Origin of the sequence: Microvirga arabica, from assembly GCF_016811235.1 — a bacterium.
GTDB lineage: Bacteria > Pseudomonadota > Alphaproteobacteria > Rhizobiales > Beijerinckiaceae > Microvirga > Microvirga arabica.
In genome coordinates, this window is record NZ_JAFBID010000007.1 from 57672 (window position 1) to 115042 (window position 57371).

Here is a 57371-nt window from a genome sequence, read left to right on the forward strand (position 1 = left end):
GCGCCGGCCCACCATCTGGAAGCGGGCCTCGAGCGCCTTGCGGCCTTCGTGCGCGCGGAACTGTCATGACGCAGGCGCAGAAGGCGTCTCCAAAAAAAGGCCTTGCACCGGAGCTTGCGGCCTACGCGCCGGTCTGCGACGCCATTGCCCTACTCTTCCAGCCCTATGCGGAAGTGGTGCTGCACGATCTCTCGACGGAGACGGTGGTCTATCTGTCGAACCCGTTTTCCAAGCGGGAGCTCGGTGAGCCGTCTCTGCTGCATGAGATCGATTTCAAGCCCTCCGACGTCATTATCGGCCCTTACGAGAAGGTGAACTGGGACGGACGGCGCATCAAGTCTGTGAGCGCCGTTCTTCGCGCAGGGCGCAAGTCAATCGGCATTCTCTGCATCAATGTCGACGTGTCCCATTTCCATGCCGTGATGCAGACGCTGACAGCGCTTGTGGCCGTTCCCCAGTCTGCCGAGAAGCCGGCTTCCCTGTTCAAGGAGGACTGGCACGAGCGCATTAACGAGTACATCCAGAGCTGGACCCGCGAACGCGGCCTCTCCATCGCGGAGATGACGCGCCTGCAGAAGCAGCAGCTTGTGGCCGATCTCGCCGGCGACGGCGCATTCGGCGGGCGCAATGCGGCGGCCTACATCTCGCGCGTGCTCGGCCTGGGCCGCGCCACCGTCTACAACTACCTTCGCCGGAAGGATCAGGCCTGAGGCGGAAGCAGCGCGTCGCGCACGGCTCGCCAGCTCGCCTCGTCGGGTGCGCTGATAAGGCCGCCGCTCCGGTTGGCCGGACGGTAGGTGGAGCCGTCGAAATGCGCCGTGTAGCCGCCGGCCTCGCGATGGATCAGCCAGCCGGCCGCATGGTCCCAGGGCATGACGCTGGACGAGAATGAGAAATGCAGGTGACCGGCGGCGATGAGTCGATAAGTATGCGCCGAGCAACGGAGATCGGCCGCCATGGCGACCTTCGGCAGATTGCCCGTCACAACAGGCCGTAGGTTCTCGGGAAGGTAGCGCCAGGAGACGTTGCCGGCCATCTCGGCGAGCGGGACGGCGGGTGAGACCTGAAGGGAGGCGGTGCTGCCGTCAGGCCGCTGGATCCAGGCTCCCTCGCCGCGAACGGCCATGGCCCAATCGTCTGAGATCGGATCCAGGATGATTCCGCACACGACCTCCCCTTTCATCGTCACGGCTGCCATGACGCCGAAGAGCGGAAGGCCGGATGCAAAGTTGAGCGTGCCGTCGACGGGATCGAGGATGAAGGCGAGGTCCGCCGCGTCGAGACCGTCGAGCAGCCGGGGATTGCGGCTTACACCTTCTTCCCCAACTACAACGGCCGTGGGGAACAGGCGCCGTAGCTCTGCTTCGATCATCCGCTCCGCCGCTTCGTCCGCATCGGTCACGAGGTCGAGCTGCGAGGTCTTGGCCCTGACGGCACCGGCGGAGAGATTGCGAAACCGCGGCAGGATCTCGGTCTGCGCTGCGACCTTGAGAAGGTCCGCGACAGCCATGGCGTCGGATCGGGAGAAACTCATGAGGCTGGTACCGTCCTGTTGTCCTGCTGGCCCTGCGGGTGCCTGTTAGATCATCTCGAGTGGGCGCTTGCGCTTCGGTGCCGGGAACTCGGCATCGATGGCGGCCATGTCCTGCGGAGTCAACCGGATCTCCAAAGCCTTGCGGTTCTCCCGCACATGCTGAACGCTGGATGCTTTCGGGATGGCGATCACTCCCGGCCTGTTCAGGAGCCATGCCAGGGCAATCTGGAATGGGCTTGCCTCATAGGCTTGTGCGATGGCCTGCAGCGCACCGCCTCGGGGAAGCCTCCCCTGCTCGATGGGGCTGTAGGCCATCAACGGCATGCCGCGTGCCGCCATCCAGGGGATGAGATCGAACTCGGGGCCGCGGCGCGTCACGTTGTACAGAACCTGATTGGTAGCGCAGCTCTCTCCCGCCGGCACGTCGAGCAATTCCTCCATGTCGTCCACGTCGAAGTTGCTGACGCCCCAGTGGCGGATCTTGCCTGAGCGGTGCAGTTCCTCGAAGCCGGCGACCGTCTCCTCCAGCGGAACGCTTCCGCGCCAGTGTAGCAGATAGAGGTCGAGCCGATCAGTCTTCAGTCGCCGAAGGCTGCGTTCGCAGGCCTCGATCAGGCCCTGCCGGCCGGCATTGTGAGGGTAGACCTTGCTGACGAGGAAGAGGCGCTCCCGCTCTCCGGCCAGAGCCTCGGCCACCAGTTCCTCGGCGGCTCCCTCCCCGTACATCTCGGCCGTGTCGATCAGGGTCATTCCGAGTTCTACGCCAAGGCGCAGGGCCTCGATCTCCTGCGCCTTGCGGTCAGCCCTCTCGGCCATCTGCCAGGTGCCTTGCCCGAGGGCGGGAATGGTTTCGCCGGCCGGCAGGGTGACGGTAAGGCTCATCGTCGGCTCTCCGTGACAAGTGCGCTATTGCAGGCGGGGCGTCTTCATGAAGCGGCCCCTATCCGCCGATCGGATTGTCACATCGAACCTGTCGCCCTCCCGCTCAAGGGTCAGGGGAACGTCGACGCCGGCCGCGCCGAGCGCCCAAACGGCCCGGTAGAACTCCGCCAGGGAGGAAACGCTCTGGTCTCCGACTGCGTGAATCTGATCGCCGGCCCGCAGGCCGGCCCGCTGTGCCGGAGCATCGCCGGCCAGGCCGATGATCGTGAGCTGCTCGTCCTCCGCCTCCGCGACGTAGAAGCCGAGCCAGGGCCGCGGCTCATGCTTGACCCGCCCGGAGGTGAGGAGATCGTCCAGGATGGGTTTCAGGAGGTCGATGGGCACGCTCATGTTGAGGGGCACGACGGTTCCGCCCGAGGCTTGGTGCTGGAGTTGGAGTGAGCCGATGCCCATGAGGTCGCCGCGCGGACCGATCAACGCCGTTCCGCCCCAGTTGGGGTGGGCCGGCGCGGTGAAGATGGCCCCGTCAATCAGATACTCCCAATAGCCTGCAAATTCCTGGCAGGCGACCACCTGGGCCGCCAGGGAATGGATCGGCCCGCCGCTTCCACCGACGACGACCTGTTCTCCGGGCTTCAGCCGCCGGGAATCCCCAAGGGCCAGAACAGGCACGCCGAGAGGCTCAAGGGCCTGCACCAGGCCGAAGCCGCTCTCATAGTCATAGGCGATCACATGCGCGCCCACGACCCTCCCCTTGTTGGTAGTGAGCCAGACCTCTTCTGCTTCGGCGATCAGATAGCCGATGGTCACCACAAGGCCGTCGTCCCGAATGACGACACCCTGCCCCGCCCGTTCGACCCCAAGGGTCTCGGCGGTGAAAGCATCTTCGGGAACGCGCGCCCGCAGGGAAACCACGGCCGACAGGGCGTTCTTCAGGTCGTAGTCGAGAAGCCTCGGATCGGGCTGAAACTCAGGAGGGATTTCCCATTCGTCGGGTGGCTGCATGAAAAACTCCCCGGTCTCTCCGCCGAGAGCCTGCACCCTTTCAACATGGCAGGAAAAACCAGCCCTTCAACAGCCCTCCCCCATTTTGACGCACAAAAAGCCGTGTTTTGCAGCATCGGTTGAGCCGGAGGCAGAACCCCGCTGAGATCCCGATGAGAGAGGTTCGATCCTATCCCAATGAGAGGATCGGAGCCGCCCTAGGCGATTTCCAGGATTCTGATCGGAGATGCATCAAGCTCGACCCGTTGCACCTGCTCCTGGCGCTTTTCCAGCATGCTGATGGCCTGCCTAGCATAGAGGCGAAACTCGTGCTTCAGGCTCCGGGAAGCATTCTCCCAAGCCTCCGTGCCATGCCAAGCGGCAAAAAACGCTCGGGCAATATGCTCGACCTCAAGATCCACCTGATCCACCTGTGCCCCCACGGAGAAACTGTTGTGTCTCTCACGGCATGCGGAACGATGCCGCTGCGTCAACCACAAGGTGTCTGATTTGCGGCGGCGTGTCTGTATCAAAAAAGACACGACCTCAAGGCTTCGAAGGAGGCAGAAATGCAACCTCTCTCGACGCGCCTATGCGGCCTGAGCCTTTGCAAGGAAGTGATCGATATCCTGCTTCAACCGCTGCAATTGCTGATCAAGGGTCTGCTTGGCATTCGACACCTGGTAAGCCGCCGAAGCGGCGGAAGCAGTCGACCCTGACAGGGCCTCGATGCTGCGCACCACCGCATGGGTATGATCGGTCGTCTGGTTGACGTTCACGGCAATCTCCGACGTGACGGCGGCCTGCTCCTCCACCGCGGCCGCGATTGCCGTGGCTATGCCGCTCAGGTCATCCATGATGCGCCCGATGTCGTCGATGTCGGAGACGCTTTGCCGGGTTGCTTCCTGAATGGCGCCGATGCGGGAGCCGATCTCAGTCGTGGCCTTGGCAGTCTGGTTCGCCAGGGTTTTGACCTCCTGGGCCACCACGGCAAATCCTTTGCCCATCTCTCCCGCTCGTGCGGCCTCAATGGTGGCATTCAGGGCAAGCAGGTTGGTTTGAGCGGCAATTCTCTCGATCAGATCGACAACGTCTCCGATCTCCCTTGCCTGCTCGGCTAGCCCATTGACCGTGTCCTTCGTCCGCCGAGAGCTCTGCAATGCATGCCGGGCGACATCGGCGGACCGACTGGCCTGCTGCCCGATCTCACGAACGGACGAAGCGAGCTGTTCCGTGGCCGCGGCACCGGACTGCATATTGGACGCTGTCTGCTCTGCGGCACCCGTCACTTGCGTTGCAAGGCTGCTTGCATCGGCCGTCGCAGCGTCGAGAGCCGCTGCACTTTCAGAAAGGGCTCCGCTCGCCTGACCTGAAATCTGCAGGCTTTCCTGGACGGCACTGGAGAAGGTGGCAACGGCCTGCGCCAGCATCTCGCCTTTCTTCTGCCGTTCCTGAACGAAAGCATCCTGGTACACGGAAATCGCGAAATCCATGTCCAGCATGACGGCGCGGTTCACGACCGCGAGCTTACGAGCCAGCAGTGACCCGTTGAAGCGATGCTTCTTCGCAAGAGCGGCGACCAGTTCGTTCAGGACAAATGCATAGCCTCCGATGTACCACCGAGGCTCAAGGCCGATCTTATTGTGGATGAGGCCGATACGGTGAATGCCCTCAAGATAAGCTGCATCGAAGCTGCCGCTGAAAAGACGCCCCCAATGTTGCAGTTGAGCCGACACAAGACGCGATTGCTGCGTGCCAATCAGCTTGGACAGATGCGGCTGCCGGTGCATGTGGTCGTAAAACCGCGAGAGGATCTCAGGCAGAACAAGGTGAACATCCTGCCAGACAGAACGTAGCTCCTGGCGAACACTTTCATCGATGCCGATAAATGTGAGCCGTTCTGCAATCGCTATATCGTTGTGCAAGGCATTCACTCCAAATATATGGAGGAGATTAGCTATCTAAGCTTGATTGAGGCTTGCCAGCCCACTGACATACTTAACTCGAGAGAAAACCTGAGGCCCAGCTTCACGGCTTCCGCTGTCCGATCTGAAACCAAGGTCAGCATGCCGCGTTGGTTCACGTATCTGTGGGGCTACAACATGATCACCAAGGCAACAGAATATCTTCGTTCCCTCAAAGCAGATAGATCCGCACGGCGGTACCGCAGCAACACTCCGTCGCTTCCGGCCGGTATCCAGGATCATCTGGGGCGGCTTTTGAGAGCAGAGTATTATGAACGTGGCGACAAGCCGCGCTTCCTGGGCGACCCTGCACTTCCGCTTGAATTCGACCCCTATCTTCACCGCCTCGATCAGAAAGACCGGGACCTGAGATCCTCGATGGTCCGCGAGAAGGGAAGACGCGCCGTCGCTGCTGCGCTTTTGGGAATTCATGCTTAAGAAGCCGGTTCTATGATCGCCAACTCCCCTAGACTTCGTATCCTCAGCGTCACAGCCAGCATCGACTTCTCGCAGCAAGCTTTTCCATTGCTCAAGTCCGGCTTCCACTATGGCAATTGAAGTAGGACTTCTCAAGAGTCGTGGAACTCTCTTCGTGAATGAGCAGTTCAGGAGTCATGAGAGCCATTAGCGGCAGAGCTGTTCTGAGACAGGCGTTCAAGAACCTGGAACATGAGGTGCCGGGCAAAGTCGCGCGGGTTCTCCGAAACCTTCGCCATCCAGCGGCCAAGTGGATCAGGTTGCCCGTCGGCATGCTCTTCGTCCTCGGCGGGATCTTTTCGATCCTGCCGTTCTTCGGACTATGGATGCTGCCGCTGGGCCTGCTGCTGATGGCCTACGACTTCCCCTTCCTCCGAAAGCCCGTCGGTCGGTTTACGATCTGGGGCATTCGAAAATGGGTTCTTCTCAGACAGCGTTTCTTTCCAGAGCGCCCTCATCGATAGCATGACCTGCAAAGACGTCGGTCTGGAGTGCTACTGATCCGGGAGAACGCCTCCAAGTTCGTCCTCGATGTAAATCGAGATGATTTCTTCGAAACTTTTCTCTGCCTGGAACCCCAAACTCTCGGCCCTGCGGGCATCGAAGCGCTTGGGCCAGCCCTCGACAAAGCGCACGATGTTAGGGTCAATCTCGTGCCGGATCCGGGCGACGCAGCGTTCGCCGGCGATCCGGCTGAGAGCATCAATCTGCTCCGCAACCGTCACCGACACGCTCGGCATGGTCAGATTGCGGCGAGGCCCGACCAGAGAAAGGTCGAGGGTTGCGGCATGGACGAGGAAATTCACGGCCGACCGCGGCGAGGCATGGGAATGGCGCACATCCAAAGGCACCGGCAGGACAGCCTCCTGCCCGTTCAGCGGCTCGCGGATGATGCCTGAGAAGAACCCTGAAGCGGCCTTGTTGGGCTTGCCGGGACGCACGCAGATGGTCGGCAGCCGGATCCCAATCCCGTCGAAGAAGCCGCGCCTCGAATAATCGGCCAGCAGCAATTCGCCGATGGCTTTTTGCGTGCCGTAGCTCGTGAGGGGTGTCAGGAAGAACTCATCGCCGATCGCATCCGGAAAAGGCGCTCCAAACACGGCGATGGAGGAGGTAAACACCAGCCGTGGCCGATACCCGTTTCCGATCTGACGAATGGCATCGAAGAGGAACCGGGTGCCGTCCAGATTGATCCGATAGCCCTTGTTCAAGTCGGCCTCGGCTTCGCCGGAAACGATCGCGGCCAAGTGGAAGATGACGTCCGGACGAGCTGCCACCAAGCGCTCCGCCTCTCCTGGAACGGAGAAGTCGGATGTCAGCGGGTCGATTGCAAATGGCGCCTCAGGGCGCTCTGGCTCGACCACATCATGCAGAACGAGACGAGAGATCTCCTGTCCGCCGAGGTGCCGCTCCTTGATCAGCCGCTCGACGAGCTTGCGGCCGACCATTCCGGCGGCTCCGAGAATAAGGATCTGCATCGGTCGAAATCCCTTCTTCAGGAAAGTCTCAGCGGGCTATCAAAAACTTCAAACTCGAATGGAAAAACGTGCATGGCGCCACTCCCGAGCGGCGCCACGCTTTCCAAGACCGAGAGATTACTTCCCTCGGACCTTCGTCAACTCGTCCTGCATCATCTTCACGGTCTCCGGCCCGATGGTTGCAGCATGCTTCTCCCAGACGCTCTTCGCCTGCTCACGCATGCGATCGGCTTCCTGTGCATTCAACTCGTTGACGATTGTACCCTCACCCTTGATCTTGTTGAGCGAGGCTTGGGACAGCTCGCGGGAGACCTTGCGCTGCTCATCCCGAGCCGTGACAGCACAATCGCGCAATGCCGCCTGCTCGTCCTTCGACAATCCATCCCACAGCTTCTTTGAATAGAGAACGAGGAATGGCGTATAGGCATGGCGGGTGACCGACAGGTACTTTTGCACCTCGTAGAACTTGGACGTGTCAATGGTCACGAAGGGATTCTCCTGACCGTCGATCGCCTTCGTTTCCAGAGCGGTGAACACCTCGCCGAAAGCCATCGGGACGGCATTGGCACCCAGGGTCTTGAAGGTGTCGAGGAACACATTGTTCTGCATCACGCGGACCTTGAGGCCCTTGAAGTCCTCCCACTTTTCGACCGGACGGCGCGAGTTGGTCAGGTTGCGGAACCCGTTCTCCCAATAGGCCAAATTGACCAGGCCAACGGATTCAAGTTTTGCATCAATCTGCTTACCGAAGTTGCCGTCGAGGACCGCGTCCGCTTCCTTCTCGTTGGCGAAGAGGAACGGCAGATCGAACACACCGAGATCCGGCAGGATGCCGATGAGAGGCGAGCTCGAGGTAACGACCATCTCCTGAGTGCCGGAGCGAAGAGCCTGAGTCGCCTGCAGATCGCCGCCCAGGGCATTGCCCCAGAAGCCCTGAACCTTCAGCTTTCCGCCTGACTTGTCGGCCAAGCATGCCTTGAACTTCTCGACACCCTTACCATTGGGGTGATCCTCGTTCACACCGTTGGAAAGACGGATGTTGCGCTCCGTGAACTGCGCATAGGCCGGAACAGCCGCAAGGATGGTGGCTGCAACACCTGCAGCAAGGGTGAATTTGAATGCCTTCATGATTGCTTCCTCTCTCTCTTTGTTTGACTTCAACCGACTTACCGTCCCCGCAACCAGGCCAGGGGTACTGTTACCAGTTCTGGGAAAAGGATGAGCAGAACCAGCACGAATAATTGGGCCATCAGGAACGGGTTCACGCCCCGCATCACAGCTCCCATCGGAACACGGGCAACGCCGCTCACCACGTTGAGCACGATTCCGACCGGGGGAGTGATCAGTCCGATTGCATTGTTGATGATGAACAGGACGCCGAAATAGACCGGGTCGATGCCTGCCTGCTTGACGATCGGCATCAGGACCGGCGTCAGGATCAAAACGGTTGGAGAGAAGTCCAGCGCCGTTCCGACGATGACCACAAGGAACATCAGGGCGAACATGAGCAGAGTCTTGTTATCCATCAGGGGCTGGATGAGCCCGCTGATCTCGCCCGGGATGTTCGCCTGAGTGATCAGCCAGGCGGAGACCAACGCAGCCGCCACCAGGAACATCACCACGGCCGTTGTCTTTGCTGCGGTGAGGAACACTCCGTAGAGCATCGAAGGCTTCAGTTCGCGATAAACGAACATGCCGATCACGAGCGCATAGACGGCAGCCAACACCGCGGCTTCTGTCGGCGTGACGATACCCCACTTGATTCCGCCCAGAATCATGACCGGCATCAGGAGCGCAAAGAAACCATCGACAAAGGCCTTGCCCCGTTCCCGCATCGTGGTGCGAGGGAACGTCTGCATCTTGTCCCTTCTGCTGACGATCGCCCATGCGACGACGAGAGATATACCCATCATCAATCCGGGAACGATGCCGGCCAGGAACAACTGCGAGATCGAGACATTGGCGGCAACGCCGAAGATAATGAAGCCGATGGAAGGTGGAATCACCGGAGCGATGATGCCGCCGGCTGCAATAAGTCCCGCGGCCCGCGGAATATCATACCCTGCGTTGCGCATCATCGGGATGAGAATAGCCGCCAGGGCAGCCGTATCCGCCGCAGCGGACCCGGACAGGGCTGCAAGGATGAGGGCCGCTACGATGGCGACATAGCCAAGCCCGCCATGAACATGGCCCAGGCAAGCCAGTGCGAAGTTGACGATCCGCTTCGACAACCCTCCGACATTCATCAGTTCCCCGGCCAGCAGGAAGAACGGAACGGCGAGAAGCTGAAAGTTATCGGCTCCGATGATCATGTTCTGCGCCACGATCTGGCTGTCGAAATTGCCGAGCCAGAGCATGAGCGCCAGAGCGCAGACGATGAGCGCGAAGGCAATCGGCATTCCAAGGGCCATCGAGCCCAGAAGCGATGTGAGGAATACGACGATCGTCACTCAAGGTGCCCTTTCAGGGTATGGGCTTCATCGTCACTGTAGTCTCCCGCGAAAGCCCGAAGCTCCGGACCGCTCAGGCGCCCGGTGACAACCCTCAGGATGCGAAGAGCTGCCATAAGGCCGAGACCGACGCTTGCGAAGAAGCCGACACCATAGACCCACAGCATCGATATCTCCGTGATGGGAGCATAGTTGGTGGCGTTGATCTCCGCCTGCTGCCAAGTCCCCCAGAAGAAGACGGCGCAGCATCCGATCACGAAAAGGTCCGACAGAACCATGCAGAGCTTGCGACCCCGGTCCCCCAGACGGGACACCAGGGTCTCCACGCCCAAGTGGGCGTTCTGCCGCCCCACGACGACGGCTCCGATGAATGTCAGCCAGACGAAGAAGTAGCGGGAGAGTTCTTCAGATACGTCGATGCCGGTATCGAAGAGGTAGCGCAGGACGACATTGCCGAAAACCATGACGACCATGGCGGCGAGCAGGAAGACTAAGAGCCCCTCCAGGCCCTTGAAGAAGAAGGATATAGCCCTGTCCACCGTTGCTCCCTGTCTCCCGTTCCTGCCCACATGATTCTGTTCGCCTCCGGCCACTGTTCAAGGTCGCTCAGAAGCAAAGTTTCGCTGATCTAAGGCCCAGCCTTGAAGAGTGTCAATTCGGCACGGGACTATGATCGGATCATCTGATGCTGGAGCAAATGCCGGCTTGAAGGAAGTGTTCTATTGTTGCGAATTATACTTATGACTAGCGCCACACAGGCTCATTTCGGTGGATACGCACCTCGCTCCCCAGGAGCCGGCTCATCAACTGTAACTGTTGTTCTCTGCGGTCTTTCATGCCCAGATGGGCTGTTGCCATGACGAGAACTCCATGAAGATCACCAGCGTCGAAACAATCCGCCTGCAGGAATTCGCGAACATCATCTGGGTTCGCCTCCATACCGATGAGGGCCTTGTTGGCCTGGGCGAGACCTTCATGGGCGCCGCTGCGGTCGAAGCCTACGTTCATGAGACCGTCGCGGCCAAGCTGATCGGGCGCGATCCTCTCCAGATCGAGGCCATCAACCGCGATCTTCAGAACTATCTCGGCTGGAGATCGGCCGGGGTTGAAACAAGAGGCAACTCCGCTGTCGACATTGCCCTGTGGGATCTTTTCGGCAAGGCCCATGGCAAGCCTGTCTGCGACATGCTGGGCGGGCGCTCACGGGATCGAATCCGGGTCTACAACACATGCGCAGGCTACAGGTATATCCGCGACGGCCGGGCGCAGAAGGTGGCGAACTGGGGCGTTGGCAGCGCCGAGGGGGCCTATGAGGACCTGGAAGCGTTCCTGCACACGGCTGACGATCTGGCCCACTCCCTGCTGGAGCAGGGTATTACCGGCATGAAGATCTGGCCGTTCGACATGGCGGCCGAGCGCAGCCACGGCTATGACATATCCCCTTCCGAACTCAAGACGGCCCTTGAGCCATTCGCCAAGATCCGGAAAGCCGTCGGCGACAAGATGGACATCATGGTCGAGTTCCACTCCCTGTGGAGCCTGCCGATGGCCAAGAAGCTTGCCACGGCTCTCACCGAGTTCGACACCTACTGGCATGAAGACCCTTTCCGCCTCGACAACATCGGCGATCTCAAGGAATACGCCCGGCACTCCAAGGCATGGGTTTGTGCATCCGAGACCCTTTCCTACACGCATGCGTTCCGGGAATATCTCGAAACCGGCGTCGCGGGCGTCGTCATGCTCGATCTGTCCTGGTGCGGCGGTCTCACCGAGGCCCGCAAGATCGCCGCGCTTGCCGAAGCGTGGCATGCGCCGGTTGCGCCCCATGACTGCACCGGGCCGGTGGTCTACGCAGCCTCGTGCCACTTCTCCCTGCATGCGCGGAATGCGCTGATTCAGGAAAGCGTCCGGGCGTTCTACACCGGCTGGTACACTGAGCTGGTGACGGAACTGCCTGTCGTTTCCAACGGAGAAGTCACGGTTAACATGAAGCCGGGCTTAGGGCTGGAACTGCTGCCGGACCTCTGCAGCCGGCCGGATGCAATCGTCAGAATATCCGAGAACTCATAGTCAACCCTCGAAAGACCATTTGAAGACATGGAATGCCATGAGCGACGTGATTGATGCCTTGAAAGCCGCCCTTGGATCTCAGGTCAAGACAGGATCCGACATCCCTTTGCGCAACCACGCCGATGCCAGCGGCCTTGCACCCACGCCTCCCAAAGCTTTGATCCTGCCGCAGACGACGGAGGATGTCGCCACGGCTCTGCGGATCTGTCACGAGCATAGCCACCCCCTTGTCACCCAGGGTGGCCTGACAGGACTGGCAGGCGGCGCACATCCTCAGACGGGAGAGATTGCCCTTTCCCTTGAGCGCATGACAGGCATCGAAGAGATGGATGCAGCCAGTGCGACGCTCACGGCTCTTGCCGGCACGCCTCTTGCGGCCGTACAGCAGGCCGCCGATGAGGCCGGTTATCTGTGCGGGATCGATCTCGGCGCACGGGGCAGTTGCACCATCGGCGGCAATGCCGCTACCAATGCCGGCGGCAATCAGGTGCTGCGTTACGGCATGGCTCGCCGCAACATCCTTGGCCTGGAAGTCGTCCTCGCGGACGGGACGGTCATCCGATCCCTTAACAAGATGCTGAAGAACAATGCCGGCTATGATTGGACGCAGCTGTTCATCGGGAGCGAAGGGACTCTCGGCGTCATCACGCGAGTGGTGATCGGGCTGCACCCGAAGCCTCAAGGGCTCCAGACAGCCCTCTGCGCTGTCGAGAGTTTCGAGGATGGCCTGCTCGTGTTGCGCCAGTTCCAGCAGGCGCATCCCGGGCGCCTGCTCGTGTTCGAGGCCATGTGGCGTGAGTTCATGAATGTCGCCACTCGAATCTGCGGCCTCCCGCCTGCCTTTCAAGCTGAGCATGACATTACGCTTCTGATCGAGGCAGATATGGGAGAGGACCCGGCAGGAACGGAAGCATTCTCTCTTGTCCTGAGCGAGCTCTATGAGCAGGGACTGATCAAGGACGCTTTGGTCGCACAATCGCGCACCGACCGGAACCGATTCTGGGCCTACCGGGAAACGCCATATGAATACGGCCGCTTCCTGCCCGAGGAGATCCGCTTCGATGTCAGCGTTCCGCTTGACCGGATGACGGAGGCCGTCACGCATCTGCGCGAGGAGATGCCAAAGCGCTGGCCGGAAGCCATCTGGGTTGTCTTCGGCCATGTCGCTGACAGCAACATCCATATCAATGTTGCCATTCGAGACATGAATGACGAGACCAAGAAGGGTGTCCAGGGACTTGTGTATGATCTCGTGTCACGCCTCGGCGGTTCGGTGTCGGCCGAGCACGGCATCGGGCGCATCAAGCGACCTTACCTTCCGTTGAGCCGGTCCGGACCCGAACTTGCCCTGATGGCCAAGATGAAGCAAACCGTCGATCCTGCCGGTATCCTCAATCCTGGCCGCGTGCTCTGAGCGCGGCCGAATGTTCCAAGGCGTTCGACGATGAATGTTGGAAGTCTCTTCGACCTTTCCGGGCGCATTGCCTTGGTAACAGGATCGAGCACTGGGATCGGCTTCGCCCTGGGCCAAGGATTGGCAAGAGCCGGAGCAAAGGTCGTCCTCAACGGGCGCGAGCCGGGAAAGCTTGCACTCGCTGCCGACCGGATTCGTCAGGAAGGTTTGTCGGTGCATGAGATAGCCTTCGATGTCACCGACAGCAACGCCGTTAAGCCTGCCATTGAGCGGATTGAAAATGAGATCGGCTCCATCGACATTCTGATCAACAATGCCGGAATGCAGTTTCGCGCTCCCCTCGAAGATTATCCGGAGGATGCCTGGCATGCCTTAATGAAAACGAATGTCGACAGCGTGTTCTACGTCGGCCAGGCCGTCGCGAAGCAGATGATCCCGCGCGGGCGGGGCAAGATCATCAACATCTGTTCAGTTCAGAGCGAACTCGGCCGCCCGTCCATTGCGCCCTATTCGGCCACGAAGGGGGCGGTGAAGATGCTCACCAAAGGCATGGCGATCGATTGGGGAAAGCACGGGCTTCAGGTCAACGGCATTGGCCCGGGCTACTTCAAGACGGAACTCAATCGGGCACTCGTGGAGGATAAGGCTTTCTCCGATTGGCTGATCGGCCGCACTCCCTCACGACGTTGGGGCGAACTGGAGGATCTCGTGGGAGCCGCAATCTTCCTCGCCTCTGACGCCTCTAATTTCGTCAACGGACAGATCATCTATGTTGATGGAGGTGTGACCGCCTCGCTCTGAGACATCGCCGATAGATAGCCCTCCTTGGAGTTTGGAATTACTTCCCAGTCCTGGCGCCGGTCATCAGCCGAAACTCACCATTAAGGTTTTGACTCTAAGCGAATGGCCAATGGTGGTTGCATTCTCTCTGCATGATGGTTAGCAACTGCCCTGTGATTTGCCAGACAAGCTACTTGGGAGGACCCTCATGGCCCACGGAGCGTACTGCGTTGTGTTCAAGCATAACCGCTGGACGGTTTCACAGTTCGGGAGAGATTTGGGTTCGTTCTATTTCCGCGCCAAGGCTTTGAAATTCGCAGTCGAGTCGGCATGCTGGTCGGCCGTTTCCAACTGCCCGACAGTGTTTGTCCTTGATCGTACCGGCGATTTCTACACGGCATGGCAAGGTGATCGAGATACACTCACCGCGACAGCGTGAACGATTCAGCGGTCTTTGACGCCGCAGTGGGATCTCGGTCGGTGAACAGGTTACAAGCTGAGATTCAGCGCCAAGTGCATCCCTTTCCAACAATCTCGAAAAGGCGCAATTGAGAAGTCACGCTACCGCGGCCTCCGGTCGCGAAGCGGTCTTCTCTAGCTCAACGTTCTCCGGCAGCTTCATCAAATCCTGGATCTTCTCGGCCAAATCCGTTGCGCGATAGGGCTTGTAGAGGAGATGGAGATCGTTGAGCGTCTCTTCGCTATCGAAGTAGCCGGTTGTCAGGAGAACTTGGATCTCCGGATGCTCCCGTTGGATCAGGCGGGCAAGATCAACGCCACTGAGCTCGCCGGGCATCCGAACATCGGAGAGCACAAGAGAGATATCTCTTTTCTTCTTCAGGACCCGAGCGGCCTCATCACCGCTCTCGGCCTCATTCACCGTGAAGCCAAGCGAGCGAAGCGTGGACGTAGCAACCTGACGGACAGCAGGATTGTCCTCGACCACCAAAACGGTTCGCCCCTCTCCGAAAGGCGTGGCATCGCCTGAATGATGTTGATGAGTATCGTTGGCACTCTCGTGTGACCGAGGGAGGAAGATGCGGATTGTCGTTCCGACATTCTGTGCACTTTCCACCTCGACTCGGCCGTGACATTGTTGAACGAAACCATAGACCATGCTGAGGCCGAGACCCGTGCCTTTGCCGCTCTCCTTCGTGGTGAAAAACGGCTCAAACACTTTTGCGAGCACTTCAGGCGGCATTCCGATGCCGGTGTCCTGAACAGTGATCTCCACATAATCGCCGCTGGGAAGAGGCTTTCCTTCTTCGATAGCTTGGTTTGCAAGGGTTATCGTGAGGTCGCCGCCGTCCGGCATGGCGTCGCGAGCGTTCACGGCAAGGTTCAGCAGAGCCGCTTCGAACTGGGCACGGTCGACCTGAATTGGCCAGATGTTTTCACCTGCCTGAACGCTGGCATTGATGTTCTCACCAAGCGTCCTGCGCATGAGTTCCAGGAGGCTCGGCATGAGGCTCATCACGTCGATCGTCGACACCTGCAATGCCTGGCGACGGGAGAAGGTCAGAAGCCTGTAGGTGAGATCAGCACAATGCTGAGCACTCTCCATGGCCATTCGAACCCGCCGCTCGGCCTTCTCGTTGCCCTGGATGGTTTTCCTGAGAAGGTCGAGATTGCCGATGACGACGCTCAGCATGTTGTTGAAGTCGTGAGCGATGCCGCCTGTGAGGCGACCAACGGCCTCAAGCTTGCTGGCATGAAGCAGGTTCTGCTCCATTTGCTTACGCTCAGTGATGTCGAACCACATTCCGAAGAACTCGCGGGGACGACCTTCGTCATCCCGCATGAGAACCGTCTGGTCGAGGAAATATCGCTCGACGCCATCTGCACACAACCAGCGATATTCGAGACTGACGGCCCCTTGTTCCTCCAACTGCTTGAGCTCGTTCAAAACCCGGTCCCGGTCCTCGTCGCTGATCCGGGAAGACCAGAAATCCGAGCGTTCGAGGAAGGCTCCTGGCCGAAAGCCGGTGATCCGCTCGATGCTCTCGTTGGTGAAGTGAAGCTGCCGGTGGTCCTCCTGGACGGAAGCCGTATAGAGCGCAATCGGCAGCGACTGCAGAACGATGGCCTGATGCTCCTCGCGCCGCCGCAGGGCCTGCTCGGCCTTCAGCTTCTCGCTGCGGACCCGCAGGTTGTCCATAAGCAGATGCCGCTCCTGCTCTGCCTGACGACGGATCTCCTCCGTCTTACGGTACAGGTCGACGAAGATATCTACCTTCGACTTCAGGATCAGGGGCTCGATGGGCTTGAAAACGTAGTCAACCGCACCCGCGGAGTAACCTTTGAAGACATGCATGTCGTCTTTGTTAAACGCGGTCAGGAACAGGATCGGCACCCGCGACGAGCGGGGCCTGTTCCGGATGAGGCTGGCAACCTCATAGCCGTCCATGCGGGGCATCTGCACATCGAGAAGGATGGCCGCAAAATCGTCCTGGAGAACACGACGCAAGGCGGACTCGCCCGAGTCGGCGGTGACGATCTCCACACCGGGAGATCGCAATACCTCTTCGACGGCGATCAGATTCCGAGGGTCGTCATCGACCACCAGGATCTTGGCCAGGATGGGATCCGCCAAGGGACGGGCCGAGACCAGATGAAACTCATCCGCCCCCAGGCCCGCATCCACCTGCCCAGCGTCTTCGATCATGAGTTCAACCCGACCCCTGCCGCGCCATTGGGAGCAGTCTTCCCTTCAGGGATATAGGTGCTCCGGCTCAGTTGAACGCGCAGGACGGCAAGAAGCTGATCGATATCCACAGGTTTCGACACATAATCCGTCGCACCCGCTTCGAGACATTTTTCTCGGTCGCCCTTCATCGCCTTGGCGGTCACGGCAACAAGCGGCAGATCGCGGTACTGAGGGATGTTCCGGATCTCTCTCATAGTCTCATAGCCGTCCATTTCCGGCATCATGATGTCGACCAGGGCAACATCGATATCCGGGTTGGCCTGAAGCTTCTCTATGCCTTCCAGGCCGTTCTCCGCAAAGATGACGGACAGCCCATGCTGCTCGAGCGCGCTCGTCAGCGAGAAGATGTTGCGCATGTCGTCATCGATGATGAGCACCTTGCGGCCATCGAGCGATCCATCGGCGCGATGCTCAACGATGATGTGCTTATCCTCCGGGATGGCGCTGATCGCCCTGTGGAGGAACAACGCCGTGTCGTTGAGAAGCTGCTCGGACGAGCCCTCGCCTTTGACAATGATCGTCGCGGCGATGTTCTGCAGACGACGCTCTTCCTCCCTGGTCAGATCCTGGCCGGTGTAGATGACGATCGGCAGTTCCTCACCACCCTGCGTCTTGCGAATACGCTCGATCAGCTCGGCACCGGGCAGGTCCGGCAGGCCGAGGTCCACGATGGCACAATCGAAGGGTCGTACCTGGATGACCTCCAGGGCACCTTCGGCCGTTCCCACTGCGGTGACGTCGACCTGTTCGCTCTTCATGAGCTCGGACAAGCTCATGCGCTGATTGTCATCGTCCTCGACGAGGAGAAGCTTCTTCACAGGCCGATCGATGAACTCCTTCGTGCGGTTGAGCGCACCCATGAGAGCCTCGCGGTCAACAGGCTTCTCGAGGAAGCCGAAGGCGCCGGCCTTGAGGCCGCGCTTTTTCTGGTCGTCGACCGAGATCACATGGATCGGAACGTGTCTCGTCCTCGGATCGTGCTTCAGGAGATCCAAGAGCGCCCATCCATCCATGTCGGGCAAGCCGATATCGAGGGTGATCGCATGCGGCTTGTAGCGATGAGCCAAGGCAAGGGCCGAAGCCCCGTCCATGGCGATGAGGCCCTTGAAGCCCTCCTCGCGCGCGAGTTCCAGCAGCACCGACGCAAACATCGCATCATCCTCAATAATGAGCACGATGCGGTCACCCACCGTGATCGCGTGACGATCGTCGAGGGATGCGGAGAGCGCCATCGCTGCAGAGGGCTGCCGGATCATCTGTCCGGGTGCATCCTCGGAAGGCGTGTAGGACCCGGTTCCGTCGCCGCTCGATCGCGCTGCGGATGCCGTGCCGAGCGCTCCATGGCTTGAGGGAGGCTCCACGGGAACAAAGAGCGTGAAGGTAGATCCGGTTCCTGGGGTGCTCGACACCACGATCTCACCCCCGAGGAGCCGCGCGATCTCGCGGCTGATCGACAGGCCAAGACCGGTTCCACCATACTTGCGGCTCGTTGTCCCGTCCGCCTGCTGGAAGGCTTCGAAGATGATCCGCTGCTTGTCCTCCGGAATGCCGATGCCGGTATCCGTGACGGACATGGCGACCCACTGGCTTCCGGCCCGCAATGGCGAGCCTTCGGCGGACCCGATCTGAAGCGTCACACCTCCGCGCTCCGTGAACTTGAAGGCATTGGACAGCAGGTTTCGCAGCACCTGCTGCAGGCGCTTCGAGTCCGTTCTAATGGCAAGCGGAAGCTTCGGATCGACATCAACGTGGAAATCGAGTTTTCTCTCTTCCGCAACCTGGCGGAAGGTCCGGTTCATATTGTCCACGAGATCCCTGAACGCGACGTTGGAGACCTCAAGACTGACCGTCCCGGACTCGATCTTGGACAGATCGAGAATGTCGTTGATGAGCGACAGGAGATCGGAGCCGGCAGCGTGGATCGTTTTCGCAAACTCCTTCTGCTTGTCCGTCATGTTGCCTTCGGAGTTCTCGGTCAGCAGTTTCGACAGGATCAGAAGCGAGTTGAGAGGCGTCCTCAGCTCATGGCTCATATTGGCCAGGAACTGCGACTTGTAGCGCGAGGTCAGGGAGAGCTGCTCGGCCTTCTCCTCGAGCGCAGTCTTGGCGATGGAGACTTCCTGGTTCTTCGTCTCAACTTCCCGCTTCTGGATCTCAAGAAGGCGCGCCTTGTCCTCAAGCTCCTCGTTGGTCTTCTGGAGCACTTCCTGCTGCTGCCGCAGAAGCTCCTCGGACTGGCGTAGCGTGGCCGCCTGCTGTTCCAGACGGTCGTTGGTGTTCCGCAACTCCTCCTGCTGGCTCTGCAGCTCTGTGGTCAGAAGCTGCGATTGCTTCAGGAGACCCTCCGTGCGCATGTTGGCCGCGATCGTGTTGAGAACGATGCCGATCGACTCCGTCAGCTGGTCGAGGAAGGACTGGTGTGTTTCGGAGAAGCGGTTGAACGAGGCCAGCTCGATCACCGCCTTCACTTCCTGCTCGAACAGAACCGGCAGGACGATGATGTTGAGCGGCGCGGCCTCGCCAAGCGCCGAACCAATCTTGATGTAATCATTCGGTGCGTTGGTGAGAAGAATGCGTTTCTTCTCGTAGGCCACCTGCCCGACGAGACCCTCCCGCAGGCGGAAGCGGTTTCCAAGATGCTTCCTCTCCGTGAAGGCGTAGGAAGCAACGAGTTCCAGGGTAGGCTCATCGCCACGGTTCTCGACCGTGTAGAAGACGCCCTGCTGCGCATTCACCAGCGGCGCAATCTCTGACAGAATCATGTTGGAGACGGTGGCGAGATCGCGCTCGCCCTGCAGCATGCGGGTGAACTTGGCGAGGTTAGTCTTCAGCCAATCCTGCTCCGCATTCTTGAGCGTCGTGTCGCGCAAGTTGCGGATCATCTCGTTGATGTTGTCCTTCAGCGCCGCAAGCTCGCCGAGGGCTTCCGCGGTGATCGACCGGGTCAAGTCGCCGCGCGTCACTGCCGTGGCCACTTCCGCGATGGCTCGCACCTGGTTTGTCAGGTTGGCGGCAAGCTGGTTCACGTTATCCGTGAGATCGCGCCACAGGCCTGATACACCTTCCACGCGCGCCTGGCCGCCGAGCTTGCCCTCCGTGCCCACCTCTTTCGCCACGCGGGTCACCTCGGATGCGAAGGAGTTCAGCTGGTCCACCATGGTGTTGATGGTGTTCTTCAGCTCCAGCATCTCGCCCTTGACGTCGACCGTGATCTTCTTCGACAGGTTGCCGTTCGCCACCGCGGTGGTCACATCCGCGATGTTACGCACCTGACCGGTGAGGTTGGCCGCCATCATGTTCACGTTGTCGGTGAGGTCCTTCCAGGTGCCGCCGACACCGCGGACTTGGGCTTGGCCTCCGAGCTTACCCTCGGTGCCCACTTCGCGGGCCACGCGGGTCACCTCGGATGCGAAGGAGTTCAGCTGGTCCACCATGGTGTTGATGGTGTTCTTCAGCTCCAGCATCTCGCCCTTGACGTCGACCGTGATCTTCTTCGACAGATCGCCGTTCGCCACTGCGGTCGTCACGTCTGCGATGTTACGCACCTGACCGGTAAGGTTGGCCGCCATCATGTTCACGTTGTCGGTGAGGTCCTTCCAGGTCCCGGCCACGCCCTTCACTTGTGCCTGACCGCCGAGTTTACCTTCAGATCCCACTTCGCGCGCCACGCGCGTCACCTCGGAGGCGAAGGAGTTCAGCTGATCCACCATGGTGTTGATGGTCGATTTCAGCTCGAGCATCTCGCCTTCGACCACGACGGTGATCTTCTTCGACAGGTCGCCCGTCGCAACGGCGGTCACGACCTCGGCGATGCCGCGCACCTGACCGGTGAGGTTCGCCGCCATGAGGTTCACGTTGTCGGTGAGCCCCTTCCAGACGCCGCCGACGCCCTTCACCTGGGCCTGTCCGCCGAGCTTGCCTTCGGAGCCCACCTCCTTCGCCACGCGCGTCACCTCGGAGGCGAAGGAGTTCAGCTGATCCACCATGGTGTTGATGGTGTTCTTCAGCTCCAAGAGCTCGCCGCGCACGTCGACCGTGATCTTCTTCGACAGGTCGCCATTCGCCACCGCGGTGGTCACATCCGCGATGTTACGCACCTGACCGGTGAGGTTGGCCGCCATCATGTTCACGTTGTCGGTCAAGCCCTTCCAGACGCCGCCGACGCCTTCCACGCGCGCCTGGCCGCCGAGCTTGCCCTCCGTGCCCACTTCCTTCGCCACGCGGGTCACCTCGGAGGCAAACGAGTTCAGCTGATCCACCATGGTGTTGATGGTGTTCTTCAGCTCCAAGAGCTCGCCGCGCACGTCGACCGTGATCTTCTTCGACAGGTCGCCATTCGCCACCGCGGTGGTCACATCCGCGATGTTACGCACCTGACCGGTGAGGTTGGCCGCCATCATGTTCACGTTGTCGGTGAGGTCCTTCCAGGTGCCGCCGACACCGCGGACTTGGGCTTGGCCTCCGAGCTTACCCTCGGTGCCCACTTCGCGGGCCACGCGGGTCACCTCGGATGCGAAGGAGTTCAGCTGGTCCACCATGGTGTTGATGGTGTTCTTCAGCTCCAGCATCTCGCCCTTGACGTCGACCGTGATCTTCTTCGACAGATCGCCGTTCGCCACTGCGGTCGTCACGTCTGCGATGTTACGCACCTGACCGGTAAGGTTGGCCGCCATCATGTTCACATTGTCGGTGAGATCGCGCCACAGGCCGGCGGCGCCGGGCACGAGAGCCTGTCCACCGAGCTTGCCTTCGATACCCACTTCGCGCGCCACGTTCGTCACCTGATCGGCGAAGGTGGCCAAGGTATCGATCATGCCGTTGATGGTATCCGCCAGAGCGGCGATCTCGCCTTTGGCGTCCACGGTCAGCTTGCGCGTAAGATTGCCGACGGCGACGGCGGTCACGACCTCGGCGATGCCGCGCACCTGGCCGGTCAAGTTCGCCGCCATCATGTTCACGTTGTCGGTCAGGTCTTTCCAGGTGCCTGCCACACCCTTCACCTGCGCCTGTCCGCCGAGCTTGCCCTCCGTTCCCACCTCTTTCGCCACGCGGGTCACTTCCGACGCAAACGAGTTGAGCTGGTCCACCATGGTGTTGATGGTGTTCTTCAGCTCCAGCATCTCACCTTTTACGTCGACGGTGATCTTCTTCGACAGGTTGCCGTTCGCCACCGCGGTGGTGACCTCGGCAATGTTACGCACCTGACCGGTAAGGTTGGCCGCCATCATGTTCACGTTGTCGGTGAGGTCTTTCCAGGTGCCTGCCACACCCTTCACCTGCGCCTGTCCGCCGAGCTTGCCCTCCGTTCCCACCTCTTTCGCCACGCGGGTCACCTCGGAGGCGAAGGAGCTCAGCTGGCCCACCATGGTGTTGACCACCTTGCCGATGCGCAGGAACTCGCCGCGCAGGGGGCGCCCCTCGATCTCGAGCTGCATGCTCTGGCTGAGATCGCCTTTGGCCACTGCGCCGATCACGCGGGCCACCTCGGTCGTCGGCTGGACGAGATCGCCGATCATGGAGTTGACCGAGTCGACACATTCGCTCCAGCAGCCCGTTGCAGCCGAAAGACGCCCTCGCTCGCCGATCCGCCCTTCCTTGCCAACGACCTTGGCCACCCGGTCCAGTTCCTGGGCGAGCCCCTTGTTCAGGTCGGCGATATCGTTGAAGGCTTCAGCGATCTCGCCATCGATGCCGGTCAGATCCGAAGGCAGGCGGACGGAGAAGTCGCCTCTCCGGAACGCGCGCAGCGTTTTGAGCAGCAGCTTGGGATCAAGCTGCGAAATGGCGGTTTCGACTTGTGACATAAGGCCCCCTGTTACGCTGTTCCAGGCCTACTCGCGCCTGGACCCCATATGCCGACGTCCCAAAAGCTACTTTGTTCGTCTTCGGATGGAATTCGACCCTGCGTAACGCTTTTCAAGGGATCAGAGTTCCCAAATCCAGAAAAAATTTCAGGCGTTGCAGGCCTTCACATCGGCCCTCAAGGCCATTGCCCTGGATCATGGGTTGCGCTCACATGGGGAGCTGCCGTTCCGGAATATCCGCGCAGTCAACGACACTAAACCCTAGGGAGCCGCCATGTCACCCTCTTCCTACCCCGCACGCCGACACATCCTCGGCCTTCTGCTCGGAGCCGGAGCCTGCCTGGCCTCGGGAGCCGCCCTTGCTCAGCCGGTAACATATCCAACGCGGCCGGTCCGCATGATCGTGCCGTTCACGCCGGGCGGCACCACCGACATCTTCGCCCGGCTCGTAGGCGAGAAGCTGTCCCAATCCCTGGGGCAGCAGTTCGTCATCGAGAACCGCGGCGGTGCCGGCGGGAATATCGGAGCGGATGCGGTCGCGAAGGCGGAGCCGGACGGCTACACGCTGGTGATGGGCACGGTCGGCACCCATGCTATCAATCCGAGCCTCTATGCAAAGATGCCCTATGACGCCCTTACGGATTTCGCACCCGTTGCCTACGTGGCCGGCGTGCCGAACCTGATGGTGGTGAGCCCCAAGAAGGTGAAGGCCACCACGGTGCAGGAATTTATCGCCGAGGCGAAGGCGACTCCCGGCAAATTCACCATGGCGTCGTCTGGCAACGGCACGTCGATCCATCTCTCCGGCGAGCTCTTCAAGCAGATGACGGGCGTCGAGATGCCCCACGTGCCCTACCGCGGCAGCGGCCCGGCCGTGAACGACCTGATCGGTGGGCAGGTGGACGTGATGTTCGACAACCTCCCCTCCTCGATCGAGCATGTTCGCGGCGGCAACCTGCGGGCGCTGGCGGTCACGTCGGCAAAGCGCTCCCCGGCCGTTCCCGACAAGCCCACCCTTGCGGAAGCGGGCCTACCCGGCTTCGAGGCCACGAGCTGGTTCGCCATGTTCGCTCCCAAGGGCACGCCGCCGGAGATCACGAACAAGCTGAACCAGGAGGTCCGCAAGGCCCTGGAGACGCCGGAGCTGCAGAAGCGCTTCGCCGATCTCGGCGGCGAGATCCAGCCCATGAGCCCGGATGAACTTATGACCTATGTGAGGGCCGAGCACGAGAAATGGGCGAAGGTCGTCAAAGCCTCGGGCGCGAAGGTCGACTGATGCCTGAAGCAGCGGGGCTGCCAGAGGGCAGCCCCGGCACTTAATACTCCAGTTCGAACCCAAGCCCAACGGACGTGCCGCCTTCGGCATTCACCTCGCCTTGGGCCTTGAGACGCCGCGTCAGGTCGATATCAACGGTGACGCCGCTTTCCTCGGGCCGCGCGCCGGCCCGCACGCCCACGCGCACGTTATCACTGATGTAGCGGGAGACACCCACACCCGGTCCGCCGCCAGCACCAACCGTGATGTCGAGGCTGTCGACGCCCAGCGATCGGCGCAGGCGCTCGAAGGCGTCGTTCCCGGAGCCGCCGGAGAGCTGCGCCACGGCCTGCGCCAATTGCAGGGCCTGGCCGGCAGAGAGACCGCCGGACGGCCTCTGGAACAGGATGCGGGAGAGCACTTCATCCTGCGGCAGGTCGGGTTCGGAGCTGAACGAGAATTCGGGACTTGAGGCCGGGCCCGTCACCGCAATGCGCGCCGTCACGTCCCCGGCCTTCGTCTCGGCCAAGAAGTCGAGCGACGGGGTGAGATCGCCGGTGAAGTCCAAGCGGCCGCGCACGAACTCGATCCTCTGCCCGAGCAGATCGAAGCGCCCACGGCGCAGCTCGAAGGCACCGATGGCGATGGGATCCTGGGTCGTGCCCTGCAGCCTCAGGTCGCCGCCGAGCTCGGCATTGATGCCCCGCCCCCGCACGAAGATCCGGTTCTGCGCCGTCAGCACGAGATCGAGCTCGGCCCTGAACGGCGCCCCCCTGGCGGAGGCGGATTGCCGCCGCTGCGCAAGGGCAAGCCGTGCCGCGGCGGTAGGCGTGGGCCGCACGTGCTTCGTTCCGGGCAAAGGCCGCAAGGTTGTCGGCAGGCGGTCGGGCACGGAGACGTTCATCGTGATGATATCGACGCGTCCCGCTACGCGCGGCCGGCTGGCCAGCGATCCTGATAGGGTCAGATCCAGGTTGGCCGTCGCATCGACGGTTTCGTTGGAAACGAGCTGCGCCCGGTTGCCTGTGATTCTGATCTCGCCGGGAAAGCCTGCCGCCGGATCGATGGTCACCTGACCCCGGGCTGCAAGGGAGCCACCGTTCGGTGTCTGCGCCGTCAGGCTCTCGATGACCAGCACCTTGCCACGAGCGGCAAGCCGCCCGGTGATGCCGTTCAGCTGAACGCCCTGCAGCGCATCGGAGAAGCTGCCATTTGCAAGGGCGACGTTCCCCTCGATCCGAGGATCGGAGAGGGTTCCGGCGATGGCGAGATCCAGATTGGCCGCGCCGGTGAGGCGCTGGCCGGAGGCCGACAGGATCGTGTTCGCGATGGCAAGGTCGGCGCGGCCCGACACTCTGAGAGCCAGCTCGCCGGTCGGTTCGATCGGAACGCTGCCGGACACCTGGAAGGTCCCGGCGCGCGCGGCCGAGACCCGCGCTTCGACACCAACCCGTTGATCGGCCAACCGGCCCTGCGCCTCGATGCCGAGGGGCGGCAGCCCTGCCTGCCGGGTCTGCGGGGTTGTAAGGCCGGATACAGTCAACCGATAGGCGCCGCTTGGATTGCTCGCGGTTCCCGTGATCGTGGCGCTGCCGTTGACCGTGCCGGCAAGACCGAGATCAGGCACGAGGATCTCGGCCGTCTGGAGCGGCAGGTTGCGGATGTCGGCCGAGAGGTTGAGCGTGTCGCCGACGGTGCCGGACAGGGCAACGCGCCCCTGGTCGGCCGCGACCACGAGATTGGACAAGGTGATGCTGCCGTCCCGCAGCGCAATGGTGGCCGGCTGTGCCAGGGCCAGGCGCCTGCCGCCACGGCGGGCCGTGAACGAGGCCAGCTCTATCCGTGTCGCGTCTCCCGGTACGACGCGGCCCTGCGCATCGAGATTGAACCCCTGCCCCGTGGCCGAGGCGGTGAAGCGCGAGGCGTCGGGCGTACCTTCGGCGATGAGACGCACATCCCGGTAGGTCTGGCCTCCGGCCGTCATAGCAGCGGCTGTGACGGAGCCGTCGATTACCGGGCGGCGATACAGATCCTGAACCGCGAGCTGCGCGCTGAAATCCCGCACGGCGATATCGGCAGCGGCAAAGCGCGCTCCCCGCGCGGTGACCTGCACGTCCTGCCCGCCGCCGCGCACGGCAAGTGTGACGACCGCATCGAGCGCTCCGTCGAGCTTTGTGAGCACGAGCGGGGAAAGGTCGTCGAAATCGCTGCCGGACAGGGAGATCTCGCCCTGGGCCAGCTGATCGGGGCTCAGGCGGAGATTGCCGTTGAGGGCAACCGAGCCGATGTCGATATCGAGCCGGTCGAGCAGCCAGCCGCCTTCCGGTGGCTTCGCCAAGTGCAGGGAGCCCGTGGCGGGTTTGTCGTCGATCCGCCCATCCAGGGTGAGAGTCGCGTCGAGGGCGCCCGTCACGTCGCGGGCATTAAGATCGAGGGCGAGGCGCGGGATGGAGCGGCCGAGCGCCCGAACATCGGTGAGCGTTGCGGTGCCGGTCACGTCCGGTCGCTCCAGAGAGCCCGTGAGACGCGCCGCAAGGTTTGCCCGTCCCGCAGTGATGCGCTCGTCCACACGCCGCAACTCGTCGATGGTGACGTCGAGACCCAGGTTGGCGGCCGATTGTGTGGCCTGTCCGTCCAACCGGGCGTCGAGATGGGCACCGTCGACCCGAAGATCATTGAAGGCAAACCCGTTCGGGATGCGGCGCACGGTGCCTGCGGCCGTGACCGTGCGTCCCAGGAGACCGTCGAGGGCCGGCGTTCCGGTCGAAAGCTCGCGCAGCCGCGCATCGATGGCCGCGGCCATGTCGTAGCGACGCGGGTTGCCGGACAGCCGGGCCGTCAGATCCGCGGAGCCACGCAGGGTCCGCCCGGCGATGCCGGAAAATGGCGCCAGGGCCGGAATGCTGGCCTCCAGCGTCCCGTCGAGGATCGCCGATCCGACCCGCCCGCTGAAGCTCGCCTGTGCGGTAGATGTCTCGATGCGCGCGGTCTCGACGCTGGCGATTCCTTCAAGGTCGAAGGAGCCGCGGGAGGTCACCGCGAGGGTCGGCCCAATTGCCCGCGCGAGCGCCTGATCGGCCGGGCGGATCCCGCTGGCATTGGCATCGATGGCGAAAGAGAAACGGTCCGGGGGAGACACGCCCTCCACCGGGTTCATGGTCACGCGGGCGTTCAGGGCATCGAGGGAGCCTTCCGGCAGCCTGACCTCGGCCGCCTCTAGGGTGCCATTGACGCGCGGTGCGGTCAGCGCCCCCTGGACCGTGCCGTCGAAGTTGAGCCTGGCGATTTCCGCCGCGCCGGCGCGTGTTCTGTTGCCGTCCGTCGGCAGCGCACGGGCGCTGAGCCGGATGTCGAGAATCTGTCCGGAGCTGATGGTCCCATTCAAGTCGAAGCGGGCGACGTTAGACGTGATCTGGATCGGCTGAAAGCGGACTCCGCCATCGTCGCCCACATTCACACTGCCGACCAGTTGCGTGGTGCCGCTGAACACCGGGGCGACCGGCGCCGGCAGCAGCCCTTCGATGCGGGCCGCCAGATCCACGTTCAGGTCATAGGCGGCATTCGTGCGCCTCACCGTGGTGGTCCCTGTGGCTCCGATGGTCGGACCGGCGGTGAAGTCGAGCCGCGCCGCAAAATCGCTTAAGGGTCCCTGACCAGCGAGCTTCAGATCGACAGGCGGCAGGCCGGGCAGATCCAGAAGCCGTGCGGCGATGCCGCCTGCGGGCTCCTGGTGCGTGAGATCGAGGGTGAGGCGGTTCGACTGCGGCACGTAGCTGAGATCGATCGACAGCTGCCCGGGGGCATCGAGGCGCTGCGCCGCAAAGGTCAGGTCGAGTCCTTCCGAAGGATTCCCGATCTGGGCGGAGCCTGCCGCCGAAAGCCGTGCTTGCGTGCCCAGCACCGGCTCGCCGAGCACCAGTTCCTGCAGGGCGAATCGGTCGATGACGACCCGGACCGGCAACTCGGGCAGGATCGGCTCGTCGGAAACCGGCGCGTCCTCCTCGGCGGGCAACGGCCTGCGCTGGATCTCAAGACGATTGACGGTGAGCTCATCGACCTGGAGCCGCCCGCGCAGGAGCGCCGTCCGGCTCCAGACCAGATTGGCGCGGTCGAGGGTGAGCCATACGCCGTTGCGATCCGCGATGCGCACGTCGCGGATGACGGCATTGGACGAGAGCGCCCCCTCGATGCTGCCGATGTTGACCCGCGTGGCCGGGGTGGAGAGGAGGCGCGAAATCAGGTTGGCCAGAACGCCCTGATCGCTCTGCGCCTGGCTCGGGCGCGAGACGAGGAACCAGGAGGCGACCAGCGCCACGGCGATGAAAACGGTCAGAAGGGCAAGGGAGCGGATGGGCTTTTTCATCAGAAGGCCTGCCCGATTCCGACATAGATGGCGTAAGATGGATCGCCGCGTTCCCGATTGACCGGGATCGCAACGTCCAGGCGGATGGGACCTATTCCCGTGTAGTAGCGGAGGCCCAGGCCGGCGCCGACGCGGATGCGCTCGTTGAAGTCCGGATAGCTCGACTCGAAGGCCGTGCCGGCATCGACGAAAGGCACGATGCCGATGGTATCGGTGACCTTGATGCGAGCCTCGAGCGAAGCCTCGAGGAGGCTCCGGCCGCCGACGGGCTCGCCCAGGAAGGTTGGGCTCAACGACCTGTAGGTATAACCGCGCACGGAGCCGCCGCCGCCCGCGAAGAACCGCCGGTTTGCGGGAATCTCATCGAGATCCGCCCCCACGATGGAGCCGAGGCCGATGCGTCCGGCTAGCACGTAGCGGGACTCCTCGTCGAGCGAGTAATAGGCCGACGCAGTTCCCCGGGCGATGGTGATCGGCACCGAAGAGCCGAGAAATTCCGGATAGGGTGTGACCGAGGCGATGAGCCTGATGCCCTCGGTGGGATTGAGAGCATTGTCGGTCGAATCGTAACTGAGGGAGACCGGCAACCCCACGAGGGTGTAGTCGATCTGTCCGAGCACATCCGTGGTCTGGCCCCGCTCGTACTCGATGCCGCCCTGGATCGAGAACGTCTCGCTGAAACGGTGGCGGATGGCGGCGGTCGCGTTGACGAGCCGGCTGGTATAGCCCTCCGTGCGGTCGCGCTCGACGAGGGCATCGACAAGCAGGTCGTTCCGGGTGCCCCAGAGAGCCGGCTTGAGGAAGCTCGCGCGGAAACGGCCTCCGAGATCGCTCCAGTCGAAATCATCGTCATCGTCCGGGCGCCCGCCGTCCTCGGTGAGGTAGAAGAGATTGCCCTCGAGCCTCAGCCGCTCGGCGCCGCCGAACAGGTTGCGATGCGCCCAGTAGGCTCTGAGCGCCGGCCCGTCCGTGGTCGAGTACTGCGCCGATGCCCCGATTACGCGCAGCGGGCGCTCGGTGAGTTCCACGAAGAGTGGCAGGTTTCCATACGCATCGAGGGTTTCGGCCTCCCTGATCCGCACGGACCCCAGCGCTTCGATCTGGGAGATCGACTTGCGCATGGAGGCGAGCTCCGCCGGCGAGTAGGGATCGCCCGGCTCGGTGTAGATGAAGGAACGCACCACCGCCGGATCGACGTTCTCGGCCCCCTGGACGATGATGGGGCCGATGCCCGCGCGCGGACCCGGATCGACCGCAAGGCTCACGTCCATCGCCTGGGCCGGGTGATACACCACGGGCTCACGCCGTTCGACCTTGGCGAAGGGGAGTGACTCGGCGCGGAAATGATCGACAATGCGTGCCTCGGCGGCCAGGATGTCGGCGGAACGCGCCGGATCCCCCGGCTCGATCTGCACGACCCGCGGCGGCAACTGCCCCGGCGGGAACGGCCGCCCCGTGCGTGCGTCCAGGACAGACACATCCCGGAGGGCGAATTGAGGACCGGGATCGGCGATGATCTGAACAGGCACGAGAGCCCGCGCGCGGTATGCCGCCGCCGCGCGCGTCGCGGCTTCGGTGCGCGAGGACAGGAGCGCCAGCGGGACGCCCGCGACATTGATCGCAACGCGGGCGTTATAGTACCCCGCTCCCCAGAGGGCATCGATCAGGCGCGGCAGATCGGCCTCCGCACGGGCCACCAAGGCTGCGGCGTCCGGGGGAGGCTCCTCCTGGAGGCTCTGCAGAGTCGACGCATCCTTCAGAATTTGCTCGAGATTCTTCGTGTCGCCGACGGCGTAATCCAGGGAGTAAGGCAGGGCCTCGGCGCTGGGTGGGGGCGGCTCATCGCCCCCGCCGAACCAGCCGAAGAGATCGAACGCGGCGGCATGGTTCGACGGCAAGCCACTGAACAGAACGCCTACCAGGAAGAGAAACGCTGTCCTTCGTATGGTGCTCAACCACAGCACTTGAGGCACTCTCTCCCTGAGACGGAACTGCTTCTTGATTTCGCGGCATGCCTTGGGCGTTCCCGGAGACGTGCTGCAATCTGTCGAGGTTCGTAACTAACCATAGTTTCCCTAGCGGCAAAACCCCAGCCAGACGATTTCAAGTTGATTGTTGATGAAACACATCGGCAGAAAGCGGACGCGAGGAATACATCCATATCCTGCATTGCGCTCGGAGCCTGCAGGAAAAAGATGCTGCAGCAAACCACCTCAATTCTGCCGGGATATTGCCACTTTCCGGACACTTCATATAAGTGACTTTGCTCGAATGATCATGCATTTCGCTCAAGCGTCATTGTTTCACATGAAACAGAGACACCTGGTCTTTGCTCCTTCATACCTCCGATGGCCAAGCCTGATTGACCACCCAATCCAAGAGGTGTAATTTTCAGGGCAGCTGCAGGCAAAAAAACAAGTTGCTGCGATGTAAAGAGCAACTGCCTCACAGCCGATGCTGATTGTTATGTGCGTTTTGGTTGCGGCTTCTTTTGTAATGTCTCAATCAAAACAGAACTACGACGCAAGATAGAGTTGCGCCTTCTGCTTCAGATCCGCAGCCTGCTTAAGGCAAGGATGGTGAGGAATGGCCGTAGCGCTCATCCTGGTTCTGGTCGCTCTCGGATCAGTCGTCTTCCACCTCGTGAGTCCCTGGTGGTGGACGCCGATTGCTTCGAACTGGCACTACATCGACAATACGATCATTATTACCTTCTGGATCACCGGCGCGGTGTTCGTCGCCGTGATCCTCTTCATGGCCTACTGCGTCTACCGCTTCCGTCATCAGGCCGGACGGCAAGCTCATTACGAGCCCGAGAACAAGCGTCTGGAATGGTGGCTGACCATCGTCACAGGGGTTGGCGTCGCCGCCATGCTGGCGCCTGGCCTCTTCGTCTGGCAGCAGTTCATCACCGTGCCCGACGATGCAACCGATATCGAGATCTTCGGCCAGCAGTGGCAATGGAGCTTCCGACTGCCCGGACCGGACGGCCAGCTCGCCACATCCGACACGCGCCTGATCAGCCCTGACAATCCGCTCGGCCTCAATCGCGACGATCCGAACTCGCAGGATGATGTGGTCGTTGAGGGCGGAGAACTGCATCTGCCGGTCAACAGACCCGTCAAGGCGCTTCTGCGCTCCCCCGACGTCCTCCATAACTTCTACGTACCGGAGTTCCGGGCCAAGATGGATCTGGTGCCCGGACAGATCTCCTACATCTGGTTCACGCCAACACGAACCGGGACCTTCGAGATTCTTTGCGCCGAACTGTGCGGCGTCGGCCATCCGCAGATGCGCGGAAAGGTCGTCGTTCAGGAGGAGAGCGAATACCAGGCATGGCTGCAGGATCAGGTATCGACGAGCTTCGCGCGCCTGACGCCGGGCACTAAGAGTGAGACTGCGATGTCTGATTAATCGGAGAGAAGCGCGAGCGCCGGGGAGTAAGTCCTGATGGTTGATGTCCCACTTGGGTCGACAGGAGTTGTCGCAGCGCCCGATGTCGAGGATGTCGAGCTCTACCACCCGCACAGCTGGGTGACGAAATACGTCTTCAGCCAGGACGCGAAGATTATCGCTATCCAGTACTCTTTTGTGGCCCTGTCTGTCGGCCTCATTGCCCTTGTTCTGTCATGGCTGATGCGCCTGCAACTGGGATTTCCCGGCGTCTTCTCATTCATCGACGCCAATGCCTATTACCAGTTCATCACCATGCACGGCATGATGATGGTGGTGTACGTGCTCACCGCGCTCTTTCTCGGCGGCTTTGGCAACTACCTCATCCCGCTGATGATCGGCGCGCGCGACATGGTCTTTCCCTATGTCAACATGCTGAGCTTCTGGATCTATCTTCTGGCTGTGCTCATCCTCGTGGCAAGCTTCTTCGTGCCGGGAGGCCCCACGGGAGCGGGCTGGACGCTCTACCCGCCGCAGGCCATCACGACGGGTACGCCGGGCGGTCAGGAGTGGGGCATCATCCTGATGCTCGTGTCGCTGATGGTCTTCATCATCGGCTTCACCATGGGCGGCCTCAACTACGTGGTGACGGTGCTGCAGGCCCGCGCGCGCGGCATGACGCTGATGCGCATGCCGCTCACCGTTTGGGGCATCTTCACGGCCAGCTTCATGGCACTCCTCGCCTTCCCTGCCCTGTTCGTCGGCGCCGTGATGATGCTCTTCGATCGAACGCTCGGCACCAGCTTCTTCATGCCCGCCATGGTCGAGATGGGACAGCCTCTCGACCGCAACGGCGGCAGCCCCCTGCTCTTCCAGCACCTCTTCTGGTTCTTCGGGCATCCGGAGGTCTACATCGTCGCCCTGCCGGCCTTCGGCATCGTGTCCGACCTCATCAGCACCCATGCAAGGCGCAACATCTTCGGCTATCGCATGATGGTCTGGGCTCTGCTCGCCATTGGGGCGCTGAGCTTCATCGTCTGGGCCCACCACATGTATGTGAGCGGCATGAACCCATATTTCGGGTTCTTCTTCGCCACCACGACACTCATCATTGCCGTGCCGACAGCGATCAAGGTCTATAACTGGATTCTCACGCTCTGGCGGGGAGACATCCACCTCACCGTCCCCATGCTGTTCGCTCTTGCCTTCATCGTCACCTTCGTGAACGGCGGCCTCACGGGCCTTTTCCTCGGCAACGTGGTCGTGGACGTTCCACTGTCGGACACCATGTTCGTGGTCGCGCATTTCCACATGGTCATGGGCGTGGCACCGATCCTGGTGATCTTCGGCGCAATCTACCATTGGTACCCGAAGGTGACCGGGCGCATGCTGAACGATGGGCTTGGCAAGCTCCACTTCTGGGTCACGTTTCTCGGTGCCTACGCGATCTTCTTCCCCATGCATTATCTTGGTCTGATAGGCATCCCGCGTCGCTACCATGACATCGCAGACATGGCCTTCGTGCCTCCCTCTGCGCACACGCTCAATGCCTTCATCACCATCGTGGCGCTGATCGTCGGCGCAGCCCAACTGGTCTTCGTGTTCAATCTGTTCTGGAGCCTGCGGTACGGCAGGGTGGCTGGCGGCAACCCCTGGCGGGCCACCACCCTCGAATGGCAGACGCCCGAAACCCCGCCACCCCACGGCAACTGGGGCAAGGACCTGCCCGTCGTCTATCGTTGGGCCTACGATTACAGCGTACCGGGCGCGGATCAGGATTTCCTGCCACAGAACCAGCCGGGGCTGACACGAGCAATTCCGGAGCCGGGACATGGGTAGCATCCTGTTCTTCCTGAGCATCCTGGCGATCATCGCGACATGGTGGCTCTCACGACAGGGCTTGGCATCCAAGCCGTGGCTCGAGCAAGGCGAAGCGGCTGTTCTTCCGAACATCCCTGTTCAAACCACGGATCCGGCAACAATCGGGCTGCGCGTCTTCTTGGCCGTCGTCGGCTCCTTCTTCGCGCTTTTCATCAGCGCCTATGCGATGCGCATGCAGCTCCCCCACTGGCGCTCACTGCCGCTTCCGCCGATCCTGTGGCTCAACACGATCATGATCGCCTTGAGCAGCATCGCCCTTCACGGTGCGACGGTCGCCGTGCGCCGCGGCGAGAGAAGCGAACTCAAGGTGAGCCTGCTTGCAGCGGGTATCGCGGCCCTTGCCTTCCTTTCGGGGCAGCTCGTTGCCTGGCAGCAGCTGGCGAGCGAAGGTTATGGCCTCACGATCAATCCAGCCAATGACTTCTTCTACGTCCTGACTGGAGCGCACGGCCTTCATCTCGTGGGCGGGCTGGTGGTCCTGGCTCGGACCGCCGGAAAAGCATGGCGCGGGCCCACAACCGAGCGGCTGCGCCTGCCGGTGGAGCTTTGCGCCACATACTGGCACTTCCTGCTCCTCCTCTGGCTTGTTCTCCTGAGCATCTGGACGGGTTGGGCCGGCGAGTTCATCGACATCTGTCGGCAGCTGCTGACGTGAGAGGATCTCTGCCCATGGCGGAACAGGCTGCGACCGATACCTCCCACGCCTATCCCGAGGCCTCGGGCCTGCGGAGCATCGCGGCCGACTTTTCTTCCGACCGGCAGGCTTTCAGGAACGTCTCCTGGGGAAAGGCCATGATGTGGATCTTTCTCCTCAGCGACACCTTCGTGTTCAGCTGCTTCCTGATTTCCTACATGACGGCGCGCATGTCCACGACGGTGCCATGGCCTAATGCGAGCGAGGTCTTCGCCCTGACCATCGGCGGCGTGACCTTGCCCCTCATCCTGATCGCGATCATGACCTTCGTGCTGATCAGCAGCAGCGGCACCATGGCCATGGCGGTGAACTACGCCTATCGCCGCGATCGTCGAAAGACCGCGATCCTGATGCTGGTGACGGCCCTTCTCGGAGCAGCTTTCGTGGGCATGCAGGCCTTCGAGTGGTCCAAGCTGATCCATGAGGGCGTGCGTCCATGGTCCAACGCATGGGGAGCAGCGCAATTCGGCTCCAGCTTCTTCATGATCACGGGCTTTCACGGCACGCACGTGAGCTTTGGCGTGCTGTTCCTCCTGATCGTCACCAGGAAGGTTTGGCGGGGCGACTACGATCAGGAAAGGCGCGGCTTCTTCACAAGTCGCAGGGGGAACTACGAGTCCGTCGAGATCATGGGACTCTACTGGCACTTCGTCGACCTGGTCTGGGTCTTCATCTTTGCCTTCTTCTATCTCTGGTGAGTACGGTCATGGCACAGGCATCCGCCCATGGGCAGGGACAGCAGCATCCAATAAGGCTTTATCTCGTGGTCTGGATCTGGCTGTTCGCCTTAAGCGCCTGCTCGTACTTCGTCGACTACTTCCAGTTTGAAGGCCTTTTGCGATACTCCCTCATTCTCCTCTTCATGATGCTGAAGGCCGGGCTCATCATGGCCGTCTTCATGCACATGGCCTGGGAGCGCCTGTCACTGGTCTATGCCATCCTGGTGCCGATCAGCGCCGTACTGGTTTTTGTGGCGATCATGGTGCTGGAATCGGATTACACGCTCCTGTCACGGCTCTCGTTCTTCGGGCCAGGCACCTGATCGGCGAGAGGCGGCCTGATCGAGGGCCGCCTTTGCCTTATCAGAACGTCAATCATGCGGCAGGATGCGCCTCGTCGGGATGAGGCGGCTCCACGACCCGGCGATACAGATGCCAGGTGGCGTGCCCAAGCACGGGCATCACGATGGCCAGGCCCACGAAGAGCGGGAGCGACCCGACAAGGAGCCCTGCCGCCACGATCAGGCCCCACAGAGCCATCGTGAGTGGGTTCATCACCACCGCCTTGACCGACGTGTAAATCGCCACAGCCACTCCGACATCCCGGTCGAGGAGAAGCGGGAACGAGATGACGCTGATGCTCAACACCGCAACGGCGAAGCAGAACCCGAGAATGTTGCCGATGACGATCAGCCTCATGCCCTCGGAGGTTGCGAGTACCTGATTGACGAATTGGGAGTAGGACGCGGGCACCTCATAACCGAAGATGGATTGGTACAGCATGCGCGCCGATGTCAGCCATACGAGGAAGATCACAAGCAGCACCACGCCCAGAGCGGCAATCGACGGGATCGACGGTGACTTGAGGACGTCGAAAGCATCCTGCCAGGTGGTGGTCAGGCCAAGTTCCCGCCGCCTGCTGATCTCGTAAAGGCCGATGGCCGCGAACGGGCCCACCAGAGCAAAGCCCGATGCCAGCGGATAAAGCAGTGGCAGCGCATTGTTGCTGAACGTCAATGCTGCAAGGCACACGCCGATGATGGGATAGATCAATCCGAGAAAGACCAGGTGGGACGGCATCGCCCAGAAATCGTCGAATCCTTTTGCCAGTGCCTCCTTCAGGTCGGCGGGCGTGATCTTCCTGACGACGGGCTGGGCCGGGGTCTCGGTCGCACCGGCAACAACGTGAAAATGAGCCATAACCGCTCCTCCAGGGATGAACCTTGGCAGCTGAAATCACGGCCTGCGCGACGGTCACGCATAACCGTAACCTGTGCAATGAATATACGCTCGAACTAGAAGGATGTCGCCCTTGAAAGGATTCTCAAGCGGCAGAGCGAATATTTGCATCCTTCGAGATCCGGGCCGCTCCGACGGCACCGACCGCCAGGATCCCGTTTTCCAGTCACCCTCTTGCAGTTCGGCCATCCCCCGTGCTTGGGTCTGCGGCAGGAGTTGCAGGCGCCGATGATTCATGCAGCGCCTCCCTAGAATTCGACGAAGACGAGGCCTCCATTGGCAGACTGGAACGCGGGGCAATACCTGACATTCGAGGACGAGCGGACGCGGCCTGCGGTCGACCTGATCGGGCGCGTTCCTCTGAAGGAGATCCGCAGCGCCGTCGATCTCGGATGCGGCCCGGGAAACAGCACGGAGCTGATCGTCCATCGCTACCCGGGCGCAGGCGTGCTCGGGCTCGACAGTTCGCCCGACATGCTGACCAAGGCTCGCGCGCGCCTGCCGGAGGTCACGTTCCAAGAAGCGGACATTGCAACCTGGGATCCGGACGAGCGCTACGATCTGATCTTCGCCAACGCCGTCCTGCAATGGCTGCCGGACCATGCGCGCCTGCTTGCAAAACTCGCCGCCTGCCTGGACGCAGGCGGCTGCCTTGCCGTCCAGATGCCCAACAACCTGGATGAGCCATCGCACAGCCTCATGCGGAAGGTCGCGCAGGAGGGGCCGTGGGCGGAAAAGCTCAAGGCCGGATCCGTGGCCCGCGTGAAGATCGGGGCGTTCGAGAACTACTATTCATGGCTGCTGCAGGCCGGGTGCTCGGTCGATCTCTGGCAGACGGCCTATGTTCATCCCTTGGCGGATGCGCAAGCCATCATCGAGTGGCTCAAGAGCACGGGGCTGAGGCCTTATCTCGATCCTCTCTCCCCAGAGGAGCAATCCGCGTTCCTGGATCGATATTACATCGAGATCGAGAAGGCCTACCCGGCCCAGCAGGACGGCAAGGTGCTTCTTCGTTTCCCCCGCCTATTCTTCGTCGCGCAAAAACAGTGACGCGCGGTATGAGCGCCGAAGGGTGACATCCGGCACATCGCTGGCTGTCTTGCGTCCTCCATATTATAAGCCATGGTCATCTTTGGGCCATCGAGAACAGCGGCCTGTTCTTGGGCAGCGGAGAAACATCATGACATGGAGAAGGGCACGCCGGAGGCCAGCTCGACTTGCCGCGTTGCGGCTCGTGCTCCTGGGCAGTCTCCTTCACCCATTCTCGAGCGAGCCTGCGCTGGCGCAAGGCGTCGGCTGCGTACTCCAGGCGACGACCGCTCCGGCGCGGCAGATCCTGCGCTGCCGGGACGGCGTGACCATCGAGGCCGAAGCGGGAGCCGTCTACACCCTCGTTGACCGCGATCGGGACGCCCAGCCCGACGCGGTGCACCTGCAGAGCGGGGCCATCCTCGTCGACGCGCCGGCACGAACCGCACGGCGGGGCTTCCAGGTCATGACCCCGCAGGCCATTGCCGCCGTGCGCGGCACCCAATGGGCCGTCGATGTCGGCAGCAGCCGAACTTCCGTCCTCGTGGTGACAGGACGGGTGGCGGTACGGCGGGTTTCAGGCAACACGCGGAGCGTCAGCCTTGAGCCCGGCGAGGGCGTCGACGTGGAGGCCGGCACATCGCCCTTGGTCGTGCGGCGCTGGCCCGCCCCCCGCGCAGCAGCCCTCCTCGCCCGCTTCGGGCGCTGAGCCTCCATGCGCAGGCGGTTTGCCATTCCGCTCATCGCCGCTGCCTTGGCGGCCCTCTGGGGCGCGGGGCTGGCCTTCTGGCATTGGCAGGGCGGTTCTTCCCTTCTCGACCGGCTGGAAGCGCCCCTGGTCGACCTGCGATTTCTGGTCGAAGGCCCGCGCCCGACACCTGGAGGCATCACGATCCTGGCCATCGACGACGAGACCGTGCAGCAGGTCGGCGCCTATCCCCTGCCCCGCACCACGATGGCGCAGCTCGTCTCGAGCGTGGGACGCATGCACCCGAAGGCCGTTGCGCTCGACATCCTTTTCGTCGATCCAGGTCGTGCAGAGGGTGACCTTGCGCTGGAGAAGGCGCTCAGCGAAACGCGGAGCGTCTTGGCGGCCGCAGGTCTGTTCGAGCGCAACGCGCAGCAGGCTCTCGATCCTCTCCCAATCGCGTCCGATGATCTTCCGACAGCCCAGAAACTTCTCCTGCCGATCAAGAGTCTGGCCAGCGTTTCAGCGCTTGGTGTCGTCAACATCGCTACGGACCCATCCGGTGTGCCCCGGCACATCCCTCTTCTAGTCCGCTCTGACTCTCAGATCATTCCGTCATTCCCGCTGCGCACCGTCTCTGTTGCAACGGGTCGAGATCCGGTTCTCCGAGCAGACGAAGTCGCCATCGGCGATGTGGCGACGAGCACAGACGGCGGGTATGCGCTAGCCCTCCGCTTCTACGGACCGGCCGGCACCATTCTCACCGTCAGCGCCAACGAAGTCTTGAGCGGACGGGCCGATGAGGATGTGTTTCGAGACCGGATCGTCGTGATCGGCGCAACGGTCACGGGCGGCGGCGATGCCTTTCCGACGCCCTTCGATCCCGTGCTGCCGGGGGTCGAGGTTCTGGCAACCGCCATGGCGCATCTCATGGCGGGTGACGGGTTGGTGCGCGACACCCGTGTGCGCCTCGTCGATGGAGCCATGGCCATCCTGCTGCCGGTTCTGCTCGTCCTGCTCCTCGCCTGGCATCGCGGCATGTGGGGATTTGCCATTATCGTCGTGGTCACGGCCGCATGGATCGGTCTCACCTTCGCGGCCTTCACGCGAGGCATCTGGCTCAGCGCCACCCTTCCCCTGCTGGCGGCCCTGCCTCCTGCGCTGCTGTTCGGCGCGGCGGAACTCTGGCTCGACCGGGGCCGCGCAGACAGGCTCAGCCTGCAGAGCCGGACCCTGCGTCGCTTCCAGCCTCCGAGCCTTGCCAAGCGGCTTGCCGAGGATCCTGCTTTCCTCTTGAAGCCAGTGCGTCAGAAGGCAGCCGTGATCTTCATCGACCTATCGGGCTTTACCGGCCTGAGCGAGCTTCTGCCGCTCGATGAGACCCGCGAGATGCTGCGCGGATTCCATGCTCTCGTCGACCGGGAGGCCGTGCGCCACCAGGGCATCGTTGCCAGCTTCATGGGCGACGGTGCCATGATCCTGTTCGGGCTGCCGGACTCCTCGCCCGAGGACGCCTGCCGGGCCGTGGAAGCCTGCGTGGGCCTGTGCCTGCGGACGGAAGCCTGGATGGCGGACTTGCCAGATGCAATTGCGGCCCGGATCGGCTTCAAGATCGGCGCCCATTACGGAGAGATCATCGCCTCCCGGCTCGGCGGCGACAGCCACCAGCACATTACGGCGATCGGCGACACGGTCAATGTGGCGAGTCGGTTGATGGAGGTCGCCGCCTCGCACGATGCCGATGTGGCCCTGAGCGACGATCTCCACCGCGCGGCAGGCGACGCCTGCTCGATCTTCCAATCCGGCGTCCTGGAAGGAACCTTCCCGACGGCGATCCGTGGCCGGGCCGGTTCGATTCCGATATGGCTCTGGCGAAGGAACCGCAGCCTCGTGCATTCGGGCTCCGGCGGCGTTCGCCGAAGCCCCTCCTGATCAGGGTCATGCTGCCGGTTCAGAGCTGTTCGGGAGCCGGCATGCCCGTTCCGAACCAGTTCTTCTGCATGAGCAACTTGGCTTCCTCAACCGTTGTCTGATCGCCCTGCGCCTCGGCGGCACGAAGCAAACCGGCGGCAGCCCAGCCATTGTTCGGCGAGCGCTGCAGCGCTTCGCGGAAAGCCTTTACTGCCTCTGCAGGCTTGCCCTCCGCCATCAAAGCCGCCCCGAGGGATTGATGCACCGGGTAGTACCAGTAAGGCGGCTCCATGTAAGGCAGTCCGTCTTGGATTGTCGCAGCTTCAGCAAACAATACGGCCGCCTGTGCATGTTCGCCGGCATTCTGCGCGATCCTTGCCTCGATCTCATGCACCGCAATCGAGAGCACGTCCGGTCCCGGCACGCCGGCATCGGGCAGAGCCATGATCTCAGGCCGCTTTGCCAACGCGTCTATGGCGCCAGCCTCCAGGCGGGCCTCATCGGCTCGCCCGAGACGGGCCAGGGCAATACCGCGTGCGTAATGCCATGCGGCTTTGACATACGGAAAATCACCATCCGGTGCAGGCAGAGCCAAAACATCCTCAGGCTTCGAGAATACCGCATGGACATTGTAGGGCGCTGCCGTGATCGGCTGCGTCCACGGCACCTCGCGCTGAGCGCGCTCAGAGACGATTCCTGAAAGCTTACGTGCCGCCTCCACGGCTGTGCCACCATCGCCGCCGGTGAGCGCCGAGACCATCAGGAAGTGAACGTTATGCGCGTAATAGGCCTCGGAATAGAGAAGGCTCGCGCCTCCCTGCTCCATGATCGCCTCATCGGCCGCAGCCGCACGCACATTGGCGTCGAGGCTGTCGCGCCAGCGCCCAAGGCGATACCAGATATGGCTCGGCATGTGCACCAGATGCCCCGCGCCGGGCATCAGGTTTTCCAGACGAGCCGCATGCGGGGCGGCCCGCTCCGGGCGATCCGACGCCTCGACGGTGTGGATGTAGAGAGGACGGCGCCGGGATGATCGGGATTGGCTGCAATCGAACTGGACGACGCCGTTCCGAGCACACCTTCGAGCAGGGCAACGATCTTGTCCGTCTTCCCCTTCGGCGTCCTGCCGCCATCGGCCCAGTAGTCCCACGGCGTGAGATTCATCAGTGCGTCGGCGGTAAGAACCGCCACATGTGGATCGGTGGGGAATCGCGCCTGCACCGCCTCCATGGCATCGGCATATGCCTGATCCAGAGTCTTGCGGTCGGCCATGGGATCGGGCGAGTGCCTCTTGGAGAGAGCCTCCACCAAGGCAACCTGCATGTCTCCTTGGGCAGGAGCAAGGCCTCGCGCCTTCGCCAGCACGACGAGCGCGCGCGCATTCGCGTCCGCATCCATCGGATAGTTGATATGCGGACCGAGCACCCAGGCCTCGCCCCACAGGCACATGGCGCAATCAGGGTCGAGCTCCTGCGCTGCGCGGAAGGCCCGCGCCGCCTCCGCATGATTGAAGCCCCAGCCCAGCCGATAGCCCTGGTTGAAATAGGCCTGAGCCTCTCCGTTCGAATCCTTGGTCACCGACCAAGCGAGCGTGCCGAGATTGTCGCGCAGCGGAGGCTTGGCGTCGGATGTGGGAGCAGCGGCGCCGCGCGGCAAATCGCGGCCGTAAGCGCCGAGTTCCGTGCGCTTCGGCTGCACATCCTTGGCTTGCGGCTGCAGCTGCGCAACCGACATATGATGCCCGGAACCGTGATGGTTCGGCTTCTGCAGGGCATGCAGCATGCGGACCCGCGGAGAGTCATGATTGCCGAGTGGACAGGCATTGGCAGCGCTTCCCGCAACCAGAGCCAGAGCGGCTGTTGCGGCGAGCAGAGCGGATCGTGAGGAACGGCAACGATGGTGAGCGTTGAAGGTCGTCATGAACAGATCCTCCTCCCTTGGAGCGAGCAGGAGGATAGTGGCGAATGGTCATGGCGTCGGTGCTCAGTGGCACACGAGCATCGTACAAACTTGTGCCGAGCTATACCTTTATTGGAAGAACCATTGTTACAGGTGAGGGATCAAGTGCGCTTAAGACACATGGTGGCTTTGCAAGCGATTTTTGACAGGGGATCCGTGTCCCCCGCCCGCAGGGTCGCAGATGAATGGCGTTGCTCAGGCGCTGTGCTGCTCGACTGAGTGCGTCATGCGATCGGAGCGCCTTCTCTGGCGCCTCAGGCGCTTCATCAACGCGATGGACGCGACGAGCGTCCGTTCGAGATCAGCCAGAACGTTGTTCGTGTCCGGCGCGAGCGAGTGGTTCTTTCGTTCCAGTTTCATCAGCAGCTTGTTCCGCATTTCCCTTGTACTGCAAGCACGCGTTGCCGGTGCCTGTAAGGGAAGAAAAGCGTTGCAGTGCGGCTGCAATGTGGCATGCCTCCACAATCAAACTATCGCAACGATATAGCCGCCGCGCGATGCAATGAACATTCTGCGGTTCACAAATGAAAGCCGCCAGGATCCGAGATCCTGACGGCTGCCACGGAGTATTTCTTCGGTCAGCGCTGGTTCGGATTGAAGTGCTTCTTCAGCTTGTGGCCGTAGGAAGCATAGTCCTTCTGCAGGGACTCGGTCTCGGCTGCAAACGCCGTCACCTTCTGTGGGAAGCGCGTCTCGAACATGAAGGCCAACGTTCCTTCGAGCTTATGCGGTTTCAACTCCACATTGCTCGCCTTCTCGAATGCATCCATGTCGGGCCCGTGAGGCAGCATGGTGTTGTGCAGCGACATGCCGCCCGGCACGAAGCCGCCGCCGGTCTTGGCATCGTAAACGCCATAGATCAGGCCCATGAATTCGCTCATCACGTTCATGTGGTACCACGGCGGCCGGAAGGTGTTCTCCGCCACCAGCCAGCGCTCGGGGAAGATCACGAAATCGATGTTGGCGGTGCCGGGCGTCTCCGACGGCGAGGTCAGCACGGTGAAGATCGATGGGTCGGCGTGATCGTAGAGGATCGGCCCCACCGGCGAGTAGCGACGCAGGTCGTACTTGTAAGGCGCGTAGTTGCCGTGCCAGGCCACCACGTCGAGGGGTGAGTGATCCATGTCCGCCACCCAGAGCGTGCCGCCCCATTTCACGTACATCTTAGACGGCGCATCCCGGTCCTCGTAGGCTGCGACAGGCGTGAGGAAGTCGCGCGGATTGGCGAGACAGTTGGCTCCGATGGGCCCGCGCTCCGGCAGGGTGAAGGCGCCGCCGTAGTTCTCGCACATGTAGCCGCGTGCCGGACCATTCGTGAGCTCCACGCGGATCTTCACGCCGCGCGGAATCACCGCGATCTCGCCCGGCTCGATATCGATGATGCCGAACTCGGTCCAGAGGCGAAGCGAACCCTGCTGCGGCACGAAGAGAAGTTCGCCGTCGGCATTGTAGAAGTATTCATCCGTCATCGAGCGCGTGATGAGATAGACATGCGCGCCCATGCCGGCCTGTGAGCCCGCATCGCCCGCCGTGGTGATGGTGCGGATGCCCTCCAGGAACGAGACGGGCTCAGCCGGTATCGGAATCGGATCCCAGCGCATGGGCGCGATGGGCACTTCCACCTCGGCGGCAGGCGCCGTGCGCCACAGGCCGATATCGGCCTTCCGGAACTGGCCCCAATGGGAGACGGTCGGGCGGATGCGGTAGAGCCAGGTGCGCTCGTTCGTGGTGCGCGGCGCCGTGAAAGGTGAGCCGGAGAGCTGCTCGGCATAAAGCCCGTAGGCGCACTTCTGCGGCGAGTTGCGCCCGATGGGCAAGGCGCCGGGCAGTGCCTCGGTCTCGAAGCCGTTGCCGAAGCCGGACATGTAGCCGGGCTGGATGGCGCTCTCAATCCGCTCGGAAACCTGAGACAGGGGCGGGTTCTGGACATTCATGGGCGTAACCTCCACAGTTGGTCACAAATGTAACTATCCATTTTGTAACCAACAACCCGATGGCCAAACTCCAGCTCGAGCAGTTCCTGCCCTATCGGCTGAATCGGATCGCAGCCGCAGTCTCCCAGGATTTCCGCTCCGTCTACGGCCCGCACCACGACCTGACGATCCCGGAATGGCGGGTGCTGGCCACGCTGGGGCAGTTCGAGGCGATGAGCGCCAAGGCGATCGGCCGACACTCGGCCATGCACAAGACCAAGGTCAGTCGAGCCGTGCGGGCGCTGGAGGAACGGCGCTGGCTCAGGCGACGCCCGAGCCAGGAGGACCGGCGCGAGGAAATCCTGACGCTCACAACATTAGGCCAGAAGGCTTACCTGGAGATCGTGCCGAAGGCTCTTGCCTTCGAGCGCCGCCTGCTTGAGCAGCTTGGACCAGAGTCTGAGCCCCTTCTGGAGACCCTGGGGCGCCTCGAGATCATCGTTAAGGTCGCGACACGTGCCGGGGACGATGAAACCTGACGTCTCGCCTCGCGGTCAGACCGTAGGACTATGGGTGCACCTAGCGTTCCGAACTAAGACACCTTGCCTATCGCGCCGGCGACCAACATGGGCGCAGCTCCACCACTTTAGCGGTATAGAGAACCCATTCGGGCTGTGCCCGGTTGAATTCAGAGCCTTGGACCACATGACCCGAATGAGGATGGAGCGTGTGTCATGGCCGGAGCAAGGGTTGGCGTGAAGGTCTCCGACGACCGTCAGACGGTGACGATCGAGATCGGCTCCACGGCAGGACCGTCTCACCCGGTCGGACTTGACCTCGATCAGCTTACGAAGGTGATTCAACTGCTGGGCCAAGCAAGGTCCCGCATGGTCGAGGGCTCACAGAAGCTTCCGCTCGACGGGAAGACGGTGGAAACCGTGATCGAGCCGCCCTGGTATGTACAGGTCGCAAGCATCGACGGCTCGCTGCTCGCATTCGATCATCCGTCTTATGGCCCCCTCGCCTTCGCAATCCCAAGGGATGATGTCGTCAGGATCGTGCGGATCCTGAACGAACATCTCGCACTGCCAGCCGGTCATAAGGACAAGCCGAGCTAGGCTCTTCGAGAGCTTACTTTGCAAGACGTGCAGGAATTCCCCTATTCAGGGAAACTTTCAGCTTTGAAGCCGCAACACAGCCGATGATGCCAGCGATCAGCCGCTAATTGTGTGGATCTGTTTGCGGTAAATGGTGGGTGATGTAGGGCTCGAACCTACGACCCGCTGATTAAGAGTCAGCTGCTCTACCAACTGAGCTAATCACCCGTCGCCGAAGCGAATTCAGCGGCGCATGTCCGCTGAAGAGGCCGTGCGTGTAACAAACCGTGTGGGGCCTGTCTAGCCCCTGCAAGCGAGGTTTTCGGCTCAAGGGCGGATTTTTCCAAGAGCCTGCCCCGCAGAGCAGATTTGTCATGCTATCCGGCCTCAACCCGATACGCCTGTCAATATCGCGCGACGGGGCGAGCCGCCCGAACCCTCAAGCTTGAGGGTTCGATGCCTTATGCTAACCCAATCAAGGCAAAGACCCGCAGAGCGGGCCCTTCCCGTCCATCATTCGGCCGCATGCTGAGCGTGCAGGCGGGCGCCCCGGCTCATGAGCTTGTTGAGGGCTCCCAAATAGGCCTGTGCGGAGGCCACCAGGGTATCCGGGTCTGCGGCCCGGGAGGTGACGCTGCGGTCGTCGGCCGAGAGACGGACCGAGACCTCAGCCTGGGCGTCGGTGCCCTCGGTGACGGCGTGGACCTGATAGAGTTCCAGCACCGCCTCATGGGGCACAAGGGCCTTGATGACGTTGAAGGTGGCGTCCACCGGGCCGTTGCCCTCCTGCTCCTCGACAACGATCCGATCATCGACCTGGAGCCGCATGGTGGCGCGCTGCGGGCCGCGGGTACCGGCCACGATGTGGAGCGAGACCAGCTTGATGCGGTCGTGCGCCATGGCGATGTTCTGATCGACCAGTGCCTCGATGTCCTCGTCATAGACGTGCTTCTTGCGGTCGGCGAGTTCCTTAAACCGCTCGAAGGCATCCTGGAACTGGTTGTCTGAGAGGCTGTAGCCCAGCTCTTCCAGCTTGTTGCGGAAGGCCGCACGGCCCGAATGCTTGCCCATGACCAGAGAGGTCTTGGACACGCCGACGCTCTCGGGAGTCATGATTTCATAGGTCTGCGCGTTCTTGAGCATGCCGTCCTGGTGGATGCCGCTCTCGTGCGCGAAGGCGTTCCGGCCCACAATGGCCTTGTTGTACTGCACCGGGAACGACGTGGCAGCGGATGCGAGCTTCGAGGCGCGGGTCAGCATAGTGGCCTCAATGCCGGTCTCGTAGGGCAGCACATCGCCACGGGTCTTGATCGCCATGACGATCTCTTCCAGGGCCGCATTGCCGGCGCGCTCGCCGATGCCGTTGAGGGTGCATTCGATCTGCCGAGCGCCGCCCTCCAGCGCCGCCAGGGAATTGGCGACCGCGAGACCCAGATCGTTGTGGCAATGGGCGGAGAAAATCGCCTTGTCGGCGTTCGGCACGCGCTCGCGCACCGCGCGGAACATGGCCCGGTATTCATCGGGCGTAGCGTAGCCCACCGTGTCCGGCAGGTTGATGGTGGTGGCGCCGGCCTTAATGGCGGCTTCCACGCAGCGGCACAGGTAGTCGATCGGGGTGCGGGTGGCATCCATGGCGGACCACTCGATGTCCTCGATCAGGTTGCGCGCCTGGGTTACCGTGGTGGTGATGATCTCCAGCACCTCCTCCTCCGACTTGCGCATCTGATGCGCGAGGTGGATCGGGGACGTGGACACGAAGGTGTGGATGCGCGGCCGCGCTGCATGGCGCACGGCCTCACCGGCACGGGCAATGTCAGCCGAGATGGCGCGGGCGAGGCCTGCGACGGTCGCCCGCCTCACCTGCTTGGCGATCAGCGCGACGGCCTCAAAATCGCCGTTCGACGCGATGGGGAAGCCCGCCTCGATGATGTCGACGCCCATGGTGTCGAGCAGTTCCGCAACCTCGAGCTTCTCCTCCAGGGTCATGGTGGCGCCGGGGCATTGCTCGCCGTCACGCAGGGTGGTGTCGAAGATCAGAACGCGGTCCTTAACGGCACCGGATACGGAAGCGGTCATCAGTTTAGTCCTTCTTGGGAGGAGCCTTAGGGCTCAAGGTTGTTCCTGCTTGTCCAGAACCCCTGAGAGCCCAGGCGGCGACGCCCAGCCGACCCTCAGGGGCAGCTAAGGAGAAGGAGGCCAAGAAGGCGCGCGCGAGCGGCCGCAGAAGCGGTGCCGTTCATCCTTGCGCTGGGGGAGCCGATGATCATCGCTGCCCAAATCCTCCATGGCCGCGGGCTTTGAGCCGCGAACAACGGGGTCGTTTGTAACGGCGCTCCGCTCGAATGGCAAGCGGTTGAAACAAATGAAAAGCAAAGGCTCGACTATTGGATGGGTTATGACTCGAAGCGCGGCAGGACTGGTCTTCCGGGAAAGTGCCCTAGAACAGACGAAGCTTGGCCTTTATTCCCCGCTCGCGAGCCCCTTGAGGAGATGCACTCATGAAGATCGCCACGCCTATCCTGCTGCTGACCGGCGCCCTGGCTCTGGCAGCCTGCACTCAGACCGCCTCAGCCCCAACCGGCACCAGCGTGATGGCCGGCAGCACCAGCACGGGCTGCAATGGAGAAATCAACCGTTACCGCGCGGTCATGAGCAATGACCTGGCTACAGGGCATGTCAACCAATCCGTCTATAACCGTGTGGACCGGGAGATCGCTCAGGCCGAGGCGGCCTGTGCCGCCGGGCGTGATGCGGAGGCAGTGCGGATGGTGAACGCCACGAAGGCGCGGCACGGCTATCTCTGATCGAAAACCCAGCCGAAGAACGACTGCAGGAAGAGCGGCATCCGCTCAGGATCGATATCGTTCGCACCACGGATGATGCGGACATCCTGCAGTTCAGGCTCATGCTGCCGGGCGATGTCGGCGCGGATCCTCGCCGCGCCTTCCTCGGCTGTTATTGGCAGGGTCACCATGCGCAGAAGCGCGATGGTCGGCCAGCGCTGGACGATGATCCATTCATCGTCCACATGATAATCCCCGTCCTCCAGACCCGTCTCCTCGGCAAGTTCGCGGGTCAGGCTTGTGGCGAGATCGACAGTGCCATCAGACCTCAGATCGGAAGGATCCGGCGTTCCGGCGGGAAAATACACGCGGCCCGCATTCGTCGTTCCGCTGCCCATCACGCCGCAGATGTAAGCACCATCCGATCCACGCAGCGCCCCCATGGCGAAACCGTTGGCGATGGCAGGATCGGGATAGCCTTTGTCGATCCAGGCGACGAAGTCGGCGTAGTCCACCTCGAAATAGGTGTTGCGGCACAGGTCCTGCTCGAAGGCCACATCCTGCAGCAGCAGCACGCGTCCATTGAACATCTGCGGCTTGCCAGCCGTGCGCCGCTTCCAGTTCTCCTCAATAAAGTCCCGATTCTGCTTGGGCCAAGCCCAGTCGAGCGGCCGGCAATACGCCTCGACGCGTGACACGCGCCGGATCTCGACCTCGCGGTTCACGCGAAGATCTCGCCGCGGCTCACCATCACGGCACCGCCGCCGATCTCGGCGGAGACGAGCGCACCGTCCTTGATCGTCATCTGCAGACGAATCTCGCTGGGCCGGCCCATCTCGACGCCCTGCTCGATGACGATGTTGTGCTCACCGTCACCCAGGGGCTCGCATTGCATGAGGGCGCCAGCAAAGGCTGCTGCGGCCGAGCCGGTGGCCGGATCTTCCACAATCCCCATGCCCAACCCGAACATGCGGGCACGGAACCGCAATCCCTCTGACTGAGGGATGCGGGCGTAAACATAGGGCGCGGGATGATCGCTGTCGCCGAACGCCTTGTCGAAGGCCTCGCCCTGCGGCTTGGCTTTTGCCAGGGCTTCGAGCGACGAGACGGGCACCAGATCATAGGCGACGCCTGCCGAATGGCGGCTCGGGACGTGTCGGTCGAAACCGATTTCCGTCGGGTCGAGCCCGAGCGCCCAGGCGCATGTCGCGGAATCCTTGCTCTCGCCCCAAACGAACGGCAGGCGCGGCAGACGGAAGCGAGCCGTGCCGCTCGCCTCATCCTTCACCTCGACGGCGCAGGGCACGATGCCGACCTGCTCCTTGAGGCCGAAGGCCACGGCCCCTGGCTGGCCCTCTTGGTCGAGCAGCGCCAGCAACACGGCCGTTCCCACGGTTGGATGGCCGGCGAAGGGCAGTTCGCGCGCCGGCGTGAAGATGCGGATGTCGGCCCGCTGGCGCGACTCCGAGGCCGGAAAGACGAAGACCGTCTCGGAGAGGTTGAACTCCTTCGTGATCCGCTGCATCGCCGCCGTGTCGAGGCCTTCGGCGTCGAGCACCACCGCGAGAGGATTACCAGCGAAGCGCTCGCCCGTGAAAACATCGAGAGTGACGAAACGGCGGGACATGCGGATCAAACCTCTTCAACGTCGAAGCGACGGGTGGGCGAGACGAACTCGTCCTGCGCCGCAATGGTCAGGATTTCGCGGGAGCCTGCCTCTTCCGTGCGCTTGAGCAAGCCGTAGACAGAGGCCGAGGCTTCGGCAAGAGCCGTCGGCGCGGAGCGCGAGCGGGCATAGTGAACGAAGAAGAGCGCTGCAATGGCATCCCCTGCTCCGTTGACGGACAGGGACAGCTTCGGCGTCCGAACGCGCCAGAAGCGCCCGCTCTCGCCCGCGACGAGATCGACGCTGTCGGACGGCGTTTCCTTTGTCTCGACCGACGTGACGAGAATGACCTTGGGGCCCATCTCGTGCACGATCGCGACCGCCTTCTTCACGTCGTCCAGTGTCTGTGCCGCGATGCCGGACAGGTAGTCCAGTTCGAACTGGTTCGGCGTGATGATGTCGGCCGCGGGCACCGCCTGCTCACGCATGAATTCCGGAATGCCGGGGCGCACGAACACGCCGCGCCCCACATCGCCGATCACCGGATCGCAGCAATACAGGGCATCAGGGTTGAGAGACCGCACCCGCGCGACGGCGGACAGGATGGCGTTGCCGATATCGGCAGAGCCCATATAACCGGAGAGGACGCCGTCGCAGCGGCCGAGTACGCCGCGCTCGGCGATTCCCTCCACCAGATCCTCGATGGCCGGTCCATCGAACACGCGGCCTTTCCAGGAGCCATAGCCGGTGTGGTTCGAGAACTGCACCGTATGGATGGGCCACACCTCGACGCCGAGGCGCTGCATCGGAAAGACCGCCGAGGCGTTGCCGACGTGGCCGTAGGCGACGTGGGATTGGATCGAGAGAACGTTCATGGCTCTTGCCCCCTTGAGTATGGGTTAGCGCAACACGAGCCCTGCTTCAAATCTTGTGATGTGATCCTTTTCATCACGGATGCGATTGGATCTGTCTGATCCGCCGCAAATGCTTATATGCCCCAACTATGCCCCAACGATGAAGGAGCCGGATCGGATACATGGATATCGAGTTTTGGAAGAACAGCGTTCTGGAGTTCGTGCAGACCCACCAGGCCTATGCCCCCTTCGTACTCGGGCTGATGACCTTTGCCGAGTCGCTCGCCTTCGTGTCCCTGCTCCTGCCGACCATGACGATCCTGATCGCCGTGGGCTTCATCCTGGCTGCAGCGGACATTCCCTTCTGGATGGCTTGGACCGGGGCCGTCTGCGGCGCTTTCCTGGGCAACTGGGTTTCCTATGCCGTCGGTCAGCGCTACAAGAGAGCCGCCTATGAAATCTGGCCTCTGTCCCGTCATCCCAAACTAATCGGGCGAGGAGAGGACTTCTTCCAGCGCTTCGGCCCCTGGGCCGTGTTTCTGGGGCGCTTCTTCGGACCCATCCGGGCCGTCATTGCCCTGATCGCCGGAATCTTCCTTATGCCGGGCGTGCTGTTCCAGGCCGCCAACCTGGCCTCGGCCTCCGTCTGGGCCTTCGTGATCCTCGCGCCCGGCGCGGGACTGGCGGAATACCTGCTGTGGTAGGGCCGCGCACCCGGGAACCTCAGGTCGGAGGGGTCATTAACCTCCATCACCACAGGAGGCCTTCATGGGCAAAGGCAAGATGAACGGCAACAATTCCGGCGAGAGCAAGAAGCACCTTGACGATCATACCCGCGGCTCCGGCGGCACGATGAAGAACCGCAAGGACCCCGGAAAGCAGGATAACAACAAGGCCCAGAATACGAAGAGCAATCAGCAATAGGGGCTGAAAACTTTTTGTCTCATCGGCGGCTCAGCCTACTCATTTCCATAGCTCACAGCACCATTCCGCAATGCTAATAGATTTGCTATATCATTGCGGAATGTTGTCGTGACGTTTCTTCATCTGATTCTTACCCTGATCTCGCACCGGCACCCCTGTCCACGAAGGGCGCAGACCCGCTCGCGACGGGCCTGCCGGCTGTCTGGTGGCCCTGTGTCTGGGGCGGCGCCTTTCTCGTCTATTCCCTGTTCTGGATGGCGCAGAGCTGGAGGACCGCGCAGCCCCTGATCGGCCCCATGAGGATCAACTACCTGGCACAGGATCTCTGGTGTTTGATGCTGGTTCTCGGGAGCAGCTATGCCGTGTACCAGTTCTGCCGGTACCGCTCGGAGCGGCTGGGCCTCGTCGTCTGTCTTCTGATCGCTGCGGCTGCCATGGCCTGGCACCGGCTTTAAGCCCTCTCAGGCAACCTTGAACTCCTCGAGAGCGCCCGCCTCGATGCGGTCCCGGGTGTGTTCATAGCCGATCTCGACCACCCTCTCGAATTGCTCCCAGCCCCGCAGCGGCACGTCGGCCAGCGGAGGATGAATCACCAGCGCCGCATGGGCGCGGGCTTTGAGCGTCTGGGCATCGCTGGAGATCGTCGCCGCCCGGTAGAGCAGGCTGACGATGTCCGGCGCCTGGGCGGGCAAGCCGAGGATCCGGCGCAGCAGGGGCGCTTTCTTCTCCTCCTCGGCGGCCGTGGTGAAGGCAACGTCCCGAGCCACATCGATGCCGAGCACCGGGCCTCTCTGCAGGTCGGCCATGATATCCGCCGGCAGGTTGTTCATCATGGCCCCGTCCACGAGCACACCCTCGGGCTCGATCACCGGCGGCAGCAGGCCTGGAATGGCAATGCTCGCTCGCAAGGCTCGCCAGAGAGGGCCCTGCCGATGCACGTGGGTTGCGCCGGTCGTCAGATTGGACGAGACGCAGAAGAACGGCAGCCAGAGATCCTCGATATTCCGGTCGCCGAAATGCTCGAACAGCCGCGCATCGACCTTGTGTCCCCTCACCAGCGCGACGAGCGGGAGCGTGTAGTCGTTCAGGGGCGGGTTTCTGACGAAGGCTTCCCTCATGAGGTCCCTGGCCTCTTCCAGGCCGATCTGGATGGCGGCCGTCGCCGCCATGACGGCCCCGATGCTGGTGCCGCCGACGAGGTCGATGGGAAAGCCGTGTTCCCGCAGGGCCCGGATCGCCCCCAGGTGGGCGAAACCCCGGGCTCCTCCCCCGGCCAGCACCAGCCCGACGGCGCGTCCGCTCGATGTCCGGATGAGGCGCTGCAGATCGGCCGGGTTTTTCGCCCGCACTTGAATGCGCTGGTCCACGGGAAGGCGGGCGAGTGACGGATGCGCCGGTGTCGGGCGGGAGGCATCAGCCTTCTGAAGCAGCACGAGGTCATGGCGTCGCCAGGACGACACGGCGCAGGTCAGCGCCTCCGCCTCGGGAACCAGGGGCTCGCCCGGGCAGGCCAGGAACATGACGTGGTCGGCGTGGCGGATGCAGCGGCCCGTCCAGGATCCTGAGGGCTCGGACGCAACATAGATCACGCGCTCACGGCTGGCCTCGAACCGATAGAGCCAGTTCTCGTCCTCCTCGGATGGCATCCCATCGAGAAGCGCTACTCCCGCCCCATGACTGCGTCGCACCTCCTCCAGGAACGCATTGGCGAAGTCGGCCACCGCCACACCCTGGGTGACCGGCACGATGGCGAAGGTGGTAGGCTTGAAGGTAACCGGGCTGCTGCGGGTGGTCGCGCGAAGCCGCTCGGCGAGCAGCCTCGACAGGTAGACCATGACAGACGGGCAGCGCTCCACGAAGCGCTCGAAAGACTCCCGGGTCAACTTGAGCAGCACCGAGTCCCGCAGGGCCGTCACGCTGGCCGAGCGGGGCGCTTTGGAGATCAGGGCCATCTCCCCGATCGTCTCAGGAGGAAAGATGCGGGCAACCCGGCGCTGCTCGCCGTGGCTGCCCTGAACCGACACGCCAAGCGCACCGGACACGAGCATGTAGAGCCCGTCGGCCGGATCACCCTCCTGGAACAGGACAGCCCCTCCCGGAAGAACCACCTGCTCGAGTTCCGCCTGCAGTTCCAGGCGCGTCACGGGATCGAGATCCGCCCAAAAGGACGCCTGCAAGGCCGGCAGGTCTTCGGTCAGGATCGAGGCACTCATGGGCTATCGGAGGTTTGCGATTCAGAGCCCACTAACCGGAAACGAACAGGCCCGCAAATCCTCATTCGGATGAGTGCAGGAAGACGGCAGCGGGGCGGAGACGGAGATCTTTGTTCTTCGAAAACAAGGCTTCTCCAGTCTCGCCCCATCTCGTGATGCTTAGTTCCGGCTCTTGTCGACCAGGGCCTTTTCCTTGATCCAAGGCATCATGTCGCGCAGGCGGGAGCCGACATCCTCGATCGGATGGGCGGCGTTGCGGGCGCGGGTGGCCTTGAAGGAGGTCTGGTTGACCTTGTTCTCGAGCATCCAGTCGCGGGTGAACTTGCCGGACTGGATGTCCTCCAGGACGCGCTTCATCTCGGCCTTAGTCTCGGCCGTGATGATCCGCGGACCCGTCACGTACTCGCCATACTCAGCCGTGTTCGAGATCGAGTAGTTCATGTTGGCGATGCCGCCCTCATAGATGAGGTCGACGATGAGCTTCACTTCGTGGAGGCACTCGAAATAGGCCATCTCGGGGGCGTAGCCTGCCTCAACCAGGGTCTCGAAGCCGGCCTTGATGAGTTCCACGAGGCCGCCGCAGAGCACCACCTGCTCACCGAAAAGGTCGGTCTCGCACTCCTCCTTGAAGGAGGTCTCGATGATGCCGGCGCGGCCGCCGCCATTGGCGGACGCGTAGGAGAGCGCGATGTCATGGGCATTGCCCGTGGCGTCCTGGTGGATCGCGATCAGGGTCGGCACGCCGCCGCCGCGCTGGTACTCGGAGCGCACCGTGTGGCCGGGGCCTTTCGGGGCGACCATGAGCACGTCGAGGTCCTTGCGGGGCTCGATGAGGTTGAAATGGACATTGAGGCCGTGGGCGAAGAGGAGCGCGGCTCCCTGCTTCATGTTGTCTTGGAGATCGTTGCGGTAGATGTCCGCCTGCAGCTCATCGGGAGTCAGCATCATGACCACATCGGCCCACTTGGCGGCCTCGGCCACTTCCATGACCTTGAGGCCGGCTTTCTCGGCCTTGGCGGCAGAAGGCGAGCCCTTGCGGAGCGCCACCACGATGTCCTTCACGCCGGAATCGCGCAGGTTCAGGGTATGGGCATGACCCTGGCTGCCATAGCCGACGATGGCGACCTTCTTGCCCTTGATCAGGTTGATATCTGCGTCGCGATCGTAATAGACACGCATGGTCTTCCAAGTCCCTTGTCTCAAAGGGGGCATTCCCCCGGGTTCGTTGACGCTGCACCGCCTCAAGTGACTTGGCGCAACATTGGATTATCAGGCGCCGCTTTTAGCGAATAAAACTGCGCTGACAAGCTGTTGTTTGTAGCAAAACTGCGACCCATCCCTGCATCGGGTACAGGGCGAAACCGTTTCGCTCAAACGATCCGAGCCCGGAGAGTTCAAACCGCCCTCCAATGCTCTAGATTAAAATTTCATCTCTCGACCGAGAAGGACGAAGCCGCATGCAGCGCCTTGCCACTCCCGACGAAGTCATCTCGTTCTGGCGCGAAGCCGGTCCGGAGAAGTGGTTTTCGAAGGACGAAGCCTTCGACCAAACCTGCCGTGACCGCTTTCTGCCCACCTATGAGGCCGCAGCACGTGGCGACCTCAACGAGTGGGAACTCACCCCTGACGGGGCTCTCGCCGTCATTCTCCTCCTCGACCAGTTCCCCCGAAACATGTTCCGGGGCCAGCGCGAGACCTATAAGACCGACCCGGTTGCCTTGATGGCCGCCGACCGCGCCATCGAGCGGGGCTTCGACCACAAAGTGGAACCGCAGTTCCGCCGGTTCTTCTACCTGCCCTTCATGCACTCCGAATCCTTGGCGGATCAGGAACGCTCGGTGGTTCTGAACGAAGCCCTCGGTGAAGAGGATTCCGTCAAGTATGCCCACCATCACCACGACATCGTTGCCCGCTTCGGCCGCTTCCCCCACCGCAACGCTATCCTGGGTCGTGAGACCACTCCTGAGGAAGAAGCGTTCCTGAAGGAGAGTGACTTCAGGGGGTGACGATCACACGCCCTCAGCACCGCGCGCCATGGCGGCAACGCCGGTGCGGGACACTTCGACCAAGCCTACCGCCGTCATCAACTTGATGAAGCGCTCGACTTCGTCCGTCGTGCCCGTGAGTTCGTAGACGAACGAGGTCAGCGTCGCGTCCAGCGTGCGCGCACCGAACGCGGAAGCCAAGCGCATGGCCTCGACGCGATGATCGCCCTTGCCTACCACTTTCACGAGACACAACTCGCGCTCCACCGCTTCGCCGGTGAGCGTGAGATCGACGACGCGGTGTACGGGCACAAGTCGCTCGAGCTGGCTCTTGATCTGCTGGATGATGCTGTCCGTGCCCGTGGTCACGACCGTTATGCGGGAAATATGAGCCTCATGCTCCGTCTCGGTGACGGTCAGGCTTTCGATATTGTAGCCGCGGCCCGAGAACAGGCCGGCGATGCGCGCAAGAACGCCCGGCTCGTTGTCGACGATGATGGCCAGCGTATGCCGGTTTATGGGCTCGACGCGGGTCGCATCGGGATAGTGGGTCTTCATCTGGAGCATGGTCTGGTTTCCCGAACGTTCTTCAAGCCTCAAGCCGCCTTGCGGTAGTTCTCGATTGCATCCTCGTCGACCTCGTCCGCGTCGACGACCCATCTCTCCTGCAAAGCGGCGGAACGCCACTCCTGGAAAGCGGGAAGCGAGAGGATCGTGTCCACATAGGCGCGTATCGTGGCATCGAGAGCGATGGAATAGGTATCGAGGCGCGTCACAAGCGGCGCATACATGGCATCAGCCGCCGAAAACGCGCCGAAGAGGAACGGACCGCCGACACCGAAGCGTCCACGCGCGTCGCGAACGATCTCGCTGAAACGGGCTACGTCGCGCGCGACCACCTCGCCTCGATCCCTTGAGGCATATTTCTTGCCGAGGTTCATCGGGCAAGCGGAGCGAAGCCCGACGAAGCCGGCGTGCATCTCGGCCGCCACGGAGCGCGCCATCGCACGAGCCTTGCGGTCCTCAGGCCATACGGGAGAACCGTAGGCATCACCCACATATTCCATGATAGCGATGCTCTCCCACACGGTGACATCGCCATCGATCAGGATCGGCACCTTGCCGGCTGGCGAATGCTTGAGCACCTTTTCCTTGGTGTCCGGCAGATCGAGCGGAATGAGGATCTCGTCGAACGCCATACCAAGCTGCTTCATCAGCAGCCAGGGGCGCAGAGACCAGGACGAGTAGCATTTGTTGGCGATGACGAGGGTGGGCATGGCTCACACTTTCCGGATCAAACCAGCATCTTGCCCTTCTCGTCGATCACCGAGCCGATATCGGCCCCGGTCTCGCCAAGATAATCGTTGAGCAGCATTTCGTTATGCGCCTTGCCCGATGGGATCATCGGGAAGCAGTTCTCGGTCTTGTCGACGAGGCAGTCGAAGATCACCGGGCGGTTCACGTTGATCATCTCGAGGATCTTCGCATCGAGATCGCCGGGATTGTCGCAGCGGATGCCGACGCCGCCATAAGCCTCGGCCAGCTTCACGAAGTCGGGCAGCGACTCCGAATAGCTGTGCGAGTAGCGTCCGCCATGCAGCAGCTCCTGCCACTGGCGCACCATGCCCATGTATTCGTTGTTGAGGATGAAGACCTTGATCGGCAGGTTGTATTGCAGGGCAGTGGACATCTCCTGCAGCATCATCTGGATCGAGGCTTCTCCCGCGATGTCGATCACCAGCGCATCGGGATGCGCGAGCTGCGCGCCAACAGCGGCCGGCAGCCCGTAGCCCATGGTGCCGTGGCCGCCCGAAGTCATCCAGCGGTTCGGCTCCTCGAACTTGAAATACTGGGCCGCCCACATCTGGTGCTGCCCCACCTCGGTGGTGACATAGGTCTCACGATCCTTGGTGAGTTCGTAGAGTCGCTTGATCGCGTGTTGCGGCTTGATGGTCTCGGTCGAGTTCCGGAAGCCGAGGCAGTTGCGCGCGCGCCAGCCTTCAATCTTGCCCCACCAATCCTTCAGCGCCACCTTGTCAGCCTGATGCGCGCCCTGCCGCCACAGGCGCACCATATCTTCCAGAACATGCGCGCAATCGCCGACGATCGGGATGTCCACTTTCACGGTCTTGTTGATGGAGGACGGATCGATATCCACATGGATGCGCTTTGAGAAGGGGGAGAAGGCGTCGAGACGGCCCGTGATGCGATCATCGAAGCGAGCCCCGATATTGATCATCACGTCGCATTCATGCATCGCCAGATTGGCCTCGTAGGTCCCGTGCATGCCGAGCATGCCGAGCCACTGCGTGTCGGAGGCC

The 57371-nt window shown here is 62.2% G+C and carries 51 protein-coding genes and 1 tRNA gene (2 of these 52 cut by a window edge); 24 read left to right on the plus strand and 28 right to left on the minus strand.

Annotated elements, in window-relative coordinates; all coding sequences use genetic code 11:
- Positions 1-69, plus strand: partial view of an aminotransferase class I/II-fold pyridoxal phosphate-dependent enzyme gene (locus JQC81_RS05600; RefSeq protein ID WP_203270833.1) — the 3' end only. It extends 1047 nt beyond the left edge of the window; 69 of the gene's 1116 nt are visible here — the last part of the coding sequence; its start codon lies off the left edge, out of view; the stop codon is at positions 67-69.
- A complete protein-coding gene (locus JQC81_RS05605; protein WP_203270834.1) occupies positions 66-710 on the plus strand; it encodes a helix-turn-helix transcriptional regulator in 645 nt (214 codons plus the stop codon). Before JQC81_RS05600 ends, JQC81_RS05605 begins: the two co-directional genes overlap by 4 nt.
- Here the strand turns inward: JQC81_RS05605 and JQC81_RS05610 are convergent.
- The 5 genes from JQC81_RS05610 to JQC81_RS05630 form a co-directional block, all read right to left on the minus strand.
- Positions 701-1534: an inositol monophosphatase family protein gene (locus tag JQC81_RS05610; protein ID WP_203270835.1), complete on the minus strand. Its 834-nt coding sequence runs from the start codon at positions 1532-1534 to the stop codon at positions 701-703. The genes JQC81_RS05605 and JQC81_RS05610 overlap by 10 nt on opposite strands.
- Positions 1535-1579: 45 nt before the next feature.
- Positions 1580-2416 (minus strand): aldo/keto reductase, encoded by an 837-nt coding sequence (locus tag JQC81_RS05615; protein WP_203270836.1) that lies wholly within the window; start codon positions 2414-2416, stop codon positions 1580-1582.
- Between the two features lie 24 nt (positions 2417-2440).
- Complete coding sequence (locus JQC81_RS05620; RefSeq protein ID WP_203270837.1) at positions 2441-3421, minus strand: S1C family serine protease; 981 nt, start codon at positions 3419-3421, stop codon at positions 2441-2443.
- 197 nt (positions 3422-3618) lie between these two features.
- The gene (locus tag JQC81_RS05625; protein ID WP_203270838.1) at positions 3619-3831 is read right to left on the minus strand and encodes a hypothetical protein; all 213 of its coding nucleotides are present in this window, start codon (positions 3829-3831) and stop codon (positions 3619-3621) included.
- A gap of 159 nt (positions 3832-3990) precedes the next feature.
- On the minus strand, positions 3991-5325 hold the full coding sequence (locus JQC81_RS05630) for a globin-coupled sensor protein (protein ID WP_203270839.1): 1335 nt from the start codon (positions 5323-5325) through the stop codon (positions 3991-3993).
- A gap of 177 nt (positions 5326-5502) precedes the next feature.
- Between JQC81_RS05630 and JQC81_RS05635 the strand changes: the two genes are divergently transcribed.
- Entirely contained in the window at positions 5503-5802 is a 300-nt protein-coding gene (locus JQC81_RS05635; protein WP_203270840.1) for a hypothetical protein, read from the plus strand.
- 176 nt (positions 5803-5978) lie between these two features.
- Positions 5979-6305: a hypothetical protein gene (locus tag JQC81_RS05640; protein ID WP_203270841.1), complete on the plus strand. Its 327-nt coding sequence runs from the start codon at positions 5979-5981 to the stop codon at positions 6303-6305.
- A 30-nt stretch (positions 6306-6335) separates the two neighbouring features.
- Here the strand turns inward: JQC81_RS05640 and denD are convergent, their stop codons facing one another.
- The 4 genes from denD to JQC81_RS05660 form a co-directional block, all read right to left on the minus strand.
- Entirely contained in the window at positions 6336-7319 is a 984-nt protein-coding gene (gene denD, locus JQC81_RS05645) for a D-erythronate dehydrogenase (RefSeq protein WP_203270842.1), read from the minus strand.
- A 117-nt stretch (positions 7320-7436) separates the two neighbouring features.
- Positions 7437-8447 (minus strand): TRAP transporter substrate-binding protein, encoded by a 1011-nt coding sequence (locus JQC81_RS05650; protein WP_203270843.1) that lies wholly within the window; start codon positions 8445-8447, stop codon positions 7437-7439.
- A 38-nt stretch (positions 8448-8485) separates the two neighbouring features.
- Positions 8486-9769, minus strand: a complete 1284-nt coding sequence (locus tag JQC81_RS05655; RefSeq protein WP_203270844.1) for a TRAP transporter large permease subunit — start codon at positions 9767-9769, stop codon at positions 8486-8488.
- Positions 9766-10308, minus strand: a complete 543-nt coding sequence (locus tag JQC81_RS05660) for a TRAP transporter small permease (RefSeq protein WP_203270845.1) — start codon at positions 10306-10308, stop codon at positions 9766-9768. The genes JQC81_RS05655 and JQC81_RS05660 overlap by 4 nt, the downstream gene beginning before the upstream one ends.
- Before the next feature lie 331 nt (positions 10309-10639).
- Here JQC81_RS05660 and JQC81_RS05665 point away from each other — a divergent pair, with 331 nt between their 5' ends.
- From JQC81_RS05665 to JQC81_RS05680, 4 genes are all read left to right on the plus strand, one after another.
- Entirely contained in the window at positions 10640-11839 is a 1200-nt protein-coding gene (locus JQC81_RS05665) for a mandelate racemase/muconate lactonizing enzyme family protein (RefSeq protein WP_203270846.1), read from the plus strand.
- Positions 11840-11876: 37 nt separating this feature from the next.
- Complete coding sequence (locus tag JQC81_RS05670) at positions 11877-13253, plus strand: FAD-binding oxidoreductase (RefSeq protein WP_203270847.1); 1377 nt, start codon at positions 11877-11879, stop codon at positions 13251-13253.
- A 30-nt stretch (positions 13254-13283) separates the two neighbouring features.
- Positions 13284-14054: an SDR family oxidoreductase gene (locus tag JQC81_RS05675; RefSeq protein WP_203270848.1), complete on the plus strand. Its 771-nt coding sequence runs from the start codon at positions 13284-13286 to the stop codon at positions 14052-14054.
- Between the two features lie 187 nt (positions 14055-14241).
- On the plus strand, positions 14242-14472 hold the full coding sequence (locus tag JQC81_RS05680; protein WP_203270849.1) for a hypothetical protein: 231 nt from the start codon (positions 14242-14244) through the stop codon (positions 14470-14472).
- Between the two features lie 117 nt (positions 14473-14589).
- Here the strand turns inward: JQC81_RS05680 and JQC81_RS05685 are convergent, their stop codons facing one another.
- Both JQC81_RS05685 and JQC81_RS05690 read right to left on the minus strand, forming a co-directional pair.
- Positions 14590-16698 carry a PAS domain-containing hybrid sensor histidine kinase/response regulator gene (locus JQC81_RS05685; RefSeq protein ID WP_203270850.1) on the minus strand — a complete coding sequence of 703 codons (2109 nt, stop codon included), beginning with the start codon at positions 16696-16698 and terminating at the stop codon, positions 14590-14592.
- The gene (locus JQC81_RS05690) at positions 16695-22544 is read right to left on the minus strand and encodes a HAMP domain-containing protein (protein WP_203270851.1); all 5850 of its coding nucleotides are present in this window, start codon (positions 22542-22544) and stop codon (positions 16695-16697) included. The genes JQC81_RS05685 and JQC81_RS05690 overlap by 4 nt, the downstream gene beginning before the upstream one ends.
- Positions 22545-22818: 274 nt before the next feature.
- On the opposite strand from JQC81_RS05690, the gene JQC81_RS05695 reads away from it, so the two are divergent.
- Positions 22819-23820 (plus strand): Bug family tripartite tricarboxylate transporter substrate binding protein, encoded by a 1002-nt coding sequence (locus tag JQC81_RS05695; protein WP_203270852.1) that lies wholly within the window; start codon positions 22819-22821, stop codon positions 23818-23820.
- A gap of 40 nt (positions 23821-23860) precedes the next feature.
- On the opposite strand, the gene JQC81_RS05700 is transcribed toward JQC81_RS05695, so the two are convergent.
- Together JQC81_RS05700 and JQC81_RS05705 are read right to left on the minus strand one after the other, a co-directional pair.
- Positions 23861-28162: a translocation/assembly module TamB domain-containing protein gene (locus JQC81_RS05700; protein WP_203270853.1), complete on the minus strand. Its 4302-nt coding sequence runs from the start codon at positions 28160-28162 to the stop codon at positions 23861-23863.
- A complete protein-coding gene (locus JQC81_RS05705) occupies positions 28162-30117 on the minus strand; it encodes an autotransporter assembly complex protein TamA (protein WP_246520259.1) in 1956 nt (651 codons plus the stop codon). The genes JQC81_RS05700 and JQC81_RS05705 overlap by 1 nt, the downstream gene beginning before the upstream one ends.
- A gap of 631 nt (positions 30118-30748) precedes the next feature.
- Here JQC81_RS05705 and JQC81_RS05710 point away from each other — a divergent pair.
- From JQC81_RS05710 to JQC81_RS05730, 5 genes are read left to right on the plus strand one after another with little or no spacing between them, the layout of a single operon-like run.
- A complete protein-coding gene (locus JQC81_RS05710; RefSeq protein WP_203270854.1) occupies positions 30749-31576 on the plus strand; it encodes a cytochrome c oxidase subunit II in 828 nt (275 codons plus the stop codon).
- A gap of 36 nt (positions 31577-31612) precedes the next feature.
- Positions 31613-33394 (plus strand): cytochrome c oxidase subunit I, encoded by a 1782-nt coding sequence (gene ctaD, locus JQC81_RS05715; protein WP_203270855.1) that lies wholly within the window; start codon positions 31613-31615, stop codon positions 33392-33394.
- Positions 33387-34091 (plus strand): cytochrome c oxidase subunit 3, encoded by a 705-nt coding sequence (locus tag JQC81_RS05720; RefSeq protein WP_203270856.1) that lies wholly within the window; start codon positions 33387-33389, stop codon positions 34089-34091. Before ctaD ends, JQC81_RS05720 begins: the two co-directional genes overlap by 8 nt.
- 14 nt (positions 34092-34105) lie before the next feature.
- The gene (locus tag JQC81_RS05725; RefSeq protein ID WP_203270857.1) at positions 34106-34828 is read left to right on the plus strand and encodes a heme-copper oxidase subunit III family protein; all 723 of its coding nucleotides are present in this window, start codon (positions 34106-34108) and stop codon (positions 34826-34828) included.
- Between the two features lie 8 nt (positions 34829-34836).
- On the plus strand, positions 34837-35172 hold the full coding sequence (locus tag JQC81_RS05730) for a cytochrome C oxidase subunit IV family protein (RefSeq protein WP_203270858.1): 336 nt from the start codon (positions 34837-34839) through the stop codon (positions 35170-35172).
- A gap of 52 nt (positions 35173-35224) precedes the next feature.
- Here the strand turns inward: JQC81_RS05730 and JQC81_RS05735 are convergent, their stop codons facing one another.
- Complete coding sequence (locus JQC81_RS05735) at positions 35225-36049, minus strand: DUF2189 domain-containing protein (RefSeq protein WP_203270859.1); 825 nt, start codon at positions 36047-36049, stop codon at positions 35225-35227.
- A gap of 315 nt (positions 36050-36364) precedes the next feature.
- Here JQC81_RS05735 and tam point away from each other — a divergent pair, with 315 nt between their 5' ends.
- The 3 genes from tam (at position 36365) to JQC81_RS05750 (ending at position 39737) form a co-directional block, all read left to right on the plus strand.
- Positions 36365-37138: a trans-aconitate 2-methyltransferase gene (gene tam, locus JQC81_RS05740; protein ID WP_203270860.1), complete on the plus strand. Its 774-nt coding sequence runs from the start codon at positions 36365-36367 to the stop codon at positions 37136-37138.
- Between the two features lie 130 nt (positions 37139-37268).
- Entirely contained in the window at positions 37269-37826 is a 558-nt protein-coding gene (locus JQC81_RS05745; protein WP_203270861.1) for a FecR domain-containing protein, read from the plus strand.
- Between the two features lie 6 nt (positions 37827-37832).
- Positions 37833-39737 carry a CHASE2 domain-containing protein gene (locus tag JQC81_RS05750; RefSeq protein ID WP_203270862.1) on the plus strand — a complete coding sequence of 635 codons (1905 nt, stop codon included), beginning with the start codon at positions 37833-37835 and terminating at the stop codon, positions 39735-39737.
- A 19-nt stretch (positions 39738-39756) separates the two neighbouring features.
- Here JQC81_RS05750 and JQC81_RS32960 read toward each other — a convergent pair whose 3' ends face one another.
- The 4 genes from JQC81_RS32960 to hmgA all read right to left on the minus strand — a co-directional run bounded on the left by JQC81_RS32960 (position 39757) and on the right by hmgA (position 43609).
- Entirely contained in the window at positions 39757-40656 is a 900-nt protein-coding gene (locus tag JQC81_RS32960) for a tetratricopeptide repeat protein (protein WP_246520260.1), read from the minus strand.
- Positions 40656-41636 carry a hypothetical protein gene (locus tag JQC81_RS32965; protein WP_246520261.1) on the minus strand — a complete coding sequence of 327 codons (981 nt, stop codon included), beginning with the start codon at positions 41634-41636 and terminating at the stop codon, positions 40656-40658. The genes JQC81_RS32960 and JQC81_RS32965 overlap by 1 nt, the downstream gene beginning before the upstream one ends.
- A gap of 234 nt (positions 41637-41870) precedes the next feature.
- Positions 41871-42035 (minus strand): hypothetical protein, encoded by a 165-nt coding sequence (locus JQC81_RS05760; RefSeq protein ID WP_203270863.1) that lies wholly within the window; start codon positions 42033-42035, stop codon positions 41871-41873.
- Positions 42036-42253: 218 nt separating this feature from the next.
- Positions 42254-43609, minus strand: coding sequence for a homogentisate 1,2-dioxygenase (gene hmgA, locus JQC81_RS05765; RefSeq protein WP_203270864.1), 1356 nt, complete (start codon positions 43607-43609; stop codon positions 42254-42256).
- Positions 43610-43668: 59 nt separating this feature from the next.
- On the opposite strand from hmgA, the gene JQC81_RS05770 reads away from it, so the two are divergent.
- Positions 43669-44127, plus strand: coding sequence for a MarR family winged helix-turn-helix transcriptional regulator (locus JQC81_RS05770; protein ID WP_203270865.1), 459 nt, complete (start codon positions 43669-43671; stop codon positions 44125-44127).
- 195 nt (positions 44128-44322) lie between these two features.
- On the plus strand, positions 44323-44706 hold the full coding sequence (locus JQC81_RS05775; protein WP_203270866.1) for a hypothetical protein: 384 nt from the start codon (positions 44323-44325) through the stop codon (positions 44704-44706).
- Positions 44707-44837: 131 nt separating this feature from the next.
- On the opposite strand, the gene JQC81_RS05780 is transcribed toward JQC81_RS05775, so the two are convergent.
- Together JQC81_RS05780 and JQC81_RS05785 are read right to left on the minus strand one after the other, a co-directional pair.
- Positions 44838-44913 (minus strand) — tRNA-Lys (locus JQC81_RS05780).
- Between the two features lie 285 nt (positions 44914-45198).
- Positions 45199-46761 carry a 2-isopropylmalate synthase gene (locus JQC81_RS05785; protein ID WP_203270867.1) on the minus strand — a complete coding sequence of 521 codons (1563 nt, stop codon included), beginning with the start codon at positions 46759-46761 and terminating at the stop codon, positions 45199-45201.
- A 422-nt stretch (positions 46762-47183) separates the two neighbouring features.
- Here JQC81_RS05785 and JQC81_RS05790 point away from each other — a divergent pair, with 422 nt between their 5' ends.
- Positions 47184-47489 carry a hypothetical protein gene (locus tag JQC81_RS05790; protein WP_203270868.1) on the plus strand — a complete coding sequence of 102 codons (306 nt, stop codon included), beginning with the start codon at positions 47184-47186 and terminating at the stop codon, positions 47487-47489.
- Here JQC81_RS05790 and JQC81_RS05795 read toward each other — a convergent pair.
- From JQC81_RS05795 to pdxY, 3 genes are read right to left on the minus strand one after another with little or no spacing between them, the layout of a single operon-like run.
- Positions 47480-48193, minus strand: coding sequence for an NUDIX hydrolase (locus JQC81_RS05795; RefSeq protein WP_203270869.1), 714 nt, complete (start codon positions 48191-48193; stop codon positions 47480-47482). The genes JQC81_RS05790 and JQC81_RS05795 overlap by 10 nt on opposite strands.
- Positions 48190-49095 (minus strand): PhzF family protein, encoded by a 906-nt coding sequence (locus JQC81_RS05800; RefSeq protein WP_203270870.1) that lies wholly within the window; start codon positions 49093-49095, stop codon positions 48190-48192. Before JQC81_RS05800 ends, JQC81_RS05795 begins: the two co-directional genes overlap by 4 nt.
- Positions 49096-49100: 5 nt before the next feature.
- Positions 49101-49949, minus strand: coding sequence for a pyridoxal kinase PdxY (gene pdxY, locus JQC81_RS05805; protein WP_203270871.1), 849 nt, complete (start codon positions 49947-49949; stop codon positions 49101-49103).
- 161 nt (positions 49950-50110) lie between these two features.
- On the opposite strand from pdxY, the gene JQC81_RS05810 reads away from it, so the two are divergent.
- The 3 genes from JQC81_RS05810 to JQC81_RS05820 all read left to right on the plus strand — a co-directional run bounded on the left by JQC81_RS05810 (position 50111) and on the right by JQC81_RS05820 (position 51307).
- Positions 50111-50632, plus strand: a complete 522-nt coding sequence (locus JQC81_RS05810) for a DedA family protein (RefSeq protein ID WP_203270872.1) — start codon at positions 50111-50113, stop codon at positions 50630-50632.
- Positions 50633-50696: 64 nt separating this feature from the next.
- Positions 50697-50852, plus strand: a complete 156-nt coding sequence (locus JQC81_RS05815; RefSeq protein WP_160195434.1) for a hypothetical protein — start codon at positions 50697-50699, stop codon at positions 50850-50852.
- 296 nt (positions 50853-51148) lie between these two features.
- Positions 51149-51307 carry a hypothetical protein gene (locus JQC81_RS05820; protein ID WP_203270873.1) on the plus strand — a complete coding sequence of 53 codons (159 nt, stop codon included), beginning with the start codon at positions 51149-51151 and terminating at the stop codon, positions 51305-51307.
- A 6-nt stretch (positions 51308-51313) separates the two neighbouring features.
- On the opposite strand, the gene JQC81_RS05825 is transcribed toward JQC81_RS05820, so the two are convergent.
- Entirely contained in the window at positions 51314-53065 is a 1752-nt protein-coding gene (locus JQC81_RS05825) for a patatin-like phospholipase family protein (protein ID WP_203270874.1), read from the minus strand.
- A gap of 159 nt (positions 53066-53224) precedes the next feature.
- Positions 53225-54277, minus strand: coding sequence for a ketol-acid reductoisomerase (ilvC, locus tag JQC81_RS05830; protein ID WP_203270875.1), 1053 nt, complete (start codon positions 54275-54277; stop codon positions 53225-53227).
- Between the two features lie 245 nt (positions 54278-54522).
- Here ilvC and JQC81_RS05835 point away from each other — a divergent pair, with 245 nt between their 5' ends.
- Complete coding sequence (locus JQC81_RS05835; RefSeq protein ID WP_203270876.1) at positions 54523-55071, plus strand: DUF924 family protein; 549 nt, start codon at positions 54523-54525, stop codon at positions 55069-55071.
- A gap of 3 nt (positions 55072-55074) precedes the next feature.
- On the opposite strand, the gene ilvN is transcribed toward JQC81_RS05835, so the two are convergent.
- The 3 genes in view from ilvN to JQC81_RS05850 are tightly spaced (at most 29 nt apart) and all read right to left on the minus strand, a layout consistent with a single transcriptional unit that may run on beyond the window.
- Complete coding sequence (gene ilvN / locus JQC81_RS05840; RefSeq protein ID WP_203270877.1) at positions 55075-55617, minus strand: acetolactate synthase small subunit; 543 nt, start codon at positions 55615-55617, stop codon at positions 55075-55077.
- A 29-nt stretch (positions 55618-55646) separates the two neighbouring features.
- Positions 55647-56327: a glutathione S-transferase family protein gene (locus JQC81_RS05845; protein WP_203270878.1), complete on the minus strand. Its 681-nt coding sequence runs from the start codon at positions 56325-56327 to the stop codon at positions 55647-55649.
- 17 nt (positions 56328-56344) lie between these two features.
- On the minus strand, positions 56345-57371 hold the 3' portion of the coding sequence (locus tag JQC81_RS05850; protein ID WP_203270879.1) for an acetolactate synthase 3 large subunit. The gene runs 746 nt beyond the window's last position; 1027 of the gene's 1773 nt are visible here — the last part of the coding sequence; the start codon falls outside the window, past its right edge; the stop codon is at positions 56345-56347.

Excerpts from the sequence above, each read along its gene's own strand:
- JQC81_RS05730 (WP_203270858.1), top strand. The coding sequence starts at position 34,837 with ATGGCACAGGCATCCGCCCATGGGCAGGGACAGCAGCATCCAATAAGG.
- JQC81_RS05695 (WP_203270852.1), top strand. The coding sequence starts at position 22,819 with ATGTCACCCTCTTCCTACCCCGCACGCCGACACATCCTCGGCCTTCTG.
- JQC81_RS05785 (WP_203270867.1), bottom strand. The coding sequence starts at position 46,761 with ATGACCGCTTCCGTATCCGGTGCCGTTAAGGACCGCGTTCTGATCTTC.
- JQC81_RS05735 (WP_203270859.1), bottom strand. The coding sequence starts at position 36,049 with ATGGCTCATTTTCACGTTGTTGCCGGTGCGACCGAGACCCCGGCCCAG.
- JQC81_RS05760 (WP_203270863.1), bottom strand. The coding sequence starts at position 42,035 with ATGAAACTGGAACGAAAGAACCACTCGCTCGCGCCGGACACGAACAAC.
- JQC81_RS05820 (WP_203270873.1), top strand. The coding sequence starts at position 51,149 with ATGAGGATCAACTACCTGGCACAGGATCTCTGGTGTTTGATGCTGGTT.
- JQC81_RS05775 (WP_203270866.1), top strand. The coding sequence starts at position 44,323 with ATGGCCGGAGCAAGGGTTGGCGTGAAGGTCTCCGACGACCGTCAGACG.
- JQC81_RS05620 (WP_203270837.1), bottom strand. The coding sequence starts at position 3,421 with ATGCAGCCACCCGACGAATGGGAAATCCCTCCTGAGTTTCAGCCCGAT.
- JQC81_RS05665 (WP_203270846.1), top strand. The coding sequence starts at position 10,640 with ATGAAGATCACCAGCGTCGAAACAATCCGCCTGCAGGAATTCGCGAAC.
- JQC81_RS05610 (WP_203270835.1), bottom strand. The coding sequence starts at position 1,534 with ATGAGTTTCTCCCGATCCGACGCCATGGCTGTCGCGGACCTTCTCAAG.
- JQC81_RS32965 (WP_246520261.1), bottom strand. The coding sequence starts at position 41,636 with ATGACGACCTTCAACGCTCACCATCGTTGCCGTTCCTCACGATCCGCT.
- JQC81_RS05685 (WP_203270850.1), bottom strand. The coding sequence starts at position 16,698 with ATGATCGAAGACGCTGGGCAGGTGGATGCGGGCCTGGGGGCGGATGAG.
- JQC81_RS05750 (WP_203270862.1), top strand. The coding sequence starts at position 37,833 with ATGCGCAGGCGGTTTGCCATTCCGCTCATCGCCGCTGCCTTGGCGGCC.
- pdxY (WP_203270871.1), bottom strand. The coding sequence starts at position 49,949 with ATGAACGTTCTCTCGATCCAATCCCACGTCGCCTACGGCCACGTCGGC.
- JQC81_RS05725 (WP_203270857.1), top strand. The coding sequence starts at position 34,106 with ATGGCGGAACAGGCTGCGACCGATACCTCCCACGCCTATCCCGAGGCC.
- hmgA (WP_203270864.1), bottom strand. The coding sequence starts at position 43,609 with ATGAATGTCCAGAACCCGCCCCTGTCTCAGGTTTCCGAGCGGATTGAG.
- JQC81_RS05640 (WP_203270841.1), top strand. The coding sequence starts at position 5,979 with ATGAGAGCCATTAGCGGCAGAGCTGTTCTGAGACAGGCGTTCAAGAAC.
- JQC81_RS05635 (WP_203270840.1), top strand. The coding sequence starts at position 5,503 with ATGATCACCAAGGCAACAGAATATCTTCGTTCCCTCAAAGCAGATAGA.
- JQC81_RS05670 (WP_203270847.1), top strand. The coding sequence starts at position 11,877 with ATGAGCGACGTGATTGATGCCTTGAAAGCCGCCCTTGGATCTCAGGTC.
- JQC81_RS05800 (WP_203270870.1), bottom strand. The coding sequence starts at position 49,095 with ATGTCCCGCCGTTTCGTCACTCTCGATGTTTTCACGGGCGAGCGCTTC.
- JQC81_RS05835 (WP_203270876.1), top strand. The coding sequence starts at position 54,523 with ATGCAGCGCCTTGCCACTCCCGACGAAGTCATCTCGTTCTGGCGCGAA.
- denD (WP_203270842.1), bottom strand. The coding sequence starts at position 7,319 with ATGCAGATCCTTATTCTCGGAGCCGCCGGAATGGTCGGCCGCAAGCTC.
- JQC81_RS05615 (WP_203270836.1), bottom strand. The coding sequence starts at position 2,416 with ATGAGCCTTACCGTCACCCTGCCGGCCGGCGAAACCATTCCCGCCCTC.
- ctaD (WP_203270855.1), top strand. The coding sequence starts at position 31,613 with ATGGTTGATGTCCCACTTGGGTCGACAGGAGTTGTCGCAGCGCCCGAT.
- JQC81_RS05720 (WP_203270856.1), top strand. The coding sequence starts at position 33,387 with ATGGGTAGCATCCTGTTCTTCCTGAGCATCCTGGCGATCATCGCGACA.
- JQC81_RS32960 (WP_246520260.1), bottom strand. The coding sequence starts at position 40,656 with ATGCCCGGCGCGGGGCATCTGGTGCACATGCCGAGCCATATCTGGTAT.
- JQC81_RS05690 (WP_203270851.1), bottom strand. The coding sequence starts at position 22,544 with ATGTCACAAGTCGAAACCGCCATTTCGCAGCTTGATCCCAAGCTGCTG.
- JQC81_RS05675 (WP_203270848.1), top strand. The coding sequence starts at position 13,284 with ATGAATGTTGGAAGTCTCTTCGACCTTTCCGGGCGCATTGCCTTGGTA.
- JQC81_RS05810 (WP_203270872.1), top strand. The coding sequence starts at position 50,111 with ATGGATATCGAGTTTTGGAAGAACAGCGTTCTGGAGTTCGTGCAGACC.
- ilvN (WP_203270877.1), bottom strand. The coding sequence starts at position 55,617 with ATGCTCCAGATGAAGACCCACTATCCCGATGCGACCCGCGTCGAGCCC.
- JQC81_RS05680 (WP_203270849.1), top strand. The coding sequence starts at position 14,242 with ATGGCCCACGGAGCGTACTGCGTTGTGTTCAAGCATAACCGCTGGACG.
- JQC81_RS05825 (WP_203270874.1), bottom strand. The coding sequence starts at position 53,065 with ATGAGTGCCTCGATCCTGACCGAAGACCTGCCGGCCTTGCAGGCGTCC.
- JQC81_RS05815 (WP_160195434.1), top strand. The coding sequence starts at position 50,697 with ATGGGCAAAGGCAAGATGAACGGCAACAATTCCGGCGAGAGCAAGAAG.
- JQC81_RS05770 (WP_203270865.1), top strand. The coding sequence starts at position 43,669 with ATGGCCAAACTCCAGCTCGAGCAGTTCCTGCCCTATCGGCTGAATCGG.
- JQC81_RS05650 (WP_203270843.1), bottom strand. The coding sequence starts at position 8,447 with ATGAAGGCATTCAAATTCACCCTTGCTGCAGGTGTTGCAGCCACCATC.
- JQC81_RS05790 (WP_203270868.1), top strand. The coding sequence starts at position 47,184 with ATGAAGATCGCCACGCCTATCCTGCTGCTGACCGGCGCCCTGGCTCTG.
- JQC81_RS05745 (WP_203270861.1), top strand. The coding sequence starts at position 37,269 with ATGACATGGAGAAGGGCACGCCGGAGGCCAGCTCGACTTGCCGCGTTG.
- JQC81_RS05700 (WP_203270853.1), bottom strand. The coding sequence starts at position 28,162 with ATGAAAAAGCCCATCCGCTCCCTTGCCCTTCTGACCGTTTTCATCGCC.
- JQC81_RS05710 (WP_203270854.1), top strand. The coding sequence starts at position 30,749 with ATGGCCGTAGCGCTCATCCTGGTTCTGGTCGCTCTCGGATCAGTCGTC.
- JQC81_RS05605 (WP_203270834.1), top strand. The coding sequence starts at position 66 with ATGACGCAGGCGCAGAAGGCGTCTCCAAAAAAAGGCCTTGCACCGGAG.
- ilvC (WP_203270875.1), bottom strand. The coding sequence starts at position 54,277 with ATGCCCCCTTTGAGACAAGGGACTTGGAAGACCATGCGTGTCTATTAC.
- JQC81_RS05845 (WP_203270878.1), bottom strand. The coding sequence starts at position 56,327 with ATGCCCACCCTCGTCATCGCCAACAAATGCTACTCGTCCTGGTCTCTG.